Genomic DNA, 57,671 nt, shown 5'->3' on the forward strand with positions numbered 1-57,671 from the left:
GCGTCTTATCAGGCCTGCAGGTCTGAACCGTAGGTCGGATAAGGCGCTCGCGCCGCATCCGACAACCGTGCTTTGATACCTGATGCGACGCAGGCGCGTCTTATCAAGTCTACCCACTGTTTTTCCAGAGATAATTTTTTATCCACTTTTTCGCACTCATTCATATAAAAAATGTATTCCTCCACGGAAACGATTGCTTTTTATTTTCAGATGAATAGAATGCGGCGGATTTTTTGGGTTTCAAACAGCAAACGGAGGAATTTCGTGTCGCAAGATAACAACTTTAGCCAGGGGCCAGTCCCGCAGTCGGCGCGGAAAGGGGTATTGGCATTGACGTTCGTCATGCTGGGATTAACCTTCTTTTCCGCCAGTATGTGGACCGGCGGCACTCTCGGAACCGGTCTTAGCTATCATGATTTCTTCCTCGCAGTCCTCATCGGTAATCTTCTCCTCGGTATTTACACTTCATTTCTTGGCTACATTGGCGCAAAAACCGGCCTGACGACCCATCTTCTTGCTCGCTTCTCTTTTGGTGTTAAAGGTTCATGGTTACCTTCACTGCTGCTGGGCGGCACCCAGGTTGGCTGGTTTGGTGTTGGCGTGGCGATGTTTGCCATTCCGGTAGGCAAGGCGACGGGATTGGATATTAATCTGCTCATCGCTGTCTCTGGTTTACTGATGACCGCCACCGTGTTCTTTGGCATTTCGGCGCTGACAGTTCTTTCTGTAATTGCGGTTCCGGCGATCGCCTGTCTTGGCGGTTATTCCGTGTGGCTGGCCGTTAACGGCATGGGCGGTCTGGAGGCATTAAAAGCGGTCGTTCCCGCACAACCGCTAGATTTCAATGTCGCGCTGGCGCTGGTTGTCGGTTCATTTATCAGTGCAGGTACGCTCACTGCCGACTTTGTCCGTTTTGGTCGCAATGCCAAACTGGCGGTGCTGGTGGCGATGGTGGCCTTTTTCCTCGGCAACTCGTTGATGTTTATTTTCGGTGCGGCAGGTGCTGCGGCATTGGGCATGGCAGATATCTCTGATGTGATGATTGCTCAGGGCCTGCTGCTGCCTGCGATTGTGGTGCTGGGGTTGAATATCTGGACCACCAACGATAACGCGCTCTATGCGTCGGGTTTAGGTTTCGCCAACATTACCGGTATGTCGAGCAAAACCCTTTCGGTCATCAACGGTATTATCGGTACGGTTTGCGCATTATGGCTGTACAACAATTTTGTCGGCTGGCTGACCTTTCTTTCGGCAGCTATCCCTCCCGTTGGCGGCGTAATCATCGCGGACTATCTGATGAACCGTCGCCGCTATGAGCACTTTGCGACCACGCGTATGATGAGTGTCAATTGGGTGGCGATTCTGGCTGTCGCGCTGGGGATTGCCGCAGGCCACTGGTTACCGGGGATTGTTCCGGTCAACGCTGTATTAGGTGGCGCGCTGAGCTATCTGATCCTTAACCCGATTTTAAATCGCAGAACGACAGCAGCAATGACGCATGTGGAGGCTAACAGTGTCGAATAACGCTTTACAGACAATTATTAACGCCCGGTTACCCGGCAAAGAGGGGCTGTGGCAGATTCATCTGCAGGACGGAAAAATCAGCGCCATTGATGCGCAATCCGGCGTCATGCCCGTGACTGAAAACAGTCTGGATGCTGAGAAAGGTTTAGTTTTACCGCCGTTTGTGGAACCGCATATTCACCTGGACACCACGCAAACTGCCGGGCAACCGAACTGGAATCAGTCCGGCACGCTGTTTGAAGGCATTGAACGCTGGGCCGAGCGCAAAGCGTTATTAACCCATGACGACGTTAAGCAACGCGCCTGGCAAACGCTGAAATGGCAGATTGCCAACGGCATTCAACATGTGCGTACCCATGTAGATGTCTCCGACGCAACCCTGACTGCACTGAAAGCGATGCTGGAAGTGAAGCAGGAAGTCGCGCCGTGGATTGACCTGCAAATCGTCGCCTTCCCGCAGGAAGGGATTTTGTCGTATCCCAACGGTGAAGAGTTGCTGGAAGAGGCGCTACGCCTGGGAGCTGACGTAGTGGGGGCGATTCCGCATTTTGAATTTACCCGCGAATACGGCGTGGAGTCGTTGCATAAAACCTTCGCGCTGGCGCAAAAATACGACCGCCTGATCGATGTTCACTGCGATGAGATAGACGATGAGCAGTCGCGTTTTGTCGAAACTGTTGCCGCGCTGGCGCACCGTGAAGGAATGGGCGCGCGCGTCACCGCCAGCCACACCACCGCAATGCACTCTTATAACGGGGCGTATACTTCGCGCTTGTTCCGCTTGCTGAAAATGTCCGGCATTAACTTTGTTGCCAATCCGCTGGTCAATATTCATCTGCAAGGACGTTTTGATACTTATCCAAAACGTCGTGGCATTACGCGCGTCAAAGAGATGCTGGAGTCCGGCATTAACGTCTGCTTTGGTCACGATGATGTCTTCGATCCGTGGTATCCGCTGGGAACGGCGAATATGCTGCAAGTGCTGCATATGGGGCTGCATGTTTGCCAGTTGATGGGCTACGGGCAGATTAACGATGGTCTGAATTTAATCACCCATCATAGTGCCAGAACGCTCAATTTACAGGATTATGGTGTTTCCGCTGGAAACAGCGCCAACCTGATTATCCTGCCTGCAGAAAATGGGTTTGACGCGCTGCGTCGTCAGGTTCCGGTACGTTATTCGGTACGTGGCGGTAAGGTGATTGCCAGTACACAACCGGCACAAACCACTGTATATCTGGATCAGCCGGAAGCCATTGACTACAAACGGTAATCGTTTGGGGTGAACAGCCACTGACTTGTGTCAGTGGCTACCATGATTCATTACTCTGCTACCTTCTTTTGTTCCTGTGCTTATTTAACCTTAAGATTCAACTTTATAATCTTTGTAATAATACTGTTTATCACGCTCGTTTATTTCGCGAATAACCCGACAGGGAACGCCTGCAGCAACAACATTTGGTGGAATGTCTTTTGTTACGACACTGCCCGCGCCAATAACAGAGTTTTCTCCGACGGTGACGCCTGGATTAATGACCACATGACTCCCAATCCAGACATTATTGCCAATCGTTATCGGAAAAGAGTACATCTCTCCGTTTTTTCTCAATTCATGGTGTACAGGGTGCCCGGTAACGGAAAGGGTAACGTTGGGGGCAATCAGTACGTTATCACCGATAGTGACTGTGTGGTCATCGACGATGGTTAAATTGAAATTTGCGTAAAAATTGCGGCCTATATGGATGTTGGAACCATAAGAGAAATAAACAGGTGGTTCTATCCAGGCATTTTCTCCTACCGTGGCAAACATTTCTTTAATCAGGCTTTCCCTTTTTTCAACTTCCGATGGATGTGAGTGATTAAACTCATACATCAACGTTTTCCCACGAAGTCTTTTTTCAGGTAAACCTTCGCACATATCGGTAAATAACTTTCCTGCTTTTACTCTTTCGGTCATTGGCATGTTCATTACGATTATTCCGCTCTGGTATGTTGGTCGGATAAGGCGCTCGCGCCGCATCCGACATTGATTGCTTAAGCGACTTCGTTCACCTGCCGACGCAGCAAGGAAAGCGGGCCTGGGCCGCTAAGCGTGAATACGGAAATTAAGGTAAAGCCCAGCGCCACCAGACCCAGCACCAGATAAGCGCCCTGGAAACCGATGCTTTCATACATATTGCCCGCCAGAACAGACATGAAAATCATCGCCAGTTGTTTAAAGAAGCAGAAACAGACCAGATAAATTGTTGCCGAAAAACGCACTTCAAACTGGCTGGTAATATATTTAAAGCAGCCCACCAGCAGGAACGGTACTTCAAACATATGCAGTGTTTTTAGAATAACCACTTCCAGCGCCGAGGTGGCGAACGATGAGCCAATAATACGCACAGACATAATGGTGCCAGCCAGCAGCAGGGCATTTTTCCCACCGATGCGATTAATAATCAGTGGTGCAAAGAACATAATCGAAGCGTTAAGTAATTCACCCATTGTTGTGACATAGCCAAATACTCGCGTACCCTGTTCACCAGTGGTGAAAAACGAAGTAAAGAAATTAGCAAACTGTTGGTCAAAAACATCGTAGGTGCAGGAAACACCAATAACATACAGCGATAAAAACCACAGTTTCGGTTGTTTGAACAACTCCAGCGCCAGTTTAAGACTAAATGCGGAATGATTTGCACCTACGGCATTGGCAACCGTGGCGGAAGAAGGTGCATCTGTTTTGGCGAAAAAAAGCAGAACGGCGAGGATGAGCGCACAGCCGGAACCCAGCCAGAAGACAAAGTGGTTATTGATGGTGAACATGATGCCGACAATTGAGGCACACAGCGCCCAGCCAACGCAACCAAACATCCGCGCGCGACCAAATTCGAAATTACTGCGACGGCTGACCTTCTCGATAAATGCTTCTACTGCCGGTGCACCCGCGTTAAAACAGAAGCCAAGATAAATGCCGCCAACAATCGAACCTAATATAATATTATATTGTAACAGTGGGCCAAAGATAAAAATAAAGAACGGCGCAAACATCATTAACATGACGGTAATAATCCATAGCAGATATTTGCGCAGCCCGAGTTTGTCAGAAAGCAGACCAAACAACGGTTGAAATAACAGGGAGAACAGAGAAATAGCAGCAAAAATAATGCCGGTATCACTTTTGCTGATATGGTTGATGTCATGTAGCCAAATCGGGAAAAACGGGAAATAGGCCCCCATGATAAAAAAGTAAAAGAAAAAGAATAAGCCGAACATCCAAAAGTTTGTGTTTTTTAGATAGAACATAATGGATTTCCTTACGCTAAATACGGGCAGACATTGCCTGCCCGGTTATTATTATTTTTGACACCAGATCAACTGGTAATGGTAGTGACCGGCGCTCAACTGGAATTCCGTCGAAACTGACGGACTCCAGGAGTCGTCGCCGCCAATCCCCATATGGAAACCGTCGATATTCAGCCAGCTCCCTTCCTCCGCGTGCAGCAGATGGCGATGGCTGGTGTCCATCAGTTGTTGTTGGCTGTAACGGCTGATATTGAACTGGAAGTCGCCGCGCCACTGGTGTGGGCCATAATTCAATTCGCGTGTTCCGCAGCGTAGACCGTTTTCGCTCGGGAAGACGTATGGGGTATACATCTCTGACAACGGCATATCCCAGCGGTCAAAACAGGCCGCAGTAAGGCGGTCGGGATAGTTTTCTTGCGGCCCTAATCCGAGCCAGTTAACCCGCTCTGCGACTTGTGCCAGTTGGCAGGTCAGGCCCACCCGCGCCGGATGCGGCGTATCACCTGCTACTTCAACATCCACGCTGATGGCCATCTCACCGTGTCCATCAATACGGTAGGTTTTCCGGCTGGTAAATAAGGTTTTCCCCTGATACTGCCACGCGTGGGCAGTCGTAATCAGTACCGCGTCGGTAATCCGATCTGCCGTACACTGCAACAGCACTGCTTCTGCCTGGTAATGGCCTGCTGCTTTCCAGCGCTCTACCCAGGCGTTCGGGTCAATACGAGTCGCTTCGCTTACGCCAATGTCATTATCCAGCGGCGCTCGGGTGAACTGATCGCGCAGCGGGGTCAGCAGTTGTTTTTCATCGCCAATCCACATTTGTGAAAGAAGACCTGACTGGCGGTTGAATTGCCAACGTTTATTACCCAGCCCGATGCAAAAATCCGTTTCGCTGGTGGTCAGTTGCGGGGCGGAGTGGGGCGCAGCCGAGAGCGTTACGCGGAGGTTTTCTGCCAGTCGCCATTGCTGCCAGGCGCTGATGTGTCCGGCTTCTGACCACGCGGTCGCGTTTGGTTGCACCACCTGTACCGTGAGCCAAAGTTGCCCGACACTCTCCGGCTGGGGCAGTTCAGGCAATTCAATCAACTGTTTTCCTTGTGGCGCGACAGCCAGAGGCACTTCACCACTCGTTAGCGGCTTGCCATCCAGCGCCAGCGACCAGTGCAGGATTTCGTTATCGCTATGACGGAACAGGTATTCGCTGGTGACTTCGATTGTTCGCCCGGATAAGCGGAACTGGAAAAACTGCTGTTGGTGTTTTGCTTCCGTCAGCGCCGGATGCGGCGTGCGGTCGGCAAAGACCAGACCGTTCATGCAAAACTGGCGATCGTTCGGTGTATCGCCAAAATCACCGCCATAAGCCGACCACGGGTTGCCGTTTTCATCATATTTAATCAGTGACTGATCGACCCAGTCCCAGACGAAGCCGCCTTGTAAACGCGGATACTGACGAAATGCCTGCCAGTATTTGGCAAAGCCGCCGAGGCTGTTACCCATCGCGTGGGCGTATTCGCAAAGGATCAGCGGGCGCAACTCACCAGGCAGTGAAAGCCATTTTTTGATTGACCATTTCGGTGCTGCCGGGAAGGGCTGATCTTCATCCACACGGGCATACATCGGGCAAATAATATCGGTAGCCGTAGTGTCTGCTCCGCCACCTTCATACTGCACCGGACGGGAGGGATCGACGGATTTTATCCAGCGATAGAGCGCGTCGTGATTAGCGCCGTGACCGGATTCATTACCCAGCGACCAGATAATCACGCACGGGTGATTGCGATCGCGCTGTACCATCCGCGTTACGCGCTCGCTCATCGCCGGTAACCAGCGCGGATCATCCGTCAGGCGATTCATCGGCACCATGCCGTGGGTTTCGATATTAGCTTCATCCACCACATACAAGCCGTAGCGGTCGCACAGCGTGTACCACAGCGGATGGTTCGGATAATGCGAACAGCGCACGGCGTTAAAGTTGTTCTGCTTCATTAGCAGGATATCCTGCACCATCGTCTGCTCATCCATGACCTGACCGCGCAGAGGGTGATGCTCGTGGCGGTTAACGCCGCGAATCAGCAACGGTTTGCCATTCAGTAACAGCAGACCATTTTCAATGTGTACCTGACGGAAGCCAACATCACAGGCTTCCGCTTCAATCAGCGTACCGTCGGCGGTGTGCAGTTCAACAACTGCACGGTAAAGGTTCGGGAGTTCTGCGCTCCACAGCGCCGGATTTTCGACGCTCAGACGTAGCGTGACGCGATCGGTATAACTGCCGCGCTCATCGATAATTTCGCTGCCGAAAGGTGCGGTGCTACTGGCGACCAGGGTTTCACCTTGCCACAAAGAAACCGTTACCCGCAGAAAGTCGCGCAACTCGCCACCCATGCGCACTTCAGCCTCCAGCACGGCGCGGCTGAAATCGTCATTAAAATGGGTAGCAACATGGAAATCGCTGATTTGCGTGGTCGGTTTGTGCAGCAACGAGACGTCGCGGAAAATGCCGCTCATTCGCCACATATCCTGATCTTCAAGATAACTGCCGTCACTCCAGCGCAGCACCATCACCGCGAGGCGGTTTTCTCCGGCGTGCAAAAAGGCGCTCAGGTCAAATTCAGACGGCAGGCGGCTATCCTGGCCGTAGCCAACCCAGCGTCCGTTACACCACAGGTGAAACGCCGAGTTAACACCATCAAAGATAATCCGCGTCTGGCCATCCTGGAGCCAGCTTTCATCAACATTAAATGTGAGCGAGTAACAACCCGTTGGGTTTTCTGCGGGAACAAACGGCGGATTCACCGTAATGGGGTAGGTCACGTTGGTATAAATGGGGGCATCGTAACCGAGCATCTGCCAGTTTGACGGCACCGGAATATTATCGGCTTTTGGGAGATCGCGTTCGAGCCAGCTTTCCGGCACCGCTTCCGGTGCCGGAAACCAGGTAAATAACCATTCACCATTCAGACTGCGCAATTGACGGGAAGGGTGATTATCACGGGCTTCTTTGCTATTGCGCCAACTGGAAAAAGGGGGATGTGCTGCAAGGCGATTGAGTTGGGTAACGCCTGGGTTTTCCCAATCACGACGCTGTAATACGACGGCCAGTGAATCCGTAGTCATGGTCATAGCTGTATCCTGTGTGAAATTGTTATCCGCTCACAATTTCACACAACATACGAGCCAGATGCACAGAGTGTAAAGCCTGGGGTGCCTAATGAGTGAGCTGACTCACATTAATTGAGTTGCGCTCACTGTCCGGTTTCTAGTCGGGAAATTTGTCGCGCCAGTTGCATTAAAGAATCGGCCAATTCGCGGGGAGAGGCTGCTTGCGCGTTCGGAGGTTGCGTGGTTTTTCGTTTAACCAGTGACACGGGTAATAGCTGATTTCCCTTCACCGCCTGGCCCTGGGAGAATTGCAGCAAGCGATCCACGCTGGTTTGTCCCAGCAGGCGAAAATCCTGTTTGATGGTGGTGAGCGGTGGGATATAACACGAGCTATCTTCGGTATCGTCGTATCCCACAACCGAGATATCCGCACCGACGCGCAGCCCGGACTCGGTAATGGCGCGCATTGCGCCCAGCGCCATCTGATCGTTAGCAACCAGCATTGCGGTGGGGATGATGCCCTCATTCAGCATCTGCATGGTTTGCTGAAAACCCGATATTGCGCTCCAGTCACCTTCAAGCTCTGCTATTGGCTTAAGTTGATTGTGGCCGAGATATTTATGCCAGCCAGCCAGGCGCAGACGCGCCGAGACAGAACTTAATGGACCGGCTAACAGCGCGATTTGCTGGTGACCCAACTCGACCAGATGCTCCACGCCCAGCCGCGTACCGTCGTCATAGGAAAAAATAATACTGTTGACGGGTGACTTGTCAGAGGCGTCAAGAAACAAAACGGGCACGTTACCACAGGCGGCTTCCACAGCAATGGCATCTTGCTCATCCAGCGGGTAGTTGATGACAAGACCGCTGACGCGTTGCGCGAGAAGATTGTGTACCGCCGCTTTACAGGCTTCGACGCCGCTTCGTTCCACCATCGAGACTACGACGCTAGCTCCCAGTTGATCGGCGCGGGATTTTATTGCCGCGACAATTTGTGACGGTGCGTGCAGAGCCAGACTGGACGTGGCAACGCCAATCAGCAACGACTGTTTGCCTGCCAGTTGCTGTGCCACGCGGTTGGGAATGTAATTCAGCGCTGCCATTGCCGCTTCCACTTTTTCCCGTGTTTTCGCAGAAACGTGGTTGGCCTGATTCACCACGCGGGAAACGGTCTGATAAGACACACCGGCATACTCAGCGACATCGTATAGCGTTACTGGTTTCACATTCACCACCCTGAAATGACTCTCTTCCGGGCGCTATCATGCCATACCACGAAAGGTTTTGCGCCATTCGGCGGGGCTGACGCCGAAGTGAGATTTAAAATGCTGACGCCACGTCACAGGTGAGAGGAAGCCCACCTCAGCCGCTATCCGCTCAACGGGCAACTGACTGGAACCCAACAGTTCCTGGCTACGGCGTAAGCGTTCAGTGATGAGCCATTCAGCGATACTCGAACCGGTCGCTTTCATAAAATGGCGGGTTAGTGTGCGGCGACTCATCATTACTCGCTGCGCCAGCGAGTCGAGATCATGCTGTTGCGCAATGTTTTGCCGCAGGTAATCCAGCAGGAGGTTGATGCGTTCATCATGGGTATTTTTCGGCACCGGTTGCTCAATAAACTGCGCCTGACCGCCGGTGCGATATGGCGGTACGACCATCCGTCGGGCAATGTGGTTAGCATAGTCGCTGCCAAAATGTTGCCGAACAATATACAAACAGCAATCCAGCGCCGCGGCAGTACCGGCAGAGGTAATAATGCCGTCATCGTCTACATACAACGCGTTAATATCCAGATGTGTTTCTGGAAAACGTGCCTGAAATTCACGTTCGAACTCCCAGTGCGTGGCTGCACGCTTATTTTTCAGTAAACCTGCATAGCCGAGCACAAACGTGCCCAGACAAAGCCCGACAATCTGTGCCCCGTTATCCTGTGCGGTCGTTAAGGCTTCCAGCAGTTTTTGTGGCGGTTTTTGTGTAATTGTTCCCCAGTAAGGAATTATCACAATATCCGCTTGTATGACTGCGGTATAGTCATGGGTGGCGGTTACGGAAAACCCATCGGCAGAGTCCACGTTTCCCGGCTTTTCAGCGCAGATAATCACGTGAAAGCGTTTTTTTTCCGCCATTTTTTCGCTAAACACGATAAACGGTACGGAAAGGTGAAAAGGACTAAAACCGGCAACGGCGATAATGGCAACAGTCAGCGGGCGCATAACACTCTTTATCTCCGAATTAGAATGTCAACGTTTCACCATCTTCTGGTACGTTCACAAATTCGATAATTTGATTATCTCTGGCGTATTCCTTGAGCGCATCACGCGTCAGCAAACAGTGGTTTACGGCCTCCATATGTGTCGCGACAATTTGCGCTTCTGGCAGGGTAAAATGTGTTTTGAGAATATCTTCTGCTCCCATAATTATCGCACCATGCCCCAGAACATGCGCAAATCCGGCATTCAACACAACCACTTCTGGTTGGAAAGTTAGCATTGTAGCCTCGACGTCGTCACGCCAGAGGGTATCGCCAGCCAGATAGAGCGTTTTCTCTGTCGGATGCCGGAAAACAACGCCGCAGGCTGCGCCTAAACGCTTCGCCATAGCCGGGTCGGCATAGGTGCGATCGGAGCCGTGCTGCCCTGTCGTTTTATGCAGAGTTATATCGCCAAATTTAGTCTCGTCGGTAAGTACGGTAAGATGCGTAAATCCTTGTTTATGCAGTGATTCAGCATCTTGCTCATTTTGCACATAAATCAGTTTATCTTTGGGGACAACGCGGGAGGCTGTTTCGTCCCAGTGATCTTCATGCAAATGGGTCACGATTAGGGCGTCAACGTTGAGTAACGTTGTTAAATCACACGGTAATTCTACCGTTGGATTGCGGATTTCTGCGCGTGCCGTTCCGGCAAAACCCGGATAACTTCCTTTTGGCGCGAGTAACGGGTCGATAAGAAATGTTTTGCCAGCGTATTGGATAATTTGGGTGGCATTACGAATTTGAGTAATTTTCATGATTTGCTCCACATCACAGTATTGATGTCATTAGCGTAGCGTGCAGCCCGTACTGTGCATGTGGGCAAATGGGCGAATAACGATGAGAATGGGCCAAATTACACATTGACGTCGCTAGCGTAAATGCACGCCGCTTCGCCGTCCGGCCACCAGAATAGCCTGCGATTCCACACCTTCTTCGATCTGTTTTGCCACCCGTTGCAGCGCCGGAAGATGCTTTTCCGCTGCCTGTTCGATGGTCATTGCGCTCGCCATATACACCAGATTCAGACAGCCAATCACCCGTTGTTCACTGCGTAGGGGCACGGCAATGGAGGCGATCTTCTCTTCCTGATCCCAGCAGCGGTAGTTCTGTCCGTAACCCTCTTCGCGCGCGCGTGCCAGAATGGCTTCCAGCTTTAACGGTTCTCGTGCCAGTTGATAGTCATCACCGGGGCGGGCGGCTAACATTTCGATTAACTCCTTGCGTTCTTGTTCCGGGCAAAAGGCCAGCCAGGTCAGTCCTGAGGCGGTTTTCAGCAGCGGTAAACGTCGCCCGACCATCGCCCGGTGAAAGGATAACCGGCTGAAACGGTGGGTGGTTTCGCGTACTACCATTGCGTCAACATCCAGCGTGGACACATCTGTCGGCCATACCACTTCGCGCAACAGATCGCCCAGTAGCGGGGCCGCCAGTGCAGAAATCCATTGTTCGTCACGAAATCCTTCGCTTAATTGCCGCACTTTGATGGTCAGACGAAAACTGTCATCGGAGGTACTGCGGCGGACATATCCCTCTTCCTGCAGCGTTTCCAGCAGTCGCCGCACAGTGGTGCGATGTAGGCCGCTGAGCTCCGCCAACAGCCCGACGCTGGCACCGCCATCGAGTTTATTTAACATATTTAATAACATTAGACCGCGGGTTAAGCCGCGCACGGTTTTGTATTCCGTCTGCTCATCTTTCTGCATATTAATTGACATTTATATAGTTAAAACAACGTTGTGCACTTGGTGCACACTCAGACATGTTTTGATTGTAGCCGAAAACCCCCTTCCTATACTGAGCGCACAATAAAAAATCATTTACATGTTTTTAACAAAATGAGTTGCGCTGTACTGTGCGCGCAACGGCATTTTGTCCGAGTCGTGAGGTACTGAAATGGCAATACAACACTCTGACATCCAGCCTGCTGTTAACCATTGCGTTCAGGTGGCGATCGCTGGTGCCGGTCCGGTCGGGTTGATGATGGCGAACTATCTCGGCCAGATGGGCATTGACGTGCTGGTGGTGGAGAAACTCGACAAACTGATCGATTATCCCCGTGCGATTGGTATTGATGACGAGGCGCTGCGCACCATGCAGTCGGTCGGCCTCGTTGATAATGTTTTACCGCATACTACGCCGTGGCACGCGATGCGTTTCCTCACCCCAAAAGGTCGCTGTTTTGCCGATATTCAGCCAATGACCGATGAATTTGGCTGGCCGCGCCGTAACGCCTTTATTCAGCCGCAGGTCGATGCAGTGATGCTGGAAGGGTTGTCGCGTTTTCCGAATGTGCGCTGCCTGTTTTCCCGCGAATTGGAGGCCTTCAGCCAACAAGATGACGAAGTGACCTTGCATCTGAAAACGGCAGAAGGGCAGCGGGAAACCGTCAAAGCCCAGTGGCTGGTAGCCTGTGACGGTGGAGCAAGTTTTGTCCGCCGTACCCTGAATGTACCGTTTGAAGGTAAAACAGCACCAAATCAGTGGATTGTGGTGGATATCGCCAACGATCCGTTAAGTACGCCGCATATCTATTTGTGTTGCGATCCGGTACGCCCGTATGTTTCTGCGGCTCTGCCTCATGCGGTACGTCGCTTTGAATTTATGGTGATGCCGGGAGAAACCGAAGAACAGCTCTGCGAGCCGCAAAATATGCGCGAGCTGTTAAGCAAAGTGCTGCCTAATCCGGACAACGTCGAATTGATTCGCCAGCGTGTTTACACCCACAACGCGCGGCTGGCGCAACGTTTTCGTATTGACCGCGTACTGCTGGCGGGCGATGCCGCGCACATCATGCCGGTATGGCAGGGGCAGGGCTATAACAGTGGTATGCGCGACGCCTTTAACCTCGCCTGGAAACTGGCGTTGGTTATCCAGGGGAAAGCTCGCGATGCGCTGCTCGATACCTATCAACAAGAACGTCGCGATCACGCCAAAGCGATGATTGACCTGTCGGTGACGGCGGGCAACGTACTGGCTCCGCCGAAACGCTGGCAGGGCAGCTTGCGTGACGGCGTTTCCTGGCTGCTGAATTACTTGCCGCCAGTAAAACGCTACTTCCTCGAAATGCGCTTCAAGCCGATGCCGCAATACTACGCCGGTGCGCTGGTACGTGAGGGCGAGGCGAAGCACTCTCCGGTCGGCAAGATGTTTATTCAGCCGAAAGTCACGCTGGAAAACGGTGACGTAACACTGCTCGATAATGCGATCGGCGCGAACTTCGCGGTGATTGGCTGGGGATGCAATCCGCTGTGGGGGATGAGCGACGAGCAAATCCAGCAGTGGCGCGCGCTGGGCACACGCTTCATTCAGGTGGTGCCAGAAGTGCAAATTCATATCGCGCAGGATAACCACGACGGAGTGCTGCGCCTGGGTGATATGCAAGGTCGCCTGCGTAGCTGGTTCGCACAACATAATGCTTCGCTGGTGGTGATGCGCCCGGATCGCTTTGTTGCCGCCATCGCCATTCCGCAAACTCTGGGTAATACGCTGAATAAACTGGCGTCGGTGATGACACTGAACCGCCCTGATGCCGACGTTTCTGTCGAAAAGGTAGCCTGATATGCACGCTTATCTTCATTGTCTTTCCCACTCGCCGCTGGTGGGGTATGTCGACCCGGCGCAAGAGGTACTCGATGAGGTCAATGGCGTGATTGCCAGTGCCCGCGAGCGCATTGCGGCTTTCTCCCCTGAACTGGTGGTGCTGTTTGCGCCAGATCATTACAACGGTTTTTTCTATGACGTGATGCCACCGTTCTGTTTAGGCGTCGGAGCGACGGCAATTGGTGATTTCGGCAGTGCGGCGGGAGAGCTACCCGTGCCTGTGGAGCTGGCGGAGGCTTGTGCGCATGCCGTAATGAAGAACGGGATCGATCTTGCCGTTTCTTACTGTATGCAGGTGGATCATGGGTTCGCCCAGCCGCTGGAGTTCTTGCTCGGTGGGCTGGATAAGGTGCCGGTCCTGCCTGTATTCATCAACGGCGTCGCCACGCCGCTGCCCGGTTTTCAGCGAACCCGAATGATGGGTGAAGCGATTGGTCGTTTCACCAGTAGTCTGAATAAACGCGTGCTGTTTCTTGGTTCCGGTGGGCTTTCCCATCAGCCGCCGGTGCCCGAACTGGCAAAAGCCGATGCCCATATGCGCGATCGTCTGTTGGGTAGTGGGAAAGATTTGCCCGCCAATGAGCGCGAAATGCGCCAGCAACGGGTGATTAACGCCGCTGAGAAGTTTGTTGAGGATCAGAGAACTCTGCATCCGCTTAACCCGATTTGGGATAACCAGTTCATGACTTTGCTGGAGCAGGGACGCATACAGGAACTGGATGCCGTCAGTAACGAAGAGCTTTCCGCCATTGCCGGAAAGTCGACACATGAAATCAAAACCTGGGTCGCTGCTTTTGCCGCTATTTCTGCGTTTGGCAACTGGCGTAGCGAAGGGCGTTATTACCGCCCAATCCCGGAGTGGATTGCCGGATTTGGCTCGTTAAGCGCCAGAACACAGAACTGAATATGCAGGAGAAGATGATGAGTTATCAGCCACAAACCGAAGCCGCCACCAGCCGTTTTCTGAATGTAGAAGAAGCGGGTAAAACGCTACGCATCCATTTTAATGACAGCGGACAAGGCGACGAAACCGTTGTCCTGCTGCACGGTTCCGGCCCGGGGGCTACTGGCTGGGCGAACTTCAGCCGCAATATCGATCCGCTGGTAGAGGCGGGCTATCGGGTGATCCTGCTGGATTGTCCTGGATGGGGTAAGAGTGATTCGATCGTTAACAGTGGTTCGCGATCGGATCTCAATGCGCGCATCCTGAAAAGCGTCGTGGATCAACTGGATATCGGCAAAATCCACCTACTGGGCAACTCGATGGGTGGGCACAGTTCTGTTGCGTTTACTCTTAACTGGCCGGAGCGCGTCGGCAAACTGGTGCTGATGGGCGGCGGTACAGGTGGCATGAGTTTGTTTACGCCAATGCCAACTGAAGGCATTAAGCGACTGAATCAGCTTTATCGTCAGCCGACTATCGAAAACCTGAAGCTGATGATGGATATCTTCGTTTTCGATACCAGCGATTTGACCGACGCTCTGTTTGAAGCACGCCTGAATAATATGCTGTCGCGCCGCGATCACCTGGATAACTTCGTTAAGAGCCTGGAAGCCAATCCGAAACAGTTCCCGGATTTTGGTCCGCGTCTGGCGGAAATTAAAGCGCAAACCCTGATTGTCTGGGGGCGTAACGACCGTTTTGTGCCGATGGATGCGGGGCTGCGTTTGCTGTCCGGTATCGCCGGTTCTGAACTGCATATCTTCCGCGACTGTGGTCACTGGGCGCAGTGGGAACATGCCGACGCTTTCAATCAACTGGTGCTGAATTTCCTCGCACGTCCTTAAGGAACGGTCATGACGAAGCATACTCTTGAGCAACTGGCGGCGGATTTACGCCGCGCCGCAGAGCAGGGCGAAGCGATTGCGCCGCTGCGCGATTTGATTGGTATTGAAAACGCGAAAGCCGCCTACGCGATTCAGCGCATCAATGTGCAACATGATGTCGCGCAGGGGCGTCGCGTTGTGGGGCGTAAAGTGGGACTGACGCATCCGAAAGTGCAGCAACAACTGGGGGTTGAACAACCGGATTTCGGAACATTATTTGCCGACATGTGTTATGGCGATAACGAAACCATTCCTTTTTCCCGCGTCTTGCAACCCCGCATTGAAGCGGAGATCGCACTGGTGCTAAACCGCGATTTGCCCGCGACCGATACCACGTTTAACGAACTGTATAACGCCATTGAATGGGGGCTTCCGGCGCTGGAAGTGGTGGGCAGCCGTATTCGCGACTGGTCGATTCAGTTTGTCGATACCGTGGCAGATAACGCCTCCTGCGGGGTGTATGTCATCGGCGGTCCGGCGCAACGTCCGGCAGGGTTAGACCTGAAAAACTGCGCTATGACGATGACGCGTAATAACGAAGAGGTTTCCAGCGGGCGCGGCAGCGAATGCCTGGGGCATCCACTTAATGCCGCCGTCTGGCTGGCACGCAAAATGGTCAGCCTGGGTGAACCGCTGCGCGCCGGAGATATCATTCTTACCGGGGCATTAGGTCCGATGGTGGCGGTAAATGCGGGCGATCGTTTTGAAGCCCATATCGAAGGCATAGGCTCAGTTGCTGCGACATTTTCAAATGCGGCCCCAAAAGGAAGTCTGTCATGAGTAAGCGTAAAGTCGCCATTATCGGTTCTGGCAACATTGGCACCGATCTGATGATTAAAATTTTGCGTCACGGTCAGCATCTGGAGATGGCGGTGATGGTCGGCATTGACCCTCAGTCCGACGGTCTGGCACGTGCCAGACGTATGGGCGTCGCCACCACCCATGAAGGGGTGATCGGGCTGATGAACATGCCTGAATTTGCTGATATCGACATTGTCTTTGATGCTACCAGCGCGGGCGCGCATGTGAAAAACGATGCCGCTCTGCGCGAAGCGAAACCGGATATTCGCTTAATCGACCTGACGCCGGCTGCCATCGGCCCTTACTGTGTGCCGGTGGTTAACCTCGATGCAAACGTCGATCAACTGAACGTCAATATGGTCACCTGCGGCGGCCAGGCAACTATTCCGATGGTGGCGGCTGTTTCACGTGTGGCGCGTGTTCATTACGCCGAAATTATCGCTTCTATCGCCAGTAAATCTGCCGGACCCGGCACGCGTGCCAATATCGATGAATTTACGGAAACCACCTCGCGAGCCATTGAAGTCGTGGGCGGCGCGGCAAAAGGGAAGGCGATTATTGTGCTTAATCCGGCAGAGCCGCCGTTGATGATGCGCGACACGGTGTATGTATTGAGCGATGAAGCTTCACAAGATGATATCGAAGCCTCAATCAATGAAATGGCTGAGGCGGTGCAGGCTTACGTACCGGGTTATCGCCTGAAACAGCGCGTGCAGTTTGAAGTCATCCCGCAGGATACACCGGTTAATTTACCGGGCGTTGGTCAGTTCTTCGGTCTGAAAACGGCGGTCTGGCTGGAGGTCGAAGGCGCAGCGCATTATCTGCCTGCCTACGCAGGCAACCTCGACATTATGACTTCCAGTGCGCTGGCGACAGCAGAAAAAATGGCCCAGTCACTGGCGCGCAAGGCAGGAGAAGCGGCATGAACGGTAAAAAACTTTATATCTCGGACGTCACGTTGCGTGACGGTATGCACGCCATTCGTCATCAGTATTCGCTGGAAAATGTCCGCCAGATTGCCAAAGCACTGGATGATGCTCGCGTGGATTCGATTGAAGTGGCTCATGGTGATGGTTTGCAGGGTTCCAGTTTTAACTATGGTTTCGGTGCATATAGCGACCTTGAATGGATTGAAGCAGCGGCGGATGTGGTGAAGCACGCCAAAATCGCGACGTTGTTGCTGCCAGGAATTGGCACTATTCACGATCTGAAAAATGCCTGGCAGGCTGGCGCGCGGGTGGTGCGCGTGGCGACCCACTGCACCGAAGCTGATGTTTCCGCCCAGCATATTCAGTATGCCCGTGAGTTGGGAATGGATACCGTTGGCTTTCTGATGATGAGCCACATGACCACGCCGGAGAATCTCGCGAAGCAGGCAAAGCTGATGGAAGGCTACGGTGCGACCTGTATTTATGTGGTGGATTCTGGCGGTGCGATGAACATGAGCGATATCCGTGACCGTTTCCGCGCCCTGAAAGCGGTGCTGAAACCGGAAACGCAAACCGGCATGCATGCTCACCATAACCTGAGTCTTGGCGTGGCGAACTCTATCGCGGCGGTGGAAGAGGGCTGTGACCGCATCGACGCCAGCCTCGCGGGGATGGGTGCGGGTGCAGGTAACGCGCCGCTGGAAGTGTTTATTGCCGCCGCGGATAAACTGGGCTGGCAGCATGGGACCGATCTCTATGCGTTAATGGATGCCGCTGACGACCTGGTGCGTCCGTTGCAGGATCGTCCGGTACGTGTCGATCGCGAAACGCTGGCGTTGGGATACGCTGGCGTTTACTCCAGTTTCTTGCGTCACTGTGAAACGGCAGCGGCGCGTTACGGCTTAAGTGCGGTGGATATTCTCGTTGAGCTGGGCAAACGCCGGATGGTTGGCGGCCAGGAGGATATGATCGTCGACGTGGCGCTGGATCTGCGCAACAACAAATAATGATGACTGCCGACAACGTGCATTTTGTATGCCCATCCCAGGCATGATAAGACGCGTCAGCGTCGCATCAGGCATCTGTGCACGACTACCGGATGCGGCGTGAACGCCTTATCCGGCCTACATTTCGCCCGGAGGCTGTCATTAAATGGTTCTGATTACGCGGTTGGCAATGCATCAGCCGCGATTCACCTGCACCCGCAACGAGGTTCATCTTATGTCGACTCGTACCCCTTTATCATCTTCATCCCGCCTGATGCTTACCATTGGGCTTTGTTTTTTGGTTGCCCTGATGGAAGGGCTGGATCTTCAGGCGGCTGGCATTGCGGCGGCAGGTATCGCCCAGGCCTTCGCACTCGATAAAATGCAAATGGGCTGGATCTTCAGCGCCGGAATACTCGGTTTGCTACCCGGCGCGTTGGTTGGCGGGATGCTGGCGGACCGTTACGGTCGTAAACGTATTTTGATTGGTGCAGTTGCGCTGTTTGGTCTGTTCTCGCTAGCGACCGCTATGGCATGGGATTTTCCCTCTCTGGTCTTTGCGCGGCTTTTGACTGGTATCGGGCTGGGGGCGGCGTTGCCGAATCTCATCGCCCTGACGTCTGAAGCGGCAGGGCCACGTTTTCGCGGGACGGCGGTGAGCCTGATGTATTGCGGTGTCCCCATTGGCGCGGCGCTGGCGGCTACGCTGGGTTTCGCTGGAGCAAATTTAGCCTGGCAGACGGTATTTTGGGTAGGCGGTGTGGTGCCGTTGATTCTGGTGCCGCTGTTAATGCGTTGGCTGCCGGAGTCGGCGGTTTTCGCTGGTGAAAAACAGGCCGCGCCGCCGCTGCGTGCGTTATTTGCGCCAGCCACGGCAACCGCGACCCTACTGTTGTGGTTGTGTTATTTCTTCACGCTGCTGGTGGTCTACATGTTGATCAACTGGCTACCGCTGCTTTTGGTGGAGCAAGGATTCTTGCCGTCGCAGGCGGCAGGGGTGATGTTTGCACTGCAAATGGGGGCGGCAAGTGGGACGTTAATGTTGGGCGCATTGATGGATAAGCTGCGTCCAATGACCATGTCGCTACTGATTTATAGCGGCATGTTAGCTTCGCTGTTGGCGCTGGGAACGGTGTCGTCGTTTAGCGGTATGTTGCTGGCGGGGTTCGGCGCTGGGTTGTTTGCGACAGGTGGGCAAAGCGTTTTGTATGCGCTGGCACCGTTGTTTTATAGCACGCAGATCCGCGCAACCGGTGTGGGAACCGCCGTGGCGGTTGGGCGTCTTGGAGCAATGAGTGGTCCGTTGCTGGCCGGGAAAATGCTGGCCTTAGGTACTGGCACGGTCGGCGTAATGGTAGCTTCGGCACCGGGCATTCTTGTTGCTGGGTTAGCGGTGTTTATTTTGATGAGCCGGAAAACACGAATGCAGGCGTGCACTGATGCCTGACGCGCTTTATCAAGCAGGGGAGAAAGGGACTTCCCCCAATACACCCACGGCGTTTACAGGTATACTCGCTAAAAATTATTCATCGGGTTTGGAAACAAAGATGGCAAAACTTACCTTACAGGAGCAGTTGCTCAAAGCGGGATTAGTCACCAGCAAAAAAGCAGCGAAGGTTGAGAGAACGGCGAAAAAATCGCGTGTTCAGGCGCGTGAAGCGCGGGCGGCGGTAGAAGAAAATAAAAAGGCACAGCTTGAGCGCGATAAACAACTTAGCGAACAACAAAAACAAGCGGCGTTAGCGAAAGAATATAAAGCCCAGGTGAAGCAGCTCATTGAAATGAATCGTATCACCATTGCCAATGGCGATATCGGTTTTAACTTCACTGACGGTAATCTGATTAAGAAGATTTTTGTCGATAAGCTTACGCAAACGCAGTTGATTAATGGACGCCTGGCGATTGCCCGATTGCAGGTCGATAACAATAGCGAAAGTGAATATGCGATTATTCCGGCAAGCGTTGCCGATAAAATCGCCCAGCGCGATGCCAGCAGTATCGTATTACACAGCGCACTCAGCGCTGAAGAGCAGGATGAAGAAGATCCGTATGCCGATTTCAAAGTGCCTGATGATTTGATGTGGTGATAATACCAAAGGCTAAATTGCCTTATAAGGCATTCACGCCGCATCCGGCAATTGCACACAGATGCCTGATGCGACGCTTGCACATCAGGTCATCTTACGTTTGTCATCAGTCTCAAAAGAAAACGCGACTCCCCGCCCGAACCGGACGGGGTAAAACCAGCGGGAAATTAGTAACGAATTACGGTTCGAATGGATTTGCCTTCATGCATCAGATCAAAGGCGTTATTAATTTCATCCAGGCTCATGGTATGAGTGACAAACGGTTCCAGGTCGATATCACCTTTCATCGCATCTTCAACCATCCCCGGTAACTGAGAACGACCTTTTACGCCGCCAAACGCGGAACCCTTCCATACGCGACCGGTGACTAACTGGAATGGACGGGTTGAGATTTCCTGACCGGAACCCGCGACACCGATGATCACCGATTGGCCCCAGCCGCGGTGAGCACTTTCCAGCGCCGCACGCATCACGTTGACGTTACCGATGCACTCAAAGGTATGGTCGATGCCCCATTTGTTGATATCCAGCAGGACATCTTTAATCGGTTTGTCGTGGTCGTTCGGGTTAATGCAGTCGGTGGCACCGAAGCGACGCGCCAGATCGAATTTCTTCGGGTTTGTATCGATAGCGATAATTCGTCCTGCTTGCGCCTGACGAGCGCCCTGAACAACCGCCAGACCAATTGCGCCAAGCCCAAACACGGCAACGGAATCCCCTGACTGGACTTTTGCGGTGTTGTGTACCGCGCCAATTCCGGTGGTTACGCCACAGCCCAGCAGACAGACGTGTTCATGGTTTGCTTCTGGATTAATTTTTGCCAGAGAAACTTCCGCGACTACGGTGTATTCACTGAATGTAGAGCACCCCATGTAGTGATAAAGTGGCTGCCCGTTGTAAGAAAAGCGCGTGGTGCCATCTGGCATCAGGCCTTTGCCCTGGGTTTCGCGAACGGCGACACAGAGGTTGGTTTTGCCGGAACGACAGAACTCACACTCGCCGCACTCTGCGGTGTAAAGCGGAATCACATGGTCGCCAGGTTTAACGCTGGTCACGCCCTCACCGACTTCAACCACGACGCCAGCCCCTTCGTGACCGAGAACCACCGGGAATACACCTTCTGGATCATCGCCAGAGAGGGTAAAAGCGTCGGTATGGCAGACGCCGGTATGGGTGACTTTAATCAGCACTTCACCTTTTTTCGGTGGTGCGACGTCAATTTCAACGATTTCCAGCGGTTTACCGGGCGCAAATGCAACGGCAGCACGTGATTTCATATCTCGTTCTTCCTCAATAAGGTAAATAGGTTCAGCTACTTAAGATAGGTGCGAACCAATTCAATAGTGTCGTCAACGGATTGGCTGACTTCGCGGCTGTAGCAGTCATTTCGGTCAAACGTTTCCCGGATATGGCTTTCAAGCACTTCTGCCATTAGCCCGTTAGCCGCGCCCCGAACGGCGGCGATCTGTTGGAGTATGGCACGGCATTCGGCATCACCCTCCAGCGACCGTTCCAGAGCATCAATCTGCCCCCGAATACGACGAACTCGAGTAAGAACCTTTTTCTTCTCTTCCGGAGTACTGGGCATTTCGCACCTCATCATCTGCACGCAATATACTATAGGGGGGTATGTTATGAGTCAATGCATACCCCCCTATAGTATATAACATTGGCGAATAAAATTTATCTGCTGAATATGAGAGATATCTGGAGAAAATGAAGAGGAAAGTGTTTGTGCGCTAATCAAGTGAGATTGCCGCCCCGGGAAGTGGGCGGCGGAAGGAATCAGAATTTCCAGGTCAGATGGGCTGCGAGTTGCAGACCGTTATAATCATCGGTTGGTGTGTCGTACCACACTTTACCTGCCGTCAGACCCAGATTAAGTTGTTCTGTCAGCGGCTGGATACGTTGCAAGCTTACGCTCTTCATGCTGCCGTAGCGCGTCTCTGGCGTCCAGTCATAGGTGTAAGCGCCTGTTCCGCGGCTTAGCCAAAGCTGGGTATAGCCACCGCCGCGCGGATCATTCAGGCGCACGGAAATCATATTGCTGTAACTGCCACCTGCATCGCTGGAGTCATAATGAGTATAGCGATAGCTGGTGATCACCGGGCCAGTATAGAGCGATACGCCGCCTTGCCAGGCATCGACTTCAACATCATCATAATATTTAGTGTAGCGATAACCGGTCGTGAACAGCGTTTTTGGCAGCAGGGCCAGGTTAATATCCTGACGAAAATCCTGGCGAGCAAAGACCGGCGTATTATCTGCAAAGGCAATACCCGTTCGGGTTGTCAGCCAGTTATTCCATTTGTACCAGACAGCCCCCTGACCGCGTGTGGCATTGAAATGTTCAGTTTCATAATCACGACGTCCCTGGGAAAGATTAAAAAGCAGCGTTGCGTTTTCAACTTTCGCCACCAGTTCAGCATACGCCAAATTACGGTTACCGTGATCGCCAGAATAATCGGTAAAATCGTAGCCTGCGGTAATGGAAGTTAACCCGGCACAAGCAGGAAATGCACTAAAAATTGCCGCTGCTAATAACGTCCGTTTTATCATTTTAATCTCCTGTACGGATAAGTTCTTGCCGGAGTGAATAACTTCCGGTAGGTAAATTACGTTCTACAATCACACGCGGGCCAAGTTGTGTGTTCGGGGAAATAATTCGTCCTGGCAATATAATAACCTGCACGCCAAGACGTGAACGTTGTCCAATATAACACCCTAATTTATCGCATCCGGTAGCGATAATACCTTCTGGAGTGTGCACAGACACTGGCTGTTCATCCAGACGATGATTACTGGTACGCACTTGTGCGCCCAAATATGCCAGGCTTGCAATTACCGAGTCGGCAATAAAACATTGCGGTCCAATCATTGCTTCCGATTCAATAACTGCATTTTTTATTTCAGTAGCAAAACCAATTTTTACACCATTGCTGATTACTGTGCCTGGGCGAATAAATGCATAATTACCTATCAGACAGTTTGCGCCAATCACTACTGGTCCCTGAATAACTGCGCCGTGGCAAATACGTGTATTCGCGCCGATAATAACCTCACCAGCACTTTCATCAATAATCACATGGTCTGCAATCTGAATATTTTTCTCTTTAATATTAAGCTTCAGATAGCTTTTCAGTTCCGGTGACAGAAGGTTGGGAGTAAGCGATTGGCGCTTCCACCAGTGCGGAATAACGTGTAGGTTTGTCGCGTTGAGGCTCGCGTCCAGTAAAAAAGGCAATAAGTCCATAAATAATCCAGATGGCATAAGCTAATAATACATACACAACGGAAAGTGGCGCTAAAGGCACCAACAACCAGCAACGATGAAACCAGGCGCTAAAAGCACCAATAACACAAACTACGCCGACCCAGATAAGCGGAAACATTGCCAATACCACGCCATGTGGCCCGGTGGTGATGAATTCATTAAACCAGGTAGCGAGATAAATTCCAACGCCATAAAGCACAACCAAAAGCATAGGAAATATACTGAAGATGCCGAAACGGCTAAATAAAAGCTTTTTATGCAGGCGCATACAGACGGCATAGCCCACAATCCAACGCCGCCAGCGTCGCCATTCATCAAGTGGATTATTGCACTCTTGTGGATAAACGATGCAGCGATTCGCCTGACGAATGCGGTAACCATTGGCGACCAACGTCCAGGTGAGGTCAAGATCTTCAACTTTCGTTCGGTCCGAAAAACCGAATTTACGCAATACATCAGTACGGAACATCCCGCACGCACCGCTGATAATAAACGGTGCGCCGCCCAGGAGTTGCTGTAGCGTGCGTTTCATAATGATCATCGGCAACTTTACGGTCGCGCGGATGTGCGGCAACAGGCCTGCGCCTTTCAAGGCTGTCGAGGGAATGCCGCCTACGGCGTCAGCGCCGTGCTCAATTTCCGCCAGCATATACCCCATGCCATTTTTATCTGGAGGGACGTAAGTATCGGCATCGCTTAAAAAAACCTGGTCACATGTGGCGTAGTTGAGGCCGTTCATTAGAGCACCGCCTTTGCCGGTGTTTTTTTGTGTAACAGCAACAAACCTATCGCCCCATTTGCGTTTGACTTCCGCCATTACTGCTTCTGTGTTATCCGTAGAGCCGTCGTTAACGCAAATCACACGGCAAAAATAAGGGTTGCGCAGTAGATTTTCCAGCGACTGTGCCAGACAAGGGCCTTCGTTATAGGCAGGAATAATTGCGTCAATACAGCCTTTCTTTTGGCTGGGCTTACGCCTTAACGTACTCAAAAACCATAGCAATATTGCGACGGCCATAAATATAAAGATCCAGGTTTTCATTTTATCTGCTCAAAGAATCATTTTATGAATAACAAAGCCTTCACCCAGATCGCTATTGACCTGTTGTCCGCGAAATTGTGCAACAGCACGTAAACGTTCATGACGCATATAATCACGTTGCTCCTGGCTTTTATGTTTTTTTAATGCTGCAAGTTTGACGGTGAAATATTCTTCTTTCACGGATTCAAAAACCTGGGGCATAAATGAAAGCCAGGTGCTTGGGGTTTCATAGCCGAGAATTTGTGGAATAGTGCGGCAGGCAACCATTGACGCCTGATAAACTGCCAGATGATCCTGATGGCGGTCAGCATCATGCATGGTATATACCCGTATGATTTCTACATCAGAGGGAATTTGATTTTTAATAATATCTTCCAGGGAAGAAATCATATCATTGAGTTGCAGATGTGTACGGGTGTCTGCAAAATTAAGATGAATAGTTTGCTGACAACCCAACATCTTTAATGCTTCGCGAGATTCTTCGCAACGATCGATGACATCGCTTACACCCGAATTGCCAGCAGTCATGACAACGGCAGTGATATAAATTCCTTTCTGCGAAAGACGAGCAAGCGATGCACCACAACCTAATTCAATATCGTCAGGATGTGCGCCAATCGCAAGGATACCTTTCCTCTTTTCTGCTGAAGAATGCAACGCAGAATTTAAAACCTTGTCCAATTCATGACACTCCATTTTAATTATTATGCTGAAAGCGCGGCGAATGCAGAGCTGCAATCCTCTGCAACATACTCAGATGTTAAAAATGGCACGCTGTAAAAAAGAATAATCCTGAGAACGGGGTTATTTAATGCCCGGAGGGCCGTAAGCGGTATAAGTTTGAATTGTGTGTGTCATATGTTAACTGTTTGTGTGTTTTGTGAATGTGTTTATATTTTTTATATATTGTATTTAGATGTGATTTAGTTTGTCAATTAATTGCATTTAAAAAATATCTTCTGTGAAAAACTGGTTTTTATATTCGTATTATGAATGAATTTGTATGATAAAGTGGTTTCTATGCTTTGCATTATATAAAATTAGAATGATATATGTATTTGTTATTGGTTTACTTAGTCAGTAGGTTGGAGAAATAAAGTAGCGTAGTTCGAATTTTTATTCGTATATAAAAATAAATATGGCATTGCTTTGTAGGGAAACGGTTAGCAAATGCATAACTAATCTATCGTTTGCCGTTTTTTTGCTAAGAATAAAAACATATTGCCCATAATGATTAATTCTTTTAATAAATGTCTTTACCCGCGAATACTGCACCCATAACAAGACAGGGGAGCAGATAATCATGACAATTTCATCGCGTAACACACTTCTTGCCGCACTGGCATTCATCGCTTTTCAGGCGCAGGCGGTGAACGTCACCGTGGCGTATCAAACCTCCGCTGAACCGGCGAAAGTGGCTCAGGCTGATGGCACCTTTGCCAAAGAGAGCGGGGCGAGCGTGGACTGGCGTAAGTTTGACAGCGGAGCCAGCATTGTGCGGGCGCTGGCTTCTGGCGATGTGCAAATCGGCAACCTCGGCTCCAGCCCATTAGCGGTGGCTGCCAGCCAACAGGTGCCGATTGAAGTCTTTCTTTTAGCCTCAAAACTGGGTAACTCCGAAGCGCTGGTGGTGAAGAAAACCATCAGCAAACCGGAAGATCTGATTGGCAAACGTATCGCCGTGCCGTTTATCTCCACCACGCATTACAGTCTGCTGGCGGCGCTGAAACACTGGGGCATAAAACCCGGACAAGTGGAAATTGTGAACCTGCAGCCGCCCGCGATTATCGCCGCATGGCAACGGGGAGATATTGATGGTGCTTATGTCTGGGCACCTGCGGTTAACGCCCTGGAAAAAGACGGCAAGGTGCTGACCGATTCTGAACAGGTCGGCCAGTGGGGCGCGCCGACGCTGGATGTCTGGGTAGTGCGTAAAGATTTTGCCGAGAAATATCCGGAGGTAGTGAAAGCGTTTGCTAAAAGCGCTATCGATGCCCAGCAACCGTATATTGCTAATCCTGACGCGTGGCTGAAACAGCCGGAAAATATCAGCAAGCTGGCGCGCTTAAGCGGCGTGCCGGAAGGCGATGTACCAGGGCTGGTGAAGGGGAATACCTATCTGACGCCGCAGCAACAGACGGTAGAACTGACCGGGCCGGTGAACAAAGCGATCATCGATACCGCCCAGTTTTTGAAAGAGCAGGGCAAAGTTCCCGCCGTGGCGAATGATTACAGCCAGTTTGTCACCTCGCGCTTCGTGCAATAAAAGGAGGCGCGAATGCTGCAAATCTCTCATCTTTACGCCGATTATGGCGGCAAACCGGCGCTGGAAGATATCAACCTGGCGCTGGAAAACGGCGAATTGTTGGTAGTGCTGGGGCCGTCCGGTTGCGGCAAAACTACCTTGTTAAATTTGATAGCTGGTTTTGTGCCTTATCAGCACGGCAGCATTCAACTGGCGGGCAAGCGTATTCAGGGACCGGGGGCTGAGCGCGGCGTGGTTTTTCAGAATGAAGGATTGCTGCCGTGGCGCAATGTGCAGGATAACGTGGCGTTTGGCCTGCAACTGGCGGGGATGGAGAAAACGCCACGTCTGGAAATCGTGCGCCAGATGCTGAAAAAAGTAGGTCTGGAAGGCGCAGAAAAAAGATATGTCTGGCAGCTTTCCGGTGGTCAGCGTCAACGGGTGGGAATTGCCCGCGCGCTGGCGGCTAATCCTCAGTTGTTATTACTCGACGAACCGTTTGGCGCGCTGGATGCCTTTACCCGCGACCAGATGCAAACCTTACTGCTGAAACTCTGGCAGGAGACCGGCAAGCAGGTGCTGTTGATTACCCACGATATAGAAGAAGCGGTGTTTATGGCAACTGAACTGGTTCTGCTTTCATCCGCTCCTGGCCGTGTGCTGGAGCGGTTGCCGCTCAACTTCGCCCGCCGCTTTGTTGCGGGGGAGTCGAGTCGCAGCATTAAGTCTGATCCACAGTTTATCGCCATGCGCGAATATGTCTTAAGCCGCGTATTTGAGCAACGGGAGGCGTTCTCATGAGCGTGGTCATTAATGAAAAACTGCATTCGCGTCGGCTGAAATGGCGCTGGCCGCTCTCAGGTCGGGTGACTTTAAGCATTGGCACGTTAGCCGTTTTACTTTCTGTATGGTGGGCAGTGGCGGCGCTGCAACTGATTAGCCCGCTGTTTTTACCACCGCCGCAGCAGGTGCTGGAAAAACTGCTCACCATTGCCGGGCCGCAAGGATTTATGGACGCCACACTTTGGCAGCATTTGGCAGCCAGCCTGACGCGCATTTTGCTGGCGTTACTTGCGGCGGTATTGATCGGCATTCCGGTCGGGATCGCGATGGGGATAAGCCCGACGGTGCGCGGCATTCTTGATCCGGTAATCGAACTGTATCGCCCGGTGCCGCCGCTGGCCTATTTGCCGCTGATGGTGATCTGGTTTGGTATTGGTGAAACCTCGAAGATCTTACTGATCTATCTGGCGATTTTTGCACCGGTGGCGATGTCGGCGCTGGCGGGAGTGAAAAGCGCGCAGCAGGTTCGCATTCGTGCCGCGCAGTCGCTGGGCGCAAGCCGTGCGCAGGTGCTGTGGTTTGTTATTCTGCCTGGCGCGCTGCCAGAAATTCTCACCGGAATACGTATTGGTTTGGGGGTGGGTTGGTCTACGCTGGTGGCGGCGGAACTGATTGCAGCGACGCGTGGTTTGGGCTTTATGGTTCAGTCTGCGGGGGAGTTTCTTGCGACTGACGTGGTACTGGCGGGAATTGCGGTGATCGCGATTATCGCCTTTCTTTTAGAACTGGGGTTGCGCGCGTTACAGCACCGCCTGACGCCCTGGCATGGAGAAATACAATGAGTGAACGTCTGAGCATTACCCCGCTGGGATCGTATATTGGCGCACAAATTTCGGGTGCCGACCTGACGCGTCCGTTAAGCGATAACCAGTTTGAACAGCTTTACCATGCGGTGCTGCGCCATCAGGTAGTCTTTCTGCGTGAACAAGCCATTACGCCGCAGCAGCAACGCGCGCTGGCCCAGCGTTTTGGCGAGCTGCATATTCACCCTGTTTATCCTCATGCCGAAGGGGTTGAGGAGATTATCGTATTGGATACCCATAACGATAATCCGCCAGATAACGACAACTGGCACACCGATGTGACGTTTATTGAGACGCCACCCGCTGGGGCGATTCTGGCGGCGAAAGAGTTGCCCTCGACCGGCGGTGACACGCTATGGACCAGCGGTATTGCAGCGTATGAGGCGCTTTCAACTCCCTTCCGCCAACTGTTGAGCGGGCTGCGTGCGGAGCATGATTTCCGTAAATCGTTTCCGGAATACAAATATCGTAAAACCGAGGAGGAACATCAACGCTGGCGCGAGGCTGCTGCGAAAAATCCACCGTTGTTCCATCCGGTGGTGCGTACGCATCCGGTGAGCGGTAAACAGGCGCTGTTTGTTAATGAAGGTTTTACTACGCGAATTATCGATGTCAGCGAGAAAGAGAGCGAAGCGTTGCTGGGCTTTTTATTCGCCCATATCACCAAACCGGAATTTCAGGTGCGCTGGCGCTGGCAGCCAAATGACGTGGCGATTTGGGATAACCGTGTGACTCAGCACTATGCGAATGCTGATTATCTGCCGCAGCGGCGGATTATGCATCGGGCGACAATTCTCGGGGATAAACCGTTTTATCGGGCAGAGTAAGGTGAAGTGCCGGGTAGGGATTACCCGGCATCCATGGTCATTAACGCAGAATTTTTTTCTCAGCCAGATCCAGCGCAAAGTAGCTGAAAATCAGATCCGCGCCCGCACGCTTAATTGAACCTAAGCTTTCGAGCACCACTTTCTCTTCATCTATTGCACCTGCCAGCGCGGCGAACTTAATCATCGCGTACTCACCGCTGACCTGATACGCACCAATCGGCAATTCAGTACGTTCACGCAGTTCACGCACGATGTCGAGGTACGCTCCGGCTGGTTTAACCATCAGGCAGTCTGCGCCCTGGGCTTCATCCAGCAGTGACTCACGAATCGCCTCGCGACGGTTCATTGGGTTCATCTGGTAACTTTTGCGGTCGCCTTTTAATGCGCTTCCGGCAGCTTCGCGGAACGGGCCATAAAAGGAGGAGGCGAATTTAGTCGAATACGACATGATCGCAGTATCTTTAAAACCTGCGGCGTCCAGCGCCTGGCGAATTGCCTGCACCTGACCGTCCATTGCAGCGGAAGGGGCGATGAAGTCTGCACCCGCAGCAGCAGCAACTATCGCTTGTTTGCCTAAATTTTCCAGGGTTGCGTCGTTGTCGACGCCGTGATCGCACAGCACTCCGCAGTGACCGTGAGAAGTGTATTCACAGAAGCAGGTGTCTGACATGACGATCATTTCTGGCACGGTCTGCTTGCAGATGCGTGACATACGCGCCACCAGACCATCTTCCCGCCAGGCATCGCTGCCCGTTTCATCGGTATGGTGAGAAATGCCGAAAGTCATTACGGAACGAATGCCGGCGTTGGCGATGCGTTCTATTTCGCGTGCCAGATGTTTCTCTGGAATGCGCATCACGCCTGGCATGGCTTCAACGGCTTTGTAGTCGTCAATTTCTTCTTCAACAAAGATCGGCAACACCAGGTCGTTAAGGCTAAGTGTTGTCTCTTCAAACATGGCGCGCAGCGCAGGAGATTTGCGCAGGCGACGAGGGCGTTGGATTAAGTCTGTCATGGTCTGCCTGATGTTTGTGGAATTAAGGTGCACAGTATACCTGAAGCGGGGCAGGAGTGTTTTACGAAAGTTGTCGCGATGTTGTTAAGAAGGGAATGAAAGAGAGGCTATGACATCTTTTTAATAGAAATAGCAATAATTTCATATTCATTGAAAATATTTTTAATTTTTATTTATAGCTATTGGTTATTGTTTTTGGTTATTTGATTGCACTGTCAAAAACAGAGTGATTAAAAGTTATTTTGGTTATTGATACATTATTTGTCTGATTTGTTTTTGTAATATATTGCAAAGTGTATGAGTTAAAATTAAGGCTATCATTAACATATTGAAATGCTGCGTTTTTATCTATTTTTGTAATAAGTGTGCACGTGTGATTTATATATGTCCACATTCGGACTTAGGGGAAAGAATAATTGAACCATTCGTCTGTAACGCAGCATAATCGTTAGCGCGAAACATAATATGTTTTCTATGCATTGATAATTGATGGATCAACTTATTACGTCCCTGAGGAGGGATGACAAATGCACTCCTGGAAAAAGAAACTTGTAGTATCACAATTAGCATTGGCTTGCACTCTGGCTATCACCTCTCAGGCTAATGCAGCGACCAACGATATTTCTGGTCAAACTTACAATACTTTCCATCACTACAATGACGCCACCTATGCTGATGACGTTTACTATGATGGTTATGCAGGCTGGAACAACTACGCAGCTGACAGCTATTACAACGGCGATATTTATCCCGTCATCAATAAAGCTACCGTTAATGGCGTAATCTCTACCTACTATCTGGACGATGGTATTTCTACCAATACCAACGCCAATAGTCTGACAATCAAAAACAGCACTATCCACGGTATGATTTATTCCGAGTGCATGACAACTGATTGTGTTGATCGTGCGGATGACTACTACCATGATCGTCTGGCGCTGACTGTTGATAATTCAACAATCGACGACAACTACGAACACTATACTTATAACGGCACCTACAATAATGCCGCTGATACTCATGTTGTAGACGTTTATAACATTGGTACTGCCATTACTCTGGATCAAGAAGTTGATCTGTCCATCTCTAATAACTCTCACGTGGCAGGTATTACGCTGACTCAGGGTTATGAGTGGGAAGATATTGACGACAACACGGTCAGCACTGGCGTAAACAGCAGTGAAGTGTTTAATAACACTATTACTGTTAAAGATTCTACCGTGACCTCAGGTTCATGGACTGATGAAGGAACTACTGGTTGGTTTGGTAATACCGGTAATGCCAGTGATTACAATGGTAATGTCTGGAACGCTGATGATATCGCATTAGCCGTTATTGCACATCCTGATGCTGATAACGCCATGCAGACTACTGCAACATTCGATAACTCCACGCTGATGGGCGATGTGTTCTTCTCAAGCAACTTTGATGAGAACTTCTTCCCACATGGCCGTGATAGCTATCGTGATGCTGACGGTGATGTAGATACTAACGGTTGGGATGGTACTGATCGTCTGGATCTGACCCTGAACAATGGCAGCAAGTGGGTTGGTGCAGCAATGTCTGCGCATCAGGTTGGTGTTGATACTGATAGTGATGGTGTAAATGACTCTTATACCTATGGTGTCAATACCGAAGCTACTGCAACTCTGATCGACATCGCTGCTAATAGCCTGTGGCCTTTATCAACGGTTGGTGTAGAAAACATCGACTCTGAATACAGCGAATTTGATCACATCATCGGTAACGAAGTTTACCAGAGCGGTCTGTTCAATGTGACTCTGAACACTGGTTCACAGTGGGATACCACCAAAACTTCTCTGATCGATACTCTGAGCATCAACAGTGGTTCAACTGTTAATGTTGCTGATTCAACGCTGATTTCTGACTCTATCTCTCTGACAGGTCTTTCTGCGCTGAACATCAACGAAGATGGTCATGTTGCAACTGATTCACTGACTATCGACAACAGTACCGTAACCATCTCTGATGAAGTTTCTGCTGGTTGGGCTGTAGGTGATGCAGCTCTGTATGCGAACAACATCAAAGTGACTAACGACGGTATCCTGGATGTTGGTAACACTGCGGCGAATGCTCTTCAGGTTGATACACTGAACCTGACCAGCACCACTGATACCGGTGGCAACATTCATGCTGGTGTATTCAACATCGAAAGCAACCGCTTCGTACTTGATGCAGACTTGACCAACGACCGTACCAACGACACTACCAAGTCAAACTACGGTTATGGCGTAATCGCAATGAACTCTGATGGTCACCTGACCATTAATGGTAACGGCGATAACGATAACACTGCTTCTATCGAAGCTGGTCAGAACGAAGTTGATAACAGCGGTGACCATGTTGCCGCTGCAACCGGTAACTACAAAGTTCGTATCGACAACGCTACTGGTGCTGGTTCAATCGCTGACTACAACGGTAACGAGCTGATTTACGTTAACGATAAAAACAGCAATGCTACCTTCTCTGCTGCTAACAAAGCTGACCTGGGTGCTTACACCTACGAAGCCCGCCAGGAAGGTAACACCGTTGTTCTGCATCAGACTGAGCTGACCGACTACGCGAACATGGCGCTGAGCATTCCGTCTGCAAACACCAATATCTGGAACCTGGAACAAGACACCGTTGGTACTCGTCTGACCAACTCTCGTCATGGCCTGGCTGATAACGGTGGCGCGTGGGTAAGCTACTTCGGTGGTAACTTCAACGGCAACAACGGCACCATTGACTACGATCAGGATGTTAACGGCATCATGGTCGGTGTTGATACCAAAATTGACGGTAATAACGCTAAGTGGATCGTCGGTGCGGCTGCAGGCTTCGGTAAAGGTGACATGAATGACCGTTCTGGTCAGGTGGATCAAGACAGCCAGTCTGCCTACATCTACTCTTCTGCTCGCTTCGCGAACAACATCTTTGTTGATGGTAGCTTGAGCTACTCTCACTTCAACAACGATCTGTCTGCAACCATGAGCAACGGTACTTACGTTGACGGTAGCACCAACTCTGACGCGTGGGGCTTCGGTTTGAAAGCCGGTTACGACTTCAAACTGGGTGATGCTGGTTACGTAACACCTTACGGCAGCGTTTCTGGTCTGTTCCAGTCTGGTGATGACTACCAGTTGAGCAACGACATGAAAGTTGACGGTCAGTCTTACAACAGCATGCGTTATGAGCTGGGTGTAGATGCAGGTTATACCTTCACTTACAGCGAAGACCAGGCTCTGACTCCGTACTTCAAACTGGCTTACGTCTACGACGACTCTAACAACGATAACGATGTGAACGGCGATTCCATCGATAACGGTACTGAAGGGTCTGCGGTACGTGTTGGTCTGGGTACTCAGTTCAGCTTTACCAAGAACTTCAGTGCCTATACCGATGCTAACTACCTCGGTGGCGGTGACGTAGATCAAGACTGGTCCGCGAATGTGGGTGTTAAATATACCTGGTAATATTCTTCATTCTGAAGAAATAGGTAATTTAATCTAAATAATGCCCGTCAAGGATTTGACGGGCATTACTGCAAAGGACGCGCAAATGTTATCTGTAGTTAAACCTCTTCAGGAATTTGGTAAGCTCGATAAATGTTTGTCCAGATACGGCACGCGCTTCGAGTTTAATAATGAAAAACAAGTTATATTTTCAAGTGATGTTAATAGCGAAGATACATTCGTTATTTTAGAAGGTGTTATCTCTCTGCGTAGAGAAGAAAACGTACTTATCGGTATTACCCAGGCTCCTTATATTATGGGTCTGGCTGATGGATTAATGAAAAACGATATACCATACAAATTAATATCAGAAGGAAACTGTATGGGATATCATCTGCCTGCCAAACAAACCATTACTCTTATTGAACAACATCAACTCTGGCGTGACGCTTTCTATTGGTTAGCCTGGCAAAATCGAATTCTGGAATTACGTGACGTTCAGCTCATTGGTCACAATTCCTATGAACAAATCCGCGCTACTTTATTATCAATGATTGACTGGAATGACGAATTGCGTTCACGTATTGGTGTTATGAATTATATCCATCAACGTACACGCATATCACGTTCTGTCGTGGCAGAAGTTCTCGCGGCTTTACGCAAGGGCGGCTATATCGAAATGAATAAAGGCAAACTGGTTGCTATCAACCGTTTGCCTTCAGAGTATTAATCAGGACGCGGGGATGACCAATGGTTTATTCCCGCTAAGTTCGGTCACCAAATCATTGATGCCATCACTCATATTTTTAAAGCGTGTCAACGGCGAACGCGTGACGACCACAAAAGCACCAATATTTTTTTGCGGGATCATCGCCATATAGGTAATGAATCCGCCACCGCCGCCTGTTTTCTGAATAATTCCCGGACGCCCATCTTTCGGTGCCATATATACCCAGCCTAAACCGAGCGCATCTGCTTTACCGGGTACATCCATGCCGATCACTTTCGTAAACTGCGCGCGTTGATAAATCAGCGTCTGCATACGATCCGCCTGGTTGCTGCGCTGATAAAAATCAGACGACAAATACTGCTGCATCCAGCGCATCATATCGCCAGGCGTGGAATAAACACCGCCGCTGCCTATTGCCGCCAGGGTATTATTACAAGGACTGGCCCCGCGCTCGGCAACCATTAAACGACGGCACTGGTCCGGTGATGGTGTGTATGTGGTGTCTTTCATCCCCAGCGGACGGGTAATCTGCTCTTCAAACAACTGCGTATATGGTTTGCCGGAAGCATTCGCCAGCGCATCTGCCAGTAAGTCGAATGCGAGGTTGGAATATGCAGCCTGACTACCCGGTGCGGCTTTTAGTTTGGCGGTAGAAAGGTATTTCCAACGTTGCTCGCGAGTCGGCCAGACAAATACCGGACGATTTGCTGCGCCGCCGGGCTGTTCACGCGGCAGGGCGCTGGTATGGGTTGCCAGATTCACCAGCGTAATGGGCGTTCCATTGTAGGTCGGCACGCGTGCGCCTGGCGGTGCATATTTACTTAGCGGATCGTTTAATTTCACCGTCCCTTGATCGAGCAATTTCACCAGCATCTCACTGGTCATCAGCTTAGTGAGCGACGCAATTCGCACGACAGAATCTAATTGTGGGCGAACGTTATTACCGGGACGCGTTTCCCCATAACTGCGGAAGACGCGCTGATTACCATCGATAACAACCAGGGCCATCCCCGTGGCACCGCTGCCGTAAAAAATATGATCGGCATAGCGATCGACAATATCAGAGGCGAACTCCGGTTCGGTGATCGACTGCGCCGCATGGACGGAGGTCAATGACGCCGCACACAGCACGGCAGAAAAAAGCAGACTACGTTTCAACGGTGGTGTCCATAAATTAAATGAAGGTAACTAAGCGTATTTATACTACTCATAGATGGATTGCAAAGGGCGAATTAGTGCAATAATAGTGTTAAAAACGTAACGGCGCGTAAACACGTTCTTTTTCCTGCTCACCAATGCCTGCATTTGTGATCCTGCGCGTGTTAATCCGCTAATGTAAACAATCCTTTGTTTGTGAAATCCGTCGAAACAATTCTTACGTTCAGGTTGACGAACTAAGTAGCTTGCCATTGGTCACAATGGGCGGTTTCATTTGGCTTGCTCTTTGGAGTGGTCATGCGGTTTATGCACAGCAGTTGTTAAAATGATAAGAAGTTAGCAGGAGAGCATATGTTTAAGTCTTTTTTCCCAAAGCCGGGTACGTTTTTCCTCTCGGCCTTTGTTTGGGCATTGATTGCCGTGATCTTCTGGCAAGCCGGTGGTGGTGATTGGGTGGCTCGTATCACCGGGGCTTCCGGGCAGATCCCGATTAGCGCCGCCCGTTTCTGGTCATTAGACTTCCTGGTTTTTTATGCTTACTACATTGTTTGTGTAGGACTCTTTGCGCTGTTCTGGTTTATATACAGCCCGCATCGTTGGCAATACTGGTCAATACTCGGTACTGCGCTGATTATCTTCGTTACCTGGTTTCTGGTGGAAGTTGGGGTTGCCGTCAACGCCTGGTATGCGCCGTTCTATGATCTGATCCAAACCGCGCTAAGTTCGCCGCATAAAGTGACCATTGAACAGTTTTATCGCGAAGTGGGCGTCTTTCTGGGGATTGCGCTGATTGCGGTAGTGATCAGTGTGTTGAACAATTTCTTTGTTAGCCACTATGTGTTCCGCTGGCGTACAGCGATGAACGAGTACTACATGGCAAACTGGCAACAACTCCGTCATATCGAAGGTGCCGCCCAGCGTGTGCAGGAAGACACTATGCGTTTTGCCTCTACGTTGGAAAATATGGGGGTAAGTTTTATCAACGCTATCATGACGTTGATCGCCTTCTTGCCGGTGTTGGTGACGCTCTCCGCGCATGTGCCGGAATTGCCGATTATTGGACATATTCCGTATGGCCTGGTGATTGCTGCCATCGTCTGGTCGCTGATGGGCACCGGGCTGCTGGCGGTGGTGGGGATCAAACTGCCGGGACTGGAATTTAAAAACCAGCGCGTAGAAGCGGCTTATCGTAAAGAGTTGGTTTATGGTGAAGACGATGCATCGCGCGCGACGCCGCCAACGGTACGCGAGCTGTTCAGCGCCGTGCGGAAGAACTATTTTCGTCTCTATTTTCACTATATGTATTTCAATATTGCCCGCATTCTCTATTTGCAGGTTGATAACGTTTTCGGTTTGTTCTTGCTGTTTCCGTCGATTGTTGCCGGTACGATTACGCTCGGCCTGATGACGCAAATTACCAACGTTTTCGGCCAGGTGCGCGGTGCTTTCCAGTATCTGATTAACTCATGGACTACGTTGGTAGAGTTAATGTCTATCTACAAACGTCTGCGCAGCTTTGAACATGAGCTGGATGGTGACAAAATTCAGGAAGTAACCCATACGTTGAGTTAAAAAGGAGAGGTAATGTCGCAGTTCACTCGTCTTTCTTCGCTTTCATTGTTGGCGGTTCTGGTTTTAGCGGGGTGTAGTAGTCAGGCTCCGCAACCGTTGAAAAAGGGCGAAAAAGCGATAGATGTAGCGAGCGTCGTGCGGCAGAAGTTGCCCGCCAGCGTGAAAGACCGCGATGCCTGGGCGAAAGATATTGCCACCACTTTTGAAAGTCAGGGGCTGGCACCGACGCTGGAAAACGTCTGCTCGGTGCTGGCGGTGGCACAGCAGGAGTCTAATTATCAGGCGGATCCGGCCGTTCCGGGCTTAAGTAAAATTGCCTGGCAAGAGATTGACCGTCGCGCCGAACGGATGCATATCCCCGCTTTTTTGGTTCATACCGCGCTGAAAATTAAATCACCAAACGGCAAAAGTTACAGCGAACGGTTAGATTCCGTGCGTACAGAAAAGCAGTTAAGCGCGATTTTTGACGATCTGATCAGCATGGTGCCGATGGGCCAGACGCTGTTTGGTTCGCTTAACCCGGTGCGCACGGGTGGGCCGATGCAAGTCAGCATTGCTTTTGCCGAACAGCATACCAAAGGCTATCCGTGGGAAATGGACGGTACTGTCCGTCAGGAAGTCTTTAGTCGTCGCGGCGGATTATGGTTTGGTACTTACCATTTACTGAATTATCCCGCCAGTTACAGCGCGCCGATCTATCGTTTTGCTGACTTTAATGCCGGCTGGTATGCCAGTCGGAACGCCGCGTTTCAGAACGCGGTCAGCAAAGCCAGCGGCGTGAAACTGGCGCTGGATGGGGATTTGATTCGCTATGACAGCAAAGAACCCGGTAAAACAGAACTGGCAACGCGCAAACTGGCAGGCAAACTGGGTATGAGTGACAGCGAAATTCGCCGTCAGTTAGAGAAAGGGGACCGCTTCTCTTTTGAAGAGACGGCGCTGTACCAGAAAGTTTATCAGCTTGCAGAAGCGAAAACGGGTAAATCGCTACCACGTGAAATGTTGCCCGGTATCCAACTGGAAAGCCCGAAAATCACTCGTAACCTTACAACAGCATGGTTTGCGAAGCGCGTTGATGAGCGACGGGCGCGTTGTATGAAACCGTGATCAATGGGGAATCGTAGGCCAGATAAGGCGTTTACGCCGCATCTGGCACAGCAAATCTTACTGGCGACGATGTCGCCAGTGCAGCCATAAAGCAACCACGGCAAAAATGAAGCAACCAACCAAAAATGGGATTAGCCCAAAAATGGTGCCGACACCTAAGCCGATTTCCACTCGTGGGCGGCCTGTATCCTGAACCTGCATTAAACGCTCATAGACGCCAGGCGCATGCACCAACAGATTCAGTAATTGCGCCCCAATCCAAAAGCAAAACAGTACAAACAGCGCATAGGCAATGTTGCCAGGCGTTGAAGAGGTGTTGCGATATTTTCCGTTAAACAGCGATTTTGATAGGGTGAAATCAGCCATAAAAACCTCCGGAAGTCATTTGCTTCTCTTCTGGTGTGATACCAGCGGCTATGGCAAGTCTGACAGGTCATTGAGATTGTCAATATCAGAATCATGGTAAATTGATGGTGGGAATATTCCCGAAGCGTGAATATTCGTCGTGAGTCACAAAATGGTAACTTTAAGCTAAATTTTTTAACGACACTGGAAATGCTGTCTACGCCACAGACGGATGTTACAGAATATGCGAGGATGCTGTTTTTCATTATCGGAGCTGCCATGAATTTGCCTGTAAAAATCCGCCGCGACTGGCACTACTATGCGTTCGCCATTGGTCTCATTTTCATTCTTAACGGTGTGGTGGGTTTGCTGGGATTTGAAGCAAAAGGTTGGCAGACATATGCAGTCGGTCTGGTGACGTGGGTAATTAGTTTCTGGCTGGCGGGGCTGATTATTCGTCGTCGCGATGACGAAACTGAAAACGCCCAATAACATATGATTGGGCGTTCAGGGGATGGCAAAGTGCTCGTTGTTAATGCCGGATGCGGCATTAACGCTTTAGCCTGTCTACAAAATCTTGCAAAATCAATATATTGAAATTATCTGGTAGGCCTGATAAGCGTAGCGCATCAGGCAATCTTACGCTTGTCACCAGTCTTAAACGCCCAATAAAAATATTACCGGGCGATTGAAAATTACATTGTGGTTTTCAACGCGTTATCCGCAGCGTGACGTTCCAGTGCCAGTTCAATCAAACGCGTGATCAGGTCGGTGTAGCCCAGACCGCTGGCTTGCCACAACTTCGGATACATGCTGATATTAGTGAAGCCCGGCAGCGTGTTGATCTCGTTGATCACCACCTCGTTTTCCGGCGTTAAGAAGACGTCAACACGCGCCATGCCAGCACAGCCCAGCGCCTGATAAGCCTGAATGGCAATCACCCGGATCTTATCGTTGATGTCTGGCGCAATGGCTGCCGGAACCACCACTTTCGCACCATCTTCGTCAATGTATTTGGTGTCGTAGGCGTAGAAATCGCTGGTCAGGACGATCTCGCCACAGGTGCTGGCTTGCGGATTGTCGTTGCCCAGAACCGCGCATTCGATCTCACGCCCTTTGATCCCTTGTTCAACGATCACTTTGTGATCGAACTCGAACGCCAGATCGACGGCAATCGCGTACTGTTCTTCGTTAGTCACTTTGCTGACGCCAACAGAAGAGCCCTGGTTAGCGGGTTTAACGAACAGCGGTAAACCCAGTTTAGACTCCACTTCGGCAAAACTGATTTTGTGACGATTGGCGCGTGTCAGGGTAATAAATGGCGCAATGTTCAACCCGGCATCACGCAGCAGACGTTTGGTGACGTCTTTATCCATACAGGCGGCAGAGGCCAGCACATCGGAACCGACAAACGGTAAATTAGCGACCCGCAGCATCCCCTGCAGGGAGCCATCTTCACCCAGCGTACCGTGGACAATCGGGAAAATGACATCTACCGTCGGCAATGGTTGGCCGTTCTGTGCATCAATAAGTTGATGCTCATGTCTACCCGGCACCTGCGCGAGGCTGGTAGCCGAAGGGCGCAACGCGATATGGGCAGGATCGTCTGCGTTTAGCAGATAATTACTGGCATCGCTGACGTGCCATTGCCCTTGTTTATCAATGCCCAGCAGCACAACGTCGAAACGACTTTTATCAATGGCATCGACAATGTTTTTTGCCGATTGCAGAGACACTTCATGTTCCGCTGATTTTCCACCAAAAACGATACCTACCCGCAGTTTTTCCATCTTAAAAACCTATCCCGTCGAACATAAAGAACATACATTACCACGACAAAACGGTTGATTCGCGGCCTTCTGACAGAATGTTGCAATCTTCTGGTCACAAAGCGCTCAGCGTACTGACTGTGAAATATCATCGATTAAATTATGTGCTACAGATCACAAAAATGATGAACGGGAAGCTAATTTGTTGCTGGCATTAACCATGACTCGGCTTGTGAATAACTTAATAATAAGTTAACGAACTAAATATATTTCATAACTTTTTATTATATTAATGATTTATAATTGAATAGCTGTTTTATTTGTAAGGTAATTATTTAAATAAGAGAAACGTTTCGCTGATAAATATGTGGAAATATTTGTGCAAAGTATTTCCTTCGTCATAAAAATACTACTTCCAGCCCCTATGCAGTTATGAAGCATAATGTTAACTTCTCCATACTTTGGATAAGGAAATACAGACATGAAAAATCTCATTGCTGAGTTGTTATTTAAGCTTGCCCAAAAAGAAGAAGAGTCGAAGGAACTGTGCGCGCAGGTTGAGGCACTGGAGATTATTGTCACCGCGATGCTTCGCAATATGGCGCAAAAAGACCAACAGCGGTTGATTGATCAGGTTGAGGGGGCGTTGTATGCGGTAAAGCCCGATGCCAGCATTCCTGATGACGACACGGAGCTGCTGCGCGATTACGTAAAGAAGTTATTGAGGTATCCTCGTCAGTAAAAAATTAAGCCTTTTCAACGATTGTCATAAAGCTGTCACGCCAGAGACTTATAGTCGCTTTGTTTTTATTTTTTACTGTATTTGTACATGGAGAAAATAAAGTGAAACAAAGCACTATTGCACTGGCTCTCTTACCGTTATTGTTTACCCCTGTAACAAACGCCCAGACGCCGCAGACACCCATTCTGGAAAACCGGGCTGCACAGGGAGATATTACTACGCCCGGCGGTGCCCGCCGTTTAACAGGCGATCAGACCGCCGCCTTGCGTGATTCACTTAGCGATAAGCCGGTAAAAAATATTATATTACTGATTGGCGATGGGATGGGGGATTCGGAAATTACTGCCGCACGAAATTATGCCGAAGGTGCGGGCGGTTTTTTTAAAGGAATCGATGCGTTACCGCTTACCGGGCAATACACTCACTATTCTCTGGATAAAAGAACCGGTAAACCGGACTACGTAACCGACTCCGCTGCGTCAGCAACCGCCTGGTCAACTGGCGTCAAAACCTATAACGGCGCGCTGGGCGTCGATATTCATGAAAAAGATCATCCAACGATACTGGAGATGGCAAAAGCCGCAGGCCTGGCCACTGGCAACGTTTCAACGGCTGAATTGCAGGATGCCACACCTGCCGCGCTGGTGGCGCATGTGACGTCGCGCAAATGCTACGGACCGAGCGTTACCAGTGAAAAATGCCCGAGTAATGCGCTGGAAAAAGGCGGTAAAGGCTCCATCACTGAACAACTGCTTAACGCTCGTGCCGATGTAACGCTTGGCGGCGGTGCAAAAACGTTTGCAGAAACAGCAACCGCCGGTGAATGGCAGGGAAAAACGCTGCGTGAACAAGCACAGGCGCGTGGTTATCAGTTAGTAACTGATACAGCCTCGTTAGAAGCGGTGACGGAGGCAAATCAGGATAAACCACTGCTCGGATTATTTTCCGATGGCAATATGCCGGTACGCTGGAAAGGCCCAAAGGCGTCTTATCACGGCAATATCGATAAGCCTGCGGTAACTTGTACTCCGAATCCGCAGCGTAATGACAGCATACCGACGTTAGCGCAGATGACCGACAAGGCCATTGAGTTATTAAGTAAAAATGAAAAAGGCTTCTTCCTGCAAGTCGAAGGTGCATCGATCGACAAACAGGATCACGCCGCGAATCCTTGTGGGCAAATTGGTGAGACGGTTGACCTTGATGAAGCTGTACAACGGGCGCTGGAATTTGCCAAAAAAGATGGTAACACCCTGGTAGTGGTAACGGCTGACCATGCTCACGCCAGCCAAATTGTCCCGCCGGATACCAAAGCACCGGGTCTGACTCAGGCGTTAAATACCAAAGATGGCGCAGTAATGGTGATGAGCTACGGTAACTCTGAAGAGGATTCGCAAGAGCATACTGGCAGCCAGTTGCGTATTGCTGCTTATGGCCCGCACGCTGCAAACGTCGTTGGCCTGACCGATCAGACCGATCTCTTCTACACCATGAAAGCCGCATTGGGCCTGTAATTAAACCGCACCCGACGATGAATTTGTGTCGTCGGGTGGTTTTTTTGCTGTTAGCAACCAGACTTAAAGGCAGATCACGGGCGCAAACGCTCCTGGTTAAAATGTTAAGAGGGATGGTGCTATGAAAATAACATTACTGGTTACCCTGCTATTCGGTTTAGTTTTTTTAACCACAGTCGGCGCTGCCGAGAGGACGTTAACCCCGCAACAACAGCGTATGACTTCCTGTAATCAACAGGCCACGGCGCAGGCGTTGAAAGGGGATGCCCGTAAGACGTACATGAGTGATTGCCTGAAGAACAGCAAGTCTGCGCCCGGCGAGAAGAGTTTGACGCCGCAACAGCAGAAGATGCGCGAATGCAATGGTCAGGCGACGCAGCAATCTCTGAAAGGTGATGATCGCAATAAGTTTATGAGCACCTGCCTCAAGAACGCCGCGTAATACCTGATAGTGCTAACGGGTGAGCTAAGAAAATGGCTCACCCGAAATATCATACTCCCGCTCTTAATCCCGTCTCTATAATTTGGGCAAATTGTTTCTAAATGTTCCCAAAAATAATGAATGATGAAAACTTTTTCAAAAAAGCGGCGGCGCACGGGGAGGAACCACCATTAACTCCTCAAAACGAACATCAGCGTTCCGGGCTGCGCTTTGCCCGTCGCGTCAGGTTGCCCCGTATGGTTGGGCTGGCTGGGATGTTCTTACCGATTGCATCAACGCTGGTTTCGCACCCGCCGCCGGGGTGGTGGTGGCTGGTGTTGGTCGGCTGGGCTTTTGTCTGGCCGCATTTAGCCTGGCAGTTAGCGAGCAGGGCCATTGATCCACTTAGCCGGGAAATTTACAACTTAAAAACTGATGCAGTATTAGCGGGGATGTGGGTAGGCGTGATGGGCGTAAACGTGCTGCCTTCGATCGCGATGTTAATGATTATGTGTCTGAATTTGATGGGGGCTGGTGGCCCTCGTCTGTTTGTCGCTGGTCTGGTGTTAATGGTAGTTTCCTGCCTTGTCACGCTTGAACTAACGGGTATCACGGTGTCGCTAAATAGTGCACCGCTGGAGTGGTGGCTTTCCCTTCCCATTATCGTTATTTATCCTCTGCTGTTTGGCTGGGTCAGCTACCAGACGGCAACAAAACTTGCAGAACATAAACGCAGATTGCAGGTAATGAGCACTCGTGATGGCATGACGGGGGTTTATAACAGGCGTCACTGGGAAATTATGCTGCGTAATGAGTTTGATAATTGTCGGCGGCATAACCGCGATGCGACGTTATTAATCATCGATATCGACCATTTCAAAAGCATCAACGACACCTGGGGCCACGATGTGGGTGATGAAGCGATTGTGGCACTGACCCGACAGTTACAAATCACTCTGCGCGGCAGTGATGTGATTGGTCGTTTTGGGGGCGATGAATTTGCGGTGATTATGTCTGGTACGCCAGCAGAAAACGCCATTACCGCCATGTTACGCGTACATGATGGGCTAAATACATTACGCTTACCAAGTACGCCGCAGGTGATGTTGCGGATAAGTGTTGGTGTCGCGCCGCTGAGTCCGCAAATGAGTCACTATCGCGAGTGGCTGAAATCGGCCGATATGGCACTCTATAAAGCAAAGAAAGCCGGACGTAACCGCACCGAAGTGGCGGCCTGACGTCCGGAGTGGTTCATCAGGATTTGCTAAGTTTTTCTGATTTTTCCATACACTTCGTCATCGCTTCGATCACTGCGGCACGGAAACCTTTCTCTTCCAGCACGCGTACTGCTTCAATGGTGGTGCCTCCTGGTGAGCAGACCATATCTTTCAATACGCCCGGATGTTCTCCGGTTTCCAGCACCATTTTTGCAGATCCCATTACCGCCTGGGCGGCAAATTTATACGCCTGCGCGCGTGGCATCCCACCTAGTACGGCGGCGTCGGCCATCGCTTCGATAAACATAAAAACATAGGCAGGTGAAGAACCGCTCACGCCGACCACCGGGTGGATCATCGGCTCGGCAATCACCTCCGCCTCGCCAAAACAGCGGAAAATATTCAGCACATCGGCGGTATCCTCTGGCGTGACCAGTGCGTTTGGCGTCACGGAGGTCATCCCGGCATTGACCAGCGCGGGAGTGTTCGGCATGGCGCGGATAATTTTCCGGTCATGGCCCAGTGCCCGGGCAAGTTGGTCGAGTGTGACGCCCGCAGCAATAGAAACCACCAGCGAGTCTTTATTCAGGCTGGAAGTGATTTCACTAAGCACTTTGATCATAATGCCAGGTTTAACAGCGGCAAAAACGATGTCGGTGATTTGTGCCACTTCCTGCGCCGATTCTGCGGCGTTGATGCCAAACTGATCATGCAAAGCGGCGACTTTATCCGGGGAGGGGGTATAGACCCAGATTTGCCCTGGAAGAACCTGACCACTGGCAATCAGACCGCCGAGAATGGCTTTTCCCATATTGCCGCAGCCAATAAAACCGATTTTCTTTTCCATTGCCTCACTCCTGCCGTGAAATTCATTGTTTTGGAAAGCGCCTGGTCAGAAGCATAAACAGAACTATGCCGGAAGGCAAAAGCGCGACACAATAGAGGATGACCCAACAAAGGAGGGGCTTATGACGATATGGGTGGATGCCGATGCGTGTCCCAATGTAATTAAAGAGATTCTGTATCGCGCAGCAGAACGTATGCAGGTGCCGTTGGTGCTGGTGGCAAATCAGAGTTTACGCGTGCCGCCATCGCGGTTTATTCGCACGCTACGCGTCGCGGCAGGCTTCGATGTTGCCGATAATGAAATTGTACGTCAGTGTGAGCCGGGCGATCTGGTGATCACTGCTGATATTCCTTTGGCTTCTGAAGTCATCGAGAAGGGGGCTGCGGCACTTAATCCACGTGGCGAACGTTACACGACGGCGACCATTCGCGAACGCCTGACAATGCGCGATTTTATGGACACCTTACGCGCCAGTGGTATTCAAACCGGGGGGCCAGATAGCCTTTCACAACGTGACCGCCAGGCCTTTGCCGCTGAGCTGGAAAAGTGGTGGCTGGAAGTGCAACGTAGTCGCGCATAAATGTAATTTATTATTTACACTTCTTTCTCGCTAATTTCTTGGTATAGTAAGGTGTAGATTGAAATTTTTACCTTAAGTGGAATTATTTCTTTACAATCGAAATTGTACTAGTTTAATGGTATGATCGCTATTCTCACGAAACCGGCTTTCGCCGCATTGCGGCCTTTTGGGGAAAACCCACGATGACACAACCTCTTTTTCTGATCGGGCCTCGGGGCTGTGGTAAAACAACGGTCGGAATGGCCCTTGCCGATTCGCTCAACTATCGGTTTGTCGATACCGATCAATGGCTGCAATCACAACTCAATATGACGGTCGCAGAGATCGTCGAAAGGGAAGAGTGGGGCGGATTTCGCGCCAGAGAAACCGCAGCACTGGAAGCGGTGACTGCGCCATCCACTGTTATTGCCACGGGCGGCGGCATTATTCTGACGGAATTTAATCGTCACTACATGCGCAATAACGGGATTGTGGTTTATTTGTGTGCGCCAGTAGCGGTACTGGTTAATCGCCTGCAAGCTGCACCCGAAGAGGATTTGCGACCAGCCTTAACCGGAAAACCGCTAAGTGAAGAAGTTCAGGAAGTGCTGGAAGAACGCGATGTGTTATATCGCGAAGTTGCGCATATTATCATTAACGCTAACAACGAACCCAGCCAGGTGATTTCTGAAATTCGTTGCGCCCTGGCACAGACGATCAATTGTTGATTCCCGAGTGCCTATACTTAACGTTCATCCCGTGAAATAAGGAAGAACGATGCCAACGAAACCACCTTATCCTCGTGAAGCATATGTTGTGACGATTGAAAAAGGAAAACCAGGGCAGACCGTAACCTGGTATCAGCTTAGAGCCGATCATCCCAAACCTGACTCTTTAATCAGCGAACATCCGACAGCTTTGGAAGCGATGGATGCGAAAAAACGCTATGAGGATCCTGACAAAGAGTGACCGTATCAGACTGCTCGGAAAGGACTCTGAGTGCCGCTACAACGGACTTGCGTCACATTTTTCGCAATCCATGTTTTCCTAATAATTAGAATATTAAACAATAACAATCCATTACTGGAATCATTTGGAATCTTTACATTATGCCGGATGCGTCTGCTGCTACGCTTTTTGTCATTTGTAGCACAGGTAAGTGTCAGCAGTGGTGCTTAGCATTTGCCCGGTAATTAACGACGAAATAAAAGTAAGGTGGAAGAACAATGAGTGCGTCGTTGGCGATCCTGACCATCGGCATTGTACCTATGCAGGAAGTTTTGCCGCTCCTGACTGAGTACATTGACGAAAATAACATTTCCCATCATAGCCTGCTGGGGAAGTTAAGCCGCGAAGAAGTGATGGCGGAGTATGCGCCAGAAGCAGGTGAAGAAACGATTCTCACTTTATTAAATGATAATCAACTGGCCCACATTTCGCGTCGTAAAGTGGAGCGCGATCTGCAAAGCGTGGTTGAAGTGCTTGATAATCAGGGGTACGACGTCATTTTGCTGATGAGTACGGCAAACATTAGCTGTATGACGGCGCGTAATACAATCTTTCTCGAACCGTTACGTATATTACCACCGCTGGTTTCCTCCATTGTCGAAGGTCATCAGGTCGGTGTTATTGTACCGGTAGAAGAACTGTTGCACGTTCAGGCGCAAAAATGGCAAATCCTGCAAAAACCCCCCTTGTTTTCTCTGGGCAATCCCATTCACGATTCTGAACAGAAAATCATCGATGCCGGGAAAGAATTACTGGAAAACGGCGCAGATGTCATCATGCTGGATTGTTTGGGCTTTAACCAACGTCATCGCGATTTACTGCAAAAACAGCTCGATGTTCCTGTTTTGCTCTCTAACGTATTGATTGCAAGGCTGGCTGCAGAATTACTGGTTTAATTTTGCGTGACAGTCAGCGCCTCTGACCCCTATAGTGAAGTGGATGTTTAACTACCAGACAGGGCCAGTTTATGCTTCAAAGTAACGAGTACTTTTCCGGCAAAGTGAAATCGATCGGCTTTTCCAGCAGCAGCACTGGTCGCGCCAGCGTTGGTGTCATGGTTGAAGGCGAATACACCTTCAGCACCGCTGAACCTGAAGAGATGACGGTAATCAGCGGGGCGCTGAATGTGTTGCTGCCTGATGCGACCGACTGGCAAGTGTATGAAGCCGGTTCCGTATTCAATGTTCCCGGCCACAGTGAATTCCATTTGCAAGTTGCTGAACCGACCTCTTATTTGTGCCGCTATCTGTAATATCTCGCCTTCCCGTTGATTGGGAGGGCATTTTTCTGAAAAGTAATTTGTTTTTATAATTAAAAATTTCAAAGGCTGCTGATTTTTATATTTTTGATATATTCAAATCAATTGGCTTTATTGAACGTTAACATTTAAATCAAAGGGTTAGGTGCTTGTATTGCTGACCATGACGTTCAATCTCTAATTCATTGCTACCGCTACCTGATGCGCAATTAAAATAGTGGAAGCTCCGGTTTGCCATGTTATAAAAATCATTGCTCGATGTAGCGAATGATTATATTAATGACTGGTATGGCGTCACATGCCAGATAAGACGCGCAGGCGTCTTATCTGGCGTTGAAGAAAAATCAGCAATTAACGTTGTGCTTCGCCACCTAATCCTTCGATCAGGTTTTGAATTAATGCTGCCAGTTCGCCGGTCATCAGGATGAAATCGGCATCAAAACGCTGGGCGTAATCTTCACGGTCGATGTCTTCGTTTTGATCTCGCAGTTCGTCGCAGAACTTCAGGCGCTTAAGCGAACCATCGTCACACATCACAAACTGAACGCGCTGCTGCCAGTCGAGCGCCAGTTTAGTCACCACTTTTCCGGCTTCAATATGATTGGTGATCTCTTCGCAGGTCAGATCCTGTTTTTTCGCACGGATCACGCCGCCATCTTCCAGCAGCGATTTCAGCTCGGCTTCATCAAGCAACTGGAATCCCTGTGCCGCGCTACCGGAGCGTATCCATTCGGTCAACGTCAGTTCAATCGGGTTTTCCATGCTCAACGGCACAACCGGTAACGACCCCAGACTTTTACGCAGCAGCGCCAGCGTATCTTCCGCTTTTTTGGCGCTGGCGCAGTCCACCATGATCAAACCATTAACCGTGTCGATCCACATCATAGTTTGGTTAAAGCGGCTGAATGCGCGCGGCAGCAGAGAGTGCAGCACCTCATCTTTCAGGGAATCTTTTTCGGTCTTCTTCAGCTTACGCGCCTGTTCCGCCTCCAGTTTGGCGATTTTCGCTTCCAGCGCCTGTTTAATGACCGGAGACGGGAGAATTTTTTCTTCTTTACGCGCACAGATAACAATTTGACCATTGGCAACGTGCGTTAATGAATCGCTGTGCGATCCCATCGGAGGAACCCAGCCCATCTTCGCCATGTCCTGGCTGCCGCATGGGGTAAATGCCATCGAGGCTAGCTGTTTTTCCATCTCTTCCGCACGCAGCGAAATTTCGCGGCTAAGACGGTAAACCATTAAATTTTTGAACCACAGCATGATAATTTCCACGGCCTTGTCGTTAAATTTAGCGGGCATAATAACGAATTGTCGGCGGCCTTGCATTGTCAATCCGGGTGTCCGTCTCTACGCTATTGATATTGAAAAAAATAAGGAGAGTTCTGTGCGTATAGGTATCGATTTAGGCGGCACTAAAACTGAAGTGATTGCACTGGGCGAGGCCGGGGAGCAGTTGTACCGTCATCGTCTGCCCACGCCGCGCGATGATTACCAGCAGACCATTGAAACGATCGCCACGTTGGTAGAGATGGCGGAGCAGGCGACAGGGCAGCGCGGAACGGTAGGCATGGGCATTCCAGGCTCGATTTCGCCCTACACCGGCGTGGTGAAAAATGCCAATTCAACCTGGCTTAACGGTCAGCCATTCGATAAAGACTTAAGTGCGCGACTGCAGCGGGAAGTCCGTCTGGCCAATGACGCCAACTGCCTGGCGGTTTCAGAAGCGGTAGATGGTGCGGCATCAGGAGCGCAAACGGTCTTTGCCGTGATTATCGGCACGGGGTGCGGCGCGGGGGTAGCCTTCAATGGTCGGGCGCATATCGGCGGCAATGGCACGGCAGGCGAGTGGGGACATAATCCGCTACCGTGGATGGACGAAGATGAACTGCGTTATCGCGAGGAAGTCCCTTGTTATTGCGGTAAACAAGGTTGTATTGAAACCTTTATTTCTGGCACTGGATTTGCCACGGATTATCATCGTTTAAGTGGAAATGCGCTGAAAGGCCGCGAAATTGTTCGTCTTGTTGAAGAGAAAGATCCCGTTGCAGAGCTGGCATTGCGTCGTTACGAGCTACGACTGGCAAAATCGCTGGCACATGTGGTGAATATTCTCGATCCGGATGTGATTGTGCTGGGCGGTGGAATGAGCAATGTTGACCGTTTATATCAAACGGTTCCGCCGTTGATTAAACAATTTGTCTTCGGTGGAGAATGTGAAACGCCGGTACGTAAGGCGAAGCATGGTGATTCGAGCGGCGTACGCGGTGCCGCGTGGTTATGGCCGCAAGAGTAAAAACAGTTAGGCCATTGGTGCATCATGCCTGATGCTCAGGTCGGATAAGGCGCTCGCGCCGCATCCGACATCGTACTCCGATGCCTGATGTGACGCTTGCCGCGTCTTATCAGGCCTACAAAATGAGCATATCTGTACGCCGCATCCGGCAACAAGCAACGTTCACCGTGACCGCGACCTACCCCAATGGGTTCGCCAGCACCGGATTATCCACCGCTTGCTGGCGCTTATAGCGACCATACAGCAGCAACGACGACATCGCAGCAAACGAAAGCAAGGCGGCGGGCAGCGCCACGTAATTATATGCCAGCCCCAGCGTCAGCATCATACCACCGCAATATGCGCCAACTGCGCTACCGAGGTTAAACGCTATTTGCCCACCTGCAGCACCTAATAACTCTCCACCTTTGGCATTTTGCAGTAGCAGAATTTGCAGCGGTGCAGAGAGGGCAAATAATCCCGCACAACAAATAAAAGCAAAAACCAGCGACGTTGTTTTCATACCGCCGAAGAAAAAGAGCATCAGCAATGCAAGCACAATAATGAAGTCAGTCACTGCCGCAATGCGCAGCGGAGAGTAACGTCCTGAAATCCGGCCACTTAGCACATTCCCCAGTACCATCCCCAGCCCGACCAGCATCATAATGAAGGTCATCGCCGTTTCCGAAAAACCGGAAACAAACATCATGTAAGGTTTTACGTAACTGAACCAGGCGAATACCCCCGCGTTACCAAACATGGTGGCGGCAAAAATTAGCCACGGCGCGGGGCTTCGCAAAAAATGAAACTGTTCGCGCAGGTTTCCTTTCGCCTCGTCGCGAATATCTGGCACCCAAAAATAGACCGATGCCATCACTGCAATATTAAAAACAGAGATTAATAAAAAGGTGTAACGCCAGCTAAATTCCTGGCTTAAATACGTTCCCAGCGGAATACCCAGCAGATTGGCGACCGTCATCCCGGAAACCATACCCGCCACGGCGGCGGTGACTTTACCGGGTTTGATAATTTTCGATAATACAATCGCTCCGACACCAAAAAATGCGCCATGCGGAAAGCCGGAAACCAGTCGGCCAATGGCGAGCATCAGGTAAGACGAAGATAACGTAAACATGGCGTTGCCAATGACGCACAACGTCACCAGAAACAACAAGATATGTTTGAGCGAGTAGCGGTTGGAGAAGAGGGCGATTATCGGCGCGCCGACCACCACGCCCAGCGCATAATACGAAATCATATGCCCGGCGGCAGGAATCGAAACCCCCACATTATGCGCCAGCTCCGTGAGCACGCCCATAATGCCAAATTCGGCCATCCCCAGACCAAACGTGCCGAGAGCTAAAGATAAAATAACTTTATTCATACCACCATCACAACCAACAGGACGGCTACGAATCACCGTAGCCAATAAAGTGATAGCTTGCAGGATAACGACCAATCAGGCCAAGAGATAATTCGCCCCTCTGTATTCATTATCCTGCTGAATAGTTATTTCACTGCAAACGCGCTGTCCAGTTTGCTGTAGCCCAGACCGTTGATCTTCTTCACTTTGATTTGCACAGGAATACGCTCTTTCATCGCTTCAACGTGGCTAATTACGCCGATAGTTTTACCGCTGGCGTTCAGGGCATCCAGTGCATCAAGGGCGGTATCCAGCGTTTCGCTATCCAGCGTGCCGAAACCTTCATCAAGGAAAAGTGAGTCAATACGCGTTTTATGGCTGACCAGATCCGAAAGCGCCAGCGCCAGCGCCAGACTGACGAGGAAACTTTCGCCGCCGGAAAGGGTGCGGGTATCGCGCACCGCGTCGGCCTGCCAGGTATCGACAACCTCGACTTCCAGCGCCTCGCTGGCTTTGCGCTGTAACAGATAGCGCCCGTGCAGACGGGTAAGTTGCTGATTAGCGAGATGGACCAGATTATCCAGCGTCAGCCCCTGGGCGAATTTACGGAATTTGTCACCCTCTTTGGAGCCAATCAGCGAATTAAGATAACCCCAGTCCTCAACCTGCTGTGTCGTTTGAGTAATTTGCTGCATTAAGGTTTGTTGTTGCTGACGGTTGTCTGCATCCTGTTTCAGTTGCTGGCGAATCTCGCCCTGATGGGTGGTATTTTCACGCAGTTTTTGGTTAGTTTGTGCTAACTCTTGCTGAATCTGTTCCGCTGTCAAAGTGAGATCCAACCCGTCAGGCTGGTGTTGCTGATGCTGTGCCAGAGCTTCTGCCGCCTGAGTTGCCAGCGTTTGCGCCTGACGGCGCTGGTTTTCCAGATTCTGCTTGAGCTGTTCCAGTTGCGCTAGTGTTTGTTCATCCATCAGTGCCGCAAGAAACGCTTGCTGATCGGCAAAAATGCTGGCCTGTAGGGCAGCGTCAAACTGTGCCTGGACATTTTGCAGACTTTGCGCCGCCAGAACTTCCTGTTGCTGCAACGTCTGTTGCTGGCTTTGTAACGCGAGGCATTGCTCGTGAATTTGCCGCCAGTTTTCCAGCGTCACCGTTTCTTCGCTGTGCGGAAGTTCATCACTTTGCGGCAGCGTTTCCAGAATTGGCGTCAGTTGCTGGATGCGGTTTTGCAGCCCGCTTAATTCGTTCTGGCGCTGTTGCCAGATCTGCGCTTCTTGCTGACGTGCCAATAACCAGCTCTCTTCTTCATCTTCCTTCGGCAATGCCAGCGCGTAATCCGCTAATGCCGTAGAGAGTTGCTGATGGCGTTGTTCAATTTGCTGTTGATACTGGATAATTTGCTGATTATGCGCGGCAATTTGCGCCTGCAATTCTTGACGCTGATTGAGTAATTGCAGTTGCTTTTCATGCTCTTCCTGGGCGGTAAGCCACGGTTGAATATCGTCCTGCGGCTGCAAGGTGATACTGAGGCTGGCAGTGAGTGTCTGCCATTCCTGAGTAAGTGCTTGCTCATCTTGCCGGAGGCTTTGTGCTTCGTTTTCATCCCGCTGAAGCTGCCTGGTTAATGCGTCCAGTTGTCCACGTAATGCCGCGCCTTCTTCACCGAGCTTTTTCACTTCGTTTTCCAGCGTCAGTAATCGGGCCTGATTAACGCCAGGTTCCAGTGCCTGATACGCCTCTACCGCCGGGTGGCTGGTGGAACCGCAAAGTGGACAAGGTTGACCTGCTTGTAACTGTGCGCGCTGTGCTTCCAGCGTTTTGATGCGCTCTTCCTGCTCGCAAATGGTTTTGACGTCGGCAAGCTGTTGCGTTTTTTCCTTATAACGCTGGCGCATTTCGGTCAGTGCGGCGTTACGTTGCGTCTGTTCCTGCGTGACGCTCTGGATAGTGGCTTGTAACTGCGCCAGCCGTTTTTGCTGGGGAGCAATTTGCCCATGCAGTGCAATCAGGCGCTGACGTAGCGGGCGTTGTTCAGCATGTTGCGCTTGTGCGACAGCAACTTCATCGCCGGTTAAAGCTAAAGAGATAGCCGGAAGGGCATTAAGTTTTTGCCGGGCATGGGTTAATTGCTGTTGCCACTGTCGCAGATGCCCGCGTTCACTGGCCTGTTGGGAGAACTGCGCACGCCAACCCGCCAGCTCGTTGTTCCACAGACGGAAGCGGTCGTGTTCCTGTAACCACGCATTCAGGGTTTGTTGATGGTGCTGTAATTCAGCCGACTGCTTCGCCGCCTGGTGACGAATGCTCGCGCGAAACACCATTGTGCTCTGTAAGCGAGTATTTACTTCTTCAATCTGTTGGCGAGTATGCGCCAGCGCCGTAGAGTGTTCTGCAATACGTTCCCAGTGCGGACGGAGATTTCGTGCGGGTTGTGCCAGACTAAGCGCCGCCAGTTGAGGTTGCGCTTTTTCTTCTTCGGTCAACGCCAGTTGCAGAGCCTGCTGACGACGGCTGGCCTCCTGCTGTAATTCATCCAGACGTGTTAACCAGTTAAGCGATTGTTGCTCTTGCTGCTGTGCGGCGAGTAACAGCTTTTCTTCGTCAGTGAGTACCTGCAAACTTTCTGTTAATGATTGCACCTGTTCAGGCGCTAATAACGCGACGCCGCTGGCCTGCGCTTGCAGTTTCTCCAGCTCAGTGCGGGCCGATTTGTGCTGTTCAAAGACCATCGCGGAGATTTGCCCGTAAATTTCGGTGCCGGTTAACTCCTCCAGCAATTCTGCGCGTTCTTTCGGTTTAGCATTGAGGAAGGCAGCAAATTGCCCCTGCGAAAGCAGCATCGAACGGGTGAAACGTCCGTAATCCAGCCCGGTTAACGTCGCCGTCATTTCCAGCTTATCTTTCACTTTATCAGCGAGGATTTTACCGTCTGTGCAGCGCGCCAGCTCTACGCGTGGCACCTGCAAATTACCGTCCGGCTGGTTACGCGCCCGGTTCTGGCTCCAGAATGCGCGGTAGGCCTCGCCTTTCACTTCAAATTCCACTTCCGCCAGACATTCGGCAGTATCGCGGGTCATCAGGTCATTTTGCGATTGCGAAACGTTGGAGAGGCGCGGCGTTTCGTGATACAGCGCCAGACAAATGGCATCGAGCAGCGTGGTTTTACCCGCGCCGGTTGGGCCGGTAATGGCAAACAGACCGTTGCTGGCGAACGGTTCGCGGGTGAAATCAATCTTCCATTCGCCTTTTAATGAGTTCAGGTTTTTCAGGCGCAGGCTGAGAATTTTCATGCTTCGTGTTCTCCGGCGAGGGTCTGCAACGTCATGGCGAAAAGATGTTGCAGGCGTTGATGCTGCGATTCATCCAGTTCTTCCAGTGCCAGACGACGATTAAAAACGTCTTCGACGCTAAGTTCGCTGAGTGTTTCACGCTGTTGGCTGGCTAACACACGCTCGCGCTGCTCCCGACTGCGACGCACCAGTAATACTTCGACAGGCAGTGATTCGGTTAATGCCTGGATTTTGCGCTGAATATCATGCAGATACTCATCGGTAGTGATTTCAATATCCAGCCAGACAGGCGGCTCCTGTGGCACATTACGCCATTGTTCAAGTTGCGCGGTAATCGATGCCAAATCGCCTTTCAGCACTGCCATCGGTTGCGTTACCGGTACGCTCAGGTTTTCCACGCTCTCTAATTTGCCATTTGAAAATGTCACCAGATGGACATATTTACTCTTGCCGCATTCATCAAAACTCAGTGGGATGGGAGAGCCGCAATAGCGGACATGTTCCATGCCGCCAATGATCTGCGCGCGGTGAATATGCCCGAGCGCGATGTAGTCGGCCGGCGGAAAGTTTTGTGCCGGAAACGCGTCCAGCGTGCCAATATAAATGTCACGCACGGCGTCACTTTTACTCGCGCCAACGGTCGTTAAATGCCCCGTTGCGATGATGGGCAGAGGTTGATCGCCGCGCAGTTTGCAGGCATCTGCATAATGTTGTTGGTAATAATCGGTGATTGCTGCCAGCAAATGCTGCTGTTTTTCAATACCGTTAAGTCCCGCCTGGCTGGTAATAATGTCACGCGGGCGTAAAAAAGGGATAGGGCACAGTACCGCGCCAGGCGTTCCGTCGCGACGAGGCAATATTTGCGGCGCATGTCCGGCGCTGGCGACCACAGTGGTATTGAGAAACGCCATGATATCGCGCGATTCATTCAGCGTGGCTACTGAGTCATGGTTTCCTGCCAGTACCACCAGATGACAGCCTGTTTGCTGTAAATTGACAACAAAACGGTTATATAACGTGCGGGCGTAGCTGGGCGGTGAGCCGGTATCGAAAACATCACCGGCAACAATAATTGCATCCACCTGATGGGTTTGCGCTGTCTCCAGCAGCCAGTCAAGAAAGGCCTGGTGTTCAGCTTCGCGGCTTTTACTGTAGAAGTTCTGGCCGAGATGCCAGTCTGAGGTGTGAAGGATGCGCATAACAATTCCCTGGCGAAAAAGCATAGGCGCGATTATACCCAATCAGGTGTCTTATTTGCTTTTTTCTGCGCCACGGAAATCAATAACCTGAAGGGGAGTGCGACGTTCTTTTCATAAATCTGTCATAAATCTGACGCATAATGACGTCGCATTGATGATCGCAATCTATTTATTACAACAGGGCAAATCATGGCGAGACGTATTCTGGTCGTAGAGGATGAAGCTCCAATTCGCGAAATGGTCTGCTTCGTGCTCGAGCAAAATGGCTTTCAGCCGGTCGAAGCGGAAGATTATGACAGTGCTGTGAACCAACTGAATGAACCCTGGCCGGATTTAATTCTCCTCGACTGGATGTTACCCGGCGGCTCCGGTATCCAGTTCATCAAACATCTGAAGCGTGAGTCGATGACCCGGGATATACCGGTGGTGATGTTGACCGCCAGAGGGGAGGAAGAAGATCGTGTGCGCGGTCTTGAAACCGGCGCGGATGATTATATCACCAAGCCGTTTTCACCGAAGGAACTGGTGGCACGTATTAAAGCGGTGATGCGCCGTATTTCACCGATGGCGGTGGAAGAGGTGATCGAGATGCTGGGGCTAAGTCTGGACCCGACGTCTCATCGGGTGATGGCGGGCGAAGAACCGCTGGAGATGGGACCGACTGAATTTAAGCTGCTGCACTTTTTTATGACTCACCCCGAGCGTGTGTACAGTCGCGAACAGCTATTAAACCACGTCTGGGGAACCAATGTTTATGTAGAAGACCGTACGGTTGATGTCCACATTCGTCGCCTGCGTAAAGCACTGGAACCTGGCGGGCATGACCGCATGGTACAGACCGTGCGCGGTACAGGATATCGTTTTTCAACCCGCTTTTAACGCCTTGCTCGTCGGACGCAGAGCAAGGCTTGTTTGTTCATAACTGGAGTATCTTACGTGCTGGAACGGCTGTCGTGGAAAAGGCTGGTGCTGGAGCTGCTACTTTGCTGCCTCCCGGCCTTCATCCTGGGTGCTTTTTTGGGTTATCTGCCCTGGTTTTTATTGGCATCGGTAACGGGACTGCTTATCTGGCATTTCTGGAATTTATTACGCCTCTCATGGTGGCTGTGGGTGGATCGCAGTATGACGCCGCCACCCGGGCGTGGGAGCTGGGAACCGCTGCTGTATGGCTTACACCAGATGCAGTTGCGTAATAAAAAACGCCGCCGCGAACTGGGCAATCTCATCAAACGCTTTCGTAGCGGCGCGGAGTCGCTGCCCGATGCGGTGGTGCTGACCACGGAAGAGGGCGGGATCTTCTGGTGTAACGGGCTGGCGCAACAAACTCTTGGCCTGCGCTGGCCGGAAGATAACGGGCAGAACATCCTTAACCTGCTGCGTTATCCGGAA

54 protein-coding genes (1 of these 54 cut by a window edge) are annotated in these 57,671 nt (G+C 50.9%); 31 read left to right on the forward strand and 23 right to left on the reverse strand.

Annotation, left to right across the window (positions count from 1 at the left end; translation table 11 throughout):
- Positions 1-8: 8 nt before the first annotated feature.
- A complete protein-coding gene (locus A31E_RS26045; protein WP_181238234.1) occupies positions 9-164 on the reverse strand; it encodes a hypothetical protein in 156 nt (51 codons plus the stop codon).
- A gap of 100 nt (positions 165-264) precedes the next feature.
- Between A31E_RS26045 and codB the strand changes: the two genes are divergently transcribed.
- Entirely contained in the window at positions 265-1,524 is a 1,260-nt protein-coding gene (gene codB / locus A31E_RS20425) for a cytosine permease (protein WP_016248398.1), read from the forward strand.
- On the forward strand, positions 1,514-2,797 hold the full coding sequence (gene codA, locus A31E_RS20420) for a cytosine/isoguanine deaminase (RefSeq protein WP_001515837.1): 1,284 nt from the start codon (positions 1,514-1,516) through the stop codon (positions 2,795-2,797). The genes codB and codA overlap by 11 nt, the downstream gene beginning before the upstream one ends.
- A 90-nt stretch (positions 2,798-2,887) precedes the next feature.
- Here codA and lacA read toward each other — a convergent pair whose 3' ends face one another.
- The 7 genes from lacA to A31E_RS20385 form a co-directional block, all read right to left on the reverse strand.
- Entirely contained in the window at positions 2,888-3,493 is a 606-nt protein-coding gene (gene lacA / locus A31E_RS20415) for a galactoside O-acetyltransferase (protein ID WP_016248399.1), read from the reverse strand.
- Between the two features lie 65 nt (positions 3,494-3,558).
- On the reverse strand, positions 3,559-4,812 hold the full coding sequence (gene lacY, locus A31E_RS20410; RefSeq protein ID WP_000499565.1) for a lactose permease: 1,254 nt from the start codon (positions 4,810-4,812) through the stop codon (positions 3,559-3,561).
- A gap of 51 nt (positions 4,813-4,863) precedes the next feature.
- Positions 4,864-7,938, reverse strand: coding sequence for a beta-galactosidase (locus tag A31E_RS20405; RefSeq protein ID WP_016248400.1), 3,075 nt, complete (start codon positions 7,936-7,938; stop codon positions 4,864-4,866).
- Between the two features lie 122 nt (positions 7,939-8,060).
- Complete coding sequence (locus A31E_RS20400; RefSeq protein WP_024191842.1) at positions 8,061-9,143, reverse strand: LacI family DNA-binding transcriptional regulator; 1,083 nt, start codon at positions 9,141-9,143, stop codon at positions 8,061-8,063.
- Positions 9,144-9,179: 36 nt separating this feature from the next.
- Positions 9,180-10,133, reverse strand: coding sequence for an OI-19-encoded virulence regulator OvrA (locus A31E_RS20395; RefSeq protein WP_001247693.1), 954 nt, complete (start codon positions 10,131-10,133; stop codon positions 9,180-9,182).
- A 19-nt stretch (positions 10,134-10,152) separates the two neighbouring features.
- The gene (locus tag A31E_RS20390; protein ID WP_001515843.1) at positions 10,153-10,929 is read right to left on the reverse strand and encodes an MBL fold metallo-hydrolase; all 777 of its coding nucleotides are present in this window, start codon (positions 10,927-10,929) and stop codon (positions 10,153-10,155) included.
- Between the two features lie 114 nt (positions 10,930-11,043).
- On the reverse strand, positions 11,044-11,877 hold the full coding sequence (locus A31E_RS20385) for a DNA-binding transcriptional regulator (protein ID WP_001515844.1): 834 nt from the start codon (positions 11,875-11,877) through the stop codon (positions 11,044-11,046).
- 190 nt (positions 11,878-12,067) lie between these two features.
- Here A31E_RS20385 and A31E_RS20380 point away from each other — a divergent pair, with 190 nt between their 5' ends.
- The 8 genes from A31E_RS20380 to A31E_RS20345 all read left to right on the forward strand — a co-directional run bounded on the left by A31E_RS20380 (position 12,068) and on the right by A31E_RS20345 (position 20,404).
- Positions 12,068-13,732, forward strand: a complete 1,665-nt coding sequence (locus A31E_RS20380; protein ID WP_016248401.1) for a bifunctional 3-(3-hydroxy-phenyl)propionate/3-hydroxycinnamic acid hydroxylase — start codon at positions 12,068-12,070, stop codon at positions 13,730-13,732.
- Position 13,733: 1 nt separating this feature from the next.
- Positions 13,734-14,678, forward strand: coding sequence for a 2,3-dihydroxyphenylpropionate/2,3-dihydroxicinnamic acid 1,2-dioxygenase (mhpB, locus tag A31E_RS20375; RefSeq protein ID WP_016248402.1), 945 nt, complete (start codon positions 13,734-13,736; stop codon positions 14,676-14,678).
- Positions 14,679-14,695: 17 nt separating this feature from the next.
- Positions 14,696-15,562 (forward strand): 2-hydroxy-6-oxonona-2,4-dienedioate hydrolase, encoded by an 867-nt coding sequence (gene mhpC / locus A31E_RS20370; RefSeq protein WP_000121912.1) that lies wholly within the window; start codon positions 14,696-14,698, stop codon positions 15,560-15,562.
- 9 nt (positions 15,563-15,571) lie between these two features.
- The gene (mhpD, locus tag A31E_RS20365; RefSeq protein WP_016248403.1) at positions 15,572-16,381 is read left to right on the forward strand and encodes a 2-keto-4-pentenoate hydratase; all 810 of its coding nucleotides are present in this window, start codon (positions 15,572-15,574) and stop codon (positions 16,379-16,381) included.
- A complete protein-coding gene (gene mhpF / locus A31E_RS20360) occupies positions 16,378-17,328 on the forward strand; it encodes an acetaldehyde dehydrogenase (protein ID WP_016248404.1) in 951 nt (316 codons plus the stop codon). Before mhpD ends, mhpF begins: the two co-directional genes overlap by 4 nt.
- A complete protein-coding gene (gene mhpE / locus A31E_RS20355; protein WP_001515848.1) occupies positions 17,325-18,338 on the forward strand; it encodes a 4-hydroxy-2-oxovalerate aldolase in 1,014 nt (337 codons plus the stop codon). Before mhpF ends, mhpE begins: the two co-directional genes overlap by 4 nt.
- A 214-nt stretch (positions 18,339-18,552) precedes the next feature.
- Positions 18,553-19,764, forward strand: coding sequence for a 3-(3-hydroxy-phenyl)propionate transporter MhpT (mhpT, locus tag A31E_RS20350; RefSeq protein ID WP_024191843.1), 1,212 nt, complete (start codon positions 18,553-18,555; stop codon positions 19,762-19,764).
- A 100-nt stretch (positions 19,765-19,864) separates the two neighbouring features.
- A complete protein-coding gene (locus tag A31E_RS20345; RefSeq protein WP_024191844.1) occupies positions 19,865-20,404 on the forward strand; it encodes a DUF2058 domain-containing protein in 540 nt (179 codons plus the stop codon).
- Positions 20,405-20,571: 167 nt separating this feature from the next.
- On the opposite strand, the gene frmA is transcribed toward A31E_RS20345, so the two are convergent.
- The 6 genes from frmA to A31E_RS20315 all read right to left on the reverse strand — a co-directional run bounded on the left by frmA (position 20,572) and on the right by A31E_RS20315 (position 25,401).
- Positions 20,572-21,681 carry an S-(hydroxymethyl)glutathione dehydrogenase gene (gene frmA, locus A31E_RS20340; RefSeq protein WP_000842111.1) on the reverse strand — a complete coding sequence of 370 codons (1,110 nt, stop codon included), beginning with the start codon at positions 21,679-21,681 and terminating at the stop codon, positions 20,572-20,574.
- 35 nt (positions 21,682-21,716) lie between these two features.
- Positions 21,717-21,992: a formaldehyde-responsive transcriptional repressor FrmR gene (gene frmR, locus A31E_RS20335; protein ID WP_001515852.1), complete on the reverse strand. Its 276-nt coding sequence runs from the start codon at positions 21,990-21,992 to the stop codon at positions 21,717-21,719.
- A gap of 197 nt (positions 21,993-22,189) precedes the next feature.
- Positions 22,190-22,963 (reverse strand): YaiO family outer membrane beta-barrel protein, encoded by a 774-nt coding sequence (locus tag A31E_RS20330; protein ID WP_000596077.1) that lies wholly within the window; start codon positions 22,961-22,963, stop codon positions 22,190-22,192.
- 1 nt (position 22,964) lies between these two features.
- Positions 22,965-23,558: an LbetaH domain-containing protein gene (locus A31E_RS20325; RefSeq protein ID WP_232015672.1), complete on the reverse strand. Its 594-nt coding sequence runs from the start codon at positions 23,556-23,558 to the stop codon at positions 22,965-22,967.
- Complete coding sequence (locus tag A31E_RS20320; protein WP_000860451.1) at positions 23,524-24,720, reverse strand: glycosyltransferase family 2 protein; 1,197 nt, start codon at positions 24,718-24,720, stop codon at positions 23,524-23,526. Before A31E_RS20320 ends, A31E_RS20325 begins: the two co-directional genes overlap by 35 nt.
- 9 nt (positions 24,721-24,729) lie before the next feature.
- Positions 24,730-25,401, reverse strand: coding sequence for a PIG-L deacetylase family protein (locus A31E_RS20315; RefSeq protein ID WP_001515855.1), 672 nt, complete (start codon positions 25,399-25,401; stop codon positions 24,730-24,732).
- Positions 25,402-26,023: 622 nt separating this feature from the next.
- Here A31E_RS20315 and tauA point away from each other — a divergent pair.
- The 4 genes from tauA to tauD are packed head-to-tail and all read left to right on the forward strand — an operon-like array spanning position 26,024 to position 29,438.
- Complete coding sequence (tauA, locus tag A31E_RS20310) at positions 26,024-26,986, forward strand: taurine ABC transporter substrate-binding protein (protein WP_000156046.1); 963 nt, start codon at positions 26,024-26,026, stop codon at positions 26,984-26,986.
- Between the two features lie 12 nt (positions 26,987-26,998).
- A complete protein-coding gene (gene tauB, locus A31E_RS20305) occupies positions 26,999-27,766 on the forward strand; it encodes a taurine ABC transporter ATP-binding subunit (protein WP_016248405.1) in 768 nt (255 codons plus the stop codon).
- Positions 27,763-28,590: a taurine ABC transporter permease TauC gene (tauC, locus tag A31E_RS20300; RefSeq protein WP_016248406.1), complete on the forward strand. Its 828-nt coding sequence runs from the start codon at positions 27,763-27,765 to the stop codon at positions 28,588-28,590. The genes tauB and tauC overlap by 4 nt, the downstream gene beginning before the upstream one ends.
- Positions 28,587-29,438 carry a taurine dioxygenase gene (gene tauD, locus A31E_RS20295; protein WP_000004076.1) on the forward strand — a complete coding sequence of 284 codons (852 nt, stop codon included), beginning with the start codon at positions 28,587-28,589 and terminating at the stop codon, positions 29,436-29,438. Before tauC ends, tauD begins: the two co-directional genes overlap by 4 nt.
- Positions 29,439-29,478: 40 nt before the next feature.
- Here the strand turns inward: tauD and hemB are convergent, their stop codons facing one another.
- On the reverse strand, positions 29,479-30,453 hold the full coding sequence (gene hemB, locus A31E_RS20290) for a porphobilinogen synthase (protein WP_001515859.1): 975 nt from the start codon (positions 30,451-30,453) through the stop codon (positions 29,479-29,481).
- 527 nt (positions 30,454-30,980) lie between these two features.
- Between hemB and ehaB the strand changes: the two genes are divergently transcribed.
- Positions 30,981-33,929 carry an autotransporter adhesin EhaB gene (gene ehaB / locus A31E_RS20285; RefSeq protein ID WP_016248407.1) on the forward strand — a complete coding sequence of 983 codons (2,949 nt, stop codon included), beginning with the start codon at positions 30,981-30,983 and terminating at the stop codon, positions 33,927-33,929.
- A gap of 85 nt (positions 33,930-34,014) precedes the next feature.
- Positions 34,015-34,638, forward strand: coding sequence for a hydrogen peroxide resistance inhibitor IprA (iprA, locus tag A31E_RS20280; protein WP_001515860.1), 624 nt, complete (start codon positions 34,015-34,017; stop codon positions 34,636-34,638).
- Here iprA and ampH read toward each other — a convergent pair whose 3' ends face one another.
- A complete protein-coding gene (gene ampH / locus A31E_RS20275; RefSeq protein WP_000830760.1) occupies positions 34,639-35,796 on the reverse strand; it encodes a D-alanyl-D-alanine-carboxypeptidase/endopeptidase AmpH in 1,158 nt (385 codons plus the stop codon).
- A 351-nt stretch (positions 35,797-36,147) separates the two neighbouring features.
- Here ampH and sbmA point away from each other — a divergent pair, with 351 nt between their 5' ends.
- Positions 36,148-37,368: a peptide antibiotic transporter SbmA gene (sbmA, locus tag A31E_RS20270; protein WP_001515862.1), complete on the forward strand. Its 1,221-nt coding sequence runs from the start codon at positions 36,148-36,150 to the stop codon at positions 37,366-37,368.
- A 12-nt stretch (positions 37,369-37,380) separates the two neighbouring features.
- The gene (yaiW, locus tag A31E_RS20265; protein ID WP_016248408.1) at positions 37,381-38,475 is read left to right on the forward strand and encodes a surface-exposed outer membrane lipoprotein YaiW; all 1,095 of its coding nucleotides are present in this window, start codon (positions 37,381-37,383) and stop codon (positions 38,473-38,475) included.
- 57 nt (positions 38,476-38,532) lie between these two features.
- Here the strand turns inward: yaiW and A31E_RS20260 are convergent, their stop codons facing one another.
- Positions 38,533-38,841, reverse strand: coding sequence for a DUF2755 family protein (locus tag A31E_RS20260; protein WP_000763136.1), 309 nt, complete (start codon positions 38,839-38,841; stop codon positions 38,533-38,535).
- Positions 38,842-39,099: 258 nt separating this feature from the next.
- Between A31E_RS20260 and A31E_RS25610 the strand changes: the two genes are divergently transcribed.
- A complete protein-coding gene (locus A31E_RS25610) occupies positions 39,100-39,312 on the forward strand; it encodes a DUF2754 domain-containing protein (RefSeq protein ID WP_001515864.1) in 213 nt (70 codons plus the stop codon).
- A 203-nt stretch (positions 39,313-39,515) separates the two neighbouring features.
- Here A31E_RS25610 and ddlA read toward each other — a convergent pair whose 3' ends face one another.
- A complete protein-coding gene (gene ddlA / locus A31E_RS20250) occupies positions 39,516-40,610 on the reverse strand; it encodes a D-alanine--D-alanine ligase (RefSeq protein WP_016248409.1) in 1,095 nt (364 codons plus the stop codon).
- A 460-nt stretch (positions 40,611-41,070) separates the two neighbouring features.
- Between ddlA and iraP the strand changes: the two genes are divergently transcribed.
- The 4 genes from iraP to adrA all read left to right on the forward strand — a co-directional run bounded on the left by iraP (position 41,071) and on the right by adrA (position 44,504).
- A complete protein-coding gene (gene iraP / locus A31E_RS20245) occupies positions 41,071-41,331 on the forward strand; it encodes an anti-adapter protein IraP (protein WP_000792967.1) in 261 nt (86 codons plus the stop codon).
- A gap of 101 nt (positions 41,332-41,432) precedes the next feature.
- Positions 41,433-42,845 (forward strand): alkaline phosphatase, encoded by a 1,413-nt coding sequence (phoA, locus tag A31E_RS20240; protein WP_000814409.1) that lies wholly within the window; start codon positions 41,433-41,435, stop codon positions 42,843-42,845.
- A 121-nt stretch (positions 42,846-42,966) separates the two neighbouring features.
- Positions 42,967-43,287 (forward strand): phosphate starvation-inducible protein PsiF, encoded by a 321-nt coding sequence (psiF, locus tag A31E_RS20235; protein ID WP_000705171.1) that lies wholly within the window; start codon positions 42,967-42,969, stop codon positions 43,285-43,287.
- Positions 43,288-43,388: 101 nt separating this feature from the next.
- Entirely contained in the window at positions 43,389-44,504 is a 1,116-nt protein-coding gene (gene adrA / locus A31E_RS20230; RefSeq protein WP_000484071.1) for a diguanylate cyclase AdrA, read from the forward strand.
- Between the two features lie 16 nt (positions 44,505-44,520).
- On the opposite strand, the gene proC is transcribed toward adrA, so the two are convergent.
- Complete coding sequence (gene proC / locus A31E_RS20225; RefSeq protein ID WP_000412183.1) at positions 44,521-45,330, reverse strand: pyrroline-5-carboxylate reductase; 810 nt, start codon at positions 45,328-45,330, stop codon at positions 44,521-44,523.
- Between the two features lie 121 nt (positions 45,331-45,451).
- Here proC and A31E_RS20220 point away from each other — a divergent pair, with 121 nt between their 5' ends.
- The 5 genes from A31E_RS20220 (at position 45,452) to ppnP (ending at position 48,149) form a co-directional block, all read left to right on the forward strand.
- Complete coding sequence (locus A31E_RS20220) at positions 45,452-45,910, forward strand: YaiI/YqxD family protein (protein ID WP_000158170.1); 459 nt, start codon at positions 45,452-45,454, stop codon at positions 45,908-45,910.
- 182 nt (positions 45,911-46,092) lie between these two features.
- Positions 46,093-46,617, forward strand: coding sequence for a shikimate kinase AroL (aroL, locus tag A31E_RS20215; RefSeq protein ID WP_000193402.1), 525 nt, complete (start codon positions 46,093-46,095; stop codon positions 46,615-46,617).
- A 49-nt stretch (positions 46,618-46,666) separates the two neighbouring features.
- Complete coding sequence (yaiA, locus tag A31E_RS20210; protein ID WP_001142443.1) at positions 46,667-46,858, forward strand: protein YaiA; 192 nt, start codon at positions 46,667-46,669, stop codon at positions 46,856-46,858.
- 257 nt (positions 46,859-47,115) lie between these two features.
- Entirely contained in the window at positions 47,116-47,793 is a 678-nt protein-coding gene (locus tag A31E_RS20205; protein ID WP_016248410.1) for an AroM family protein, read from the forward strand.
- Between the two features lie 71 nt (positions 47,794-47,864).
- Positions 47,865-48,149: a pyrimidine/purine nucleoside phosphorylase gene (gene ppnP, locus A31E_RS20200; RefSeq protein ID WP_000941942.1), complete on the forward strand. Its 285-nt coding sequence runs from the start codon at positions 47,865-47,867 to the stop codon at positions 48,147-48,149.
- A 357-nt stretch (positions 48,150-48,506) separates the two neighbouring features.
- Here ppnP and rdgC read toward each other — a convergent pair whose 3' ends face one another.
- Positions 48,507-49,418 (reverse strand): recombination-associated protein RdgC, encoded by a 912-nt coding sequence (gene rdgC, locus A31E_RS20195; protein WP_024193554.1) that lies wholly within the window; start codon positions 49,416-49,418, stop codon positions 48,507-48,509.
- A gap of 124 nt (positions 49,419-49,542) precedes the next feature.
- Here rdgC and mak point away from each other — a divergent pair, with 124 nt between their 5' ends.
- Positions 49,543-50,451, forward strand: a complete 909-nt coding sequence (gene mak / locus A31E_RS20190; RefSeq protein WP_001219347.1) for a fructokinase — start codon at positions 49,543-49,545, stop codon at positions 50,449-50,451.
- Between the two features lie 178 nt (positions 50,452-50,629).
- Here mak and araJ read toward each other — a convergent pair whose 3' ends face one another.
- The 3 genes from araJ to sbcD all read right to left on the reverse strand — a co-directional run bounded on the left by araJ (position 50,630) and on the right by sbcD (position 56,282).
- Entirely contained in the window at positions 50,630-51,814 is a 1,185-nt protein-coding gene (gene araJ / locus A31E_RS20185) for an MFS transporter AraJ (RefSeq protein WP_024193555.1), read from the reverse strand.
- Positions 51,815-51,939: 125 nt separating this feature from the next.
- Positions 51,940-55,083 (reverse strand): exonuclease subunit SbcC, encoded by a 3,144-nt coding sequence (gene sbcC / locus A31E_RS20180; protein WP_016248413.1) that lies wholly within the window; start codon positions 55,081-55,083, stop codon positions 51,940-51,942.
- Positions 55,080-56,282 carry an exonuclease subunit SbcD gene (sbcD, locus tag A31E_RS20175; protein ID WP_016248414.1) on the reverse strand — a complete coding sequence of 401 codons (1,203 nt, stop codon included), beginning with the start codon at positions 56,280-56,282 and terminating at the stop codon, positions 55,080-55,082. The genes sbcC and sbcD overlap by 4 nt, the downstream gene beginning before the upstream one ends.
- 189 nt (positions 56,283-56,471) lie before the next feature.
- Here sbcD and phoB point away from each other — a divergent pair, with 189 nt between their 5' ends.
- Both phoB and phoR read left to right on the forward strand, forming a co-directional pair.
- Complete coding sequence (gene phoB, locus A31E_RS20170; RefSeq protein WP_000113928.1) at positions 56,472-57,161, forward strand: phosphate response regulator transcription factor PhoB; 690 nt, start codon at positions 56,472-56,474, stop codon at positions 57,159-57,161.
- A 57-nt stretch (positions 57,162-57,218) separates the two neighbouring features.
- Positions 57,219-57,671, forward strand: the 5' portion of a protein-coding gene (gene phoR, locus A31E_RS20165; RefSeq protein WP_000893630.1) for a phosphate regulon sensor histidine kinase PhoR. The gene runs 843 nt beyond the window's last position; only the first 453 of its 1,296 coding nucleotides appear in the window; the start codon lies at positions 57,219-57,221; its stop codon lies off the right edge, out of view.

This window comes from Escherichia sp. KTE159 (genome assembly GCF_000408805.1).
Classification (GTDB): domain Bacteria; phylum Pseudomonadota; class Gammaproteobacteria; order Enterobacterales; family Enterobacteriaceae; genus Escherichia; species Escherichia marmotae.

What these genes read in the sequence shown, in the direction of transcription:
- A31E_RS26045 (WP_181238234.1), bottom strand. Translation starts at nt 164, where the DNA reads ATGAATGAGTGCGAAAAAGTGGATAAAAAATTATCTCTGGAAAAACAG.
- lacA (WP_016248399.1), bottom strand. Translation starts at nt 3,493, where the DNA reads ATGAACATGCCAATGACCGAAAGAGTAAAAGCAGGAAAGTTATTTACC.
- lacY (WP_000499565.1), bottom strand. Translation starts at nt 4,812, where the DNA reads ATGTTCTATCTAAAAAACACAAACTTTTGGATGTTCGGCTTATTCTTT.
- A31E_RS20405 (WP_016248400.1), bottom strand. Translation starts at nt 7,938, where the DNA reads ATGACCATGACTACGGATTCACTGGCCGTCGTATTACAGCGTCGTGAT.
- A31E_RS20395 (WP_001247693.1), bottom strand. Translation starts at nt 10,133, where the DNA reads ATGCGCCCGCTGACTGTTGCCATTATCGCCGTTGCCGGTTTTAGTCCT.
- A31E_RS20390 (WP_001515843.1), bottom strand. Translation starts at nt 10,929, where the DNA reads ATGAAAATTACTCAAATTCGTAATGCCACCCAAATTATCCAATACGCT.
- A31E_RS20385 (WP_001515844.1), bottom strand. Translation starts at nt 11,877, where the DNA reads ATGCAGAAAGATGAGCAGACGGAATACAAAACCGTGCGCGGCTTAACC.
- A31E_RS20380 (WP_016248401.1), top strand. Translation starts at nt 12,068, where the DNA reads ATGGCAATACAACACTCTGACATCCAGCCTGCTGTTAACCATTGCGTT.
- mhpB (WP_016248402.1), top strand. Translation starts at nt 13,734, where the DNA reads ATGCACGCTTATCTTCATTGTCTTTCCCACTCGCCGCTGGTGGGGTAT.
- mhpC (WP_000121912.1), top strand. Translation starts at nt 14,696, where the DNA reads ATGAGTTATCAGCCACAAACCGAAGCCGCCACCAGCCGTTTTCTGAAT.
- mhpD (WP_016248403.1), top strand. Translation starts at nt 15,572, where the DNA reads ATGACGAAGCATACTCTTGAGCAACTGGCGGCGGATTTACGCCGCGCC.
- mhpF (WP_016248404.1), top strand. Translation starts at nt 16,378, where the DNA reads ATGAGTAAGCGTAAAGTCGCCATTATCGGTTCTGGCAACATTGGCACC.
- mhpE (WP_001515848.1), top strand. Translation starts at nt 17,325, where the DNA reads ATGAACGGTAAAAAACTTTATATCTCGGACGTCACGTTGCGTGACGGT.
- mhpT (WP_024191843.1), top strand. Translation starts at nt 18,553, where the DNA reads ATGTCGACTCGTACCCCTTTATCATCTTCATCCCGCCTGATGCTTACC.
- A31E_RS20345 (WP_024191844.1), top strand. Translation starts at nt 19,865, where the DNA reads ATGGCAAAACTTACCTTACAGGAGCAGTTGCTCAAAGCGGGATTAGTC.
- frmA (WP_000842111.1), bottom strand. Translation starts at nt 21,681, where the DNA reads ATGAAATCACGTGCTGCCGTTGCATTTGCGCCCGGTAAACCGCTGGAA.
- frmR (WP_001515852.1), bottom strand. Translation starts at nt 21,992, where the DNA reads ATGCCCAGTACTCCGGAAGAGAAGAAAAAGGTTCTTACTCGAGTTCGT.
- A31E_RS20330 (WP_000596077.1), bottom strand. Translation starts at nt 22,963, where the DNA reads ATGATAAAACGGACGTTATTAGCAGCGGCAATTTTTAGTGCATTTCCT.
- A31E_RS20320 (WP_000860451.1), bottom strand. Translation starts at nt 24,720, where the DNA reads ATGAAAACCTGGATCTTTATATTTATGGCCGTCGCAATATTGCTATGG.
- tauA (WP_000156046.1), top strand. Translation starts at nt 26,024, where the DNA reads ATGACAATTTCATCGCGTAACACACTTCTTGCCGCACTGGCATTCATC.
- tauB (WP_016248405.1), top strand. Translation starts at nt 26,999, where the DNA reads ATGCTGCAAATCTCTCATCTTTACGCCGATTATGGCGGCAAACCGGCG.
- tauC (WP_016248406.1), top strand. Translation starts at nt 27,763, where the DNA reads ATGAGCGTGGTCATTAATGAAAAACTGCATTCGCGTCGGCTGAAATGG.
- tauD (WP_000004076.1), top strand. Translation starts at nt 28,587, where the DNA reads ATGAGTGAACGTCTGAGCATTACCCCGCTGGGATCGTATATTGGCGCA.
- hemB (WP_001515859.1), bottom strand. Translation starts at nt 30,453, where the DNA reads ATGACAGACTTAATCCAACGCCCTCGTCGCCTGCGCAAATCTCCTGCG.
- ehaB (WP_016248407.1), top strand. Translation starts at nt 30,981, where the DNA reads ATGCACTCCTGGAAAAAGAAACTTGTAGTATCACAATTAGCATTGGCT.
- iprA (WP_001515860.1), top strand. Translation starts at nt 34,015, where the DNA reads ATGTTATCTGTAGTTAAACCTCTTCAGGAATTTGGTAAGCTCGATAAA.
- sbmA (WP_001515862.1), top strand. Translation starts at nt 36,148, where the DNA reads ATGTTTAAGTCTTTTTTCCCAAAGCCGGGTACGTTTTTCCTCTCGGCC.
- yaiW (WP_016248408.1), top strand. Translation starts at nt 37,381, where the DNA reads ATGTCGCAGTTCACTCGTCTTTCTTCGCTTTCATTGTTGGCGGTTCTG.
- A31E_RS20260 (WP_000763136.1), bottom strand. Translation starts at nt 38,841, where the DNA reads ATGGCTGATTTCACCCTATCAAAATCGCTGTTTAACGGAAAATATCGC.
- A31E_RS25610 (WP_001515864.1), top strand. Translation starts at nt 39,100, where the DNA reads ATGAATTTGCCTGTAAAAATCCGCCGCGACTGGCACTACTATGCGTTC.
- ddlA (WP_016248409.1), bottom strand. Translation starts at nt 40,610, where the DNA reads ATGGAAAAACTGCGGGTAGGTATCGTTTTTGGTGGAAAATCAGCGGAA.
- iraP (WP_000792967.1), top strand. Translation starts at nt 41,071, where the DNA reads ATGAAAAATCTCATTGCTGAGTTGTTATTTAAGCTTGCCCAAAAAGAA.
- psiF (WP_000705171.1), top strand. Translation starts at nt 42,967, where the DNA reads ATGAAAATAACATTACTGGTTACCCTGCTATTCGGTTTAGTTTTTTTA.
- adrA (WP_000484071.1), top strand. Translation starts at nt 43,389, where the DNA reads ATGTTCCCAAAAATAATGAATGATGAAAACTTTTTCAAAAAAGCGGCG.
- proC (WP_000412183.1), bottom strand. Translation starts at nt 45,330, where the DNA reads ATGGAAAAGAAAATCGGTTTTATTGGCTGCGGCAATATGGGAAAAGCC.
- A31E_RS20220 (WP_000158170.1), top strand. Translation starts at nt 45,452, where the DNA reads ATGACGATATGGGTGGATGCCGATGCGTGTCCCAATGTAATTAAAGAG.
- aroL (WP_000193402.1), top strand. Translation starts at nt 46,093, where the DNA reads ATGACACAACCTCTTTTTCTGATCGGGCCTCGGGGCTGTGGTAAAACA.
- yaiA (WP_001142443.1), top strand. Translation starts at nt 46,667, where the DNA reads ATGCCAACGAAACCACCTTATCCTCGTGAAGCATATGTTGTGACGATT.
- A31E_RS20205 (WP_016248410.1), top strand. Translation starts at nt 47,116, where the DNA reads ATGAGTGCGTCGTTGGCGATCCTGACCATCGGCATTGTACCTATGCAG.
- ppnP (WP_000941942.1), top strand. Translation starts at nt 47,865, where the DNA reads ATGCTTCAAAGTAACGAGTACTTTTCCGGCAAAGTGAAATCGATCGGC.
- rdgC (WP_024193554.1), bottom strand. Translation starts at nt 49,418, where the DNA reads ATGCTGTGGTTCAAAAATTTAATGGTTTACCGTCTTAGCCGCGAAATT.
- araJ (WP_024193555.1), bottom strand. Translation starts at nt 51,814, where the DNA reads ATGAATAAAGTTATTTTATCTTTAGCTCTCGGCACGTTTGGTCTGGGG.
- sbcC (WP_016248413.1), bottom strand. Translation starts at nt 55,083, where the DNA reads ATGAAAATTCTCAGCCTGCGCCTGAAAAACCTGAACTCATTAAAAGGC.
- sbcD (WP_016248414.1), bottom strand. Translation starts at nt 56,282, where the DNA reads ATGCGCATCCTTCACACCTCAGACTGGCATCTCGGCCAGAACTTCTAC.
- phoB (WP_000113928.1), top strand. Translation starts at nt 56,472, where the DNA reads ATGGCGAGACGTATTCTGGTCGTAGAGGATGAAGCTCCAATTCGCGAA.